Origin of the sequence: Sulfuricurvum sp. (assembly GCF_028712165.1) — a bacterium.
In the GTDB taxonomy this organism is placed as follows: domain Bacteria; phylum Campylobacterota; class Campylobacteria; order Campylobacterales; family Sulfurimonadaceae; genus Sulfuricurvum.
In genome coordinates this window covers 1-42,431 of sequence record NZ_JAQTQR010000015.1, presented here as the reverse complement: position 1 = coordinate 42,431, position 42,431 = coordinate 1, and the positions used below count along the sequence as shown (strand labels likewise).

46 protein-coding genes and 1 tRNA gene are annotated in these 42,431 nt (G+C 41.9%); 32 read left to right on the top strand and 15 right to left on the bottom strand.

From position 1 onward, the window contains the following. Window positions 1-90: 90 nt before the first annotated feature. Entirely contained in the window at window positions 91-1,668 is a 1,578-nt protein-coding gene (locus tag PHP90_RS04265) for a methyl-accepting chemotaxis protein (protein WP_299925729.1), read from the bottom strand. Between the two features lie 67 nt (window positions 1,669-1,735). Here PHP90_RS04265 and PHP90_RS04260 point away from each other — a divergent pair, with 67 nt between their 5' ends. The 7 genes from PHP90_RS04260 to tpx all read left to right on the top strand — a co-directional run bounded on the left by PHP90_RS04260 (window position 1,736) and on the right by tpx (window position 7,398). Further along, complete coding sequence (locus PHP90_RS04260) at window positions 1,736-3,061, top strand: NFACT family protein (RefSeq protein WP_299925726.1); 1,326 nt, start codon at window positions 1,736-1,738, stop codon at window positions 3,059-3,061. A 10-nt stretch (window positions 3,062-3,071) separates the two neighbouring features. Then, complete coding sequence (locus PHP90_RS04255; protein WP_299925723.1) at window positions 3,072-3,380, top strand: hypothetical protein; 309 nt, start codon at window positions 3,072-3,074, stop codon at window positions 3,378-3,380. An 83-nt stretch (window positions 3,381-3,463) separates the two neighbouring features. Next, window positions 3,464-4,222 (top strand): phosphatidate cytidylyltransferase, encoded by a 759-nt coding sequence (locus PHP90_RS04250; RefSeq protein WP_299925720.1) that lies wholly within the window; start codon window positions 3,464-3,466, stop codon window positions 4,220-4,222. Beyond that, window positions 4,219-5,295 carry a 1-deoxy-D-xylulose-5-phosphate reductoisomerase gene (gene dxr / locus PHP90_RS04245; RefSeq protein WP_299925718.1) on the top strand — a complete coding sequence of 359 codons (1,077 nt, stop codon included), beginning with the start codon at window positions 4,219-4,221 and terminating at the stop codon, window positions 5,293-5,295. Before PHP90_RS04250 ends, dxr begins: the two co-directional genes overlap by 4 nt. Beyond that, a complete protein-coding gene (locus PHP90_RS04240; RefSeq protein WP_299925715.1) occupies window positions 5,289-5,819 on the top strand; it encodes an alpha/beta hydrolase in 531 nt (176 codons plus the stop codon). Before dxr ends, PHP90_RS04240 begins: the two co-directional genes overlap by 7 nt. Then, a complete protein-coding gene (gene tsaD / locus PHP90_RS04235; protein WP_299925712.1) occupies window positions 5,816-6,793 on the top strand; it encodes a tRNA (adenosine(37)-N6)-threonylcarbamoyltransferase complex transferase subunit TsaD in 978 nt (325 codons plus the stop codon). Before PHP90_RS04240 ends, tsaD begins: the two co-directional genes overlap by 4 nt. 101 nt (window positions 6,794-6,894) lie before the next feature. Continuing rightward, window positions 6,895-7,398: a thiol peroxidase gene (tpx, locus tag PHP90_RS04230; RefSeq protein WP_299925710.1), complete on the top strand. Its 504-nt coding sequence runs from the start codon at window positions 6,895-6,897 to the stop codon at window positions 7,396-7,398. Between the two features lie 52 nt (window positions 7,399-7,450). On the opposite strand, the gene PHP90_RS04225 is transcribed toward tpx, so the two are convergent. Genes PHP90_RS04225 through recA form a run of 4 tightly spaced genes read right to left on the bottom strand, consistent with a single transcriptional unit; the run spans window position 7,451 to window position 10,665 of the window. Beyond that, window positions 7,451-8,065: an AMIN domain-containing protein gene (locus tag PHP90_RS04225; protein ID WP_299925707.1), complete on the bottom strand. Its 615-nt coding sequence runs from the start codon at window positions 8,063-8,065 to the stop codon at window positions 7,451-7,453. 13 nt (window positions 8,066-8,078) lie between these two features. Next, window positions 8,079-8,363, bottom strand: a complete 285-nt coding sequence (locus PHP90_RS04220) for a hypothetical protein (protein WP_299925704.1) — start codon at window positions 8,361-8,363, stop codon at window positions 8,079-8,081. Next, on the bottom strand, window positions 8,363-9,631 hold the full coding sequence (gene eno, locus PHP90_RS04215) for a phosphopyruvate hydratase (protein WP_299925701.1): 1,269 nt from the start codon (window positions 9,629-9,631) through the stop codon (window positions 8,363-8,365). Before eno ends, PHP90_RS04220 begins: the two co-directional genes overlap by 1 nt. Beyond that, a complete protein-coding gene (gene recA / locus PHP90_RS04210) occupies window positions 9,628-10,665 on the bottom strand; it encodes a recombinase RecA (RefSeq protein ID WP_299925737.1) in 1,038 nt (345 codons plus the stop codon). Before recA ends, eno begins: the two co-directional genes overlap by 4 nt. Window positions 10,666-10,842: 177 nt before the next feature. Here recA and PHP90_RS04205 point away from each other — a divergent pair, with 177 nt between their 5' ends. The 5 genes from PHP90_RS04205 (at window position 10,843) to ccoG (ending at window position 15,134) form a co-directional block, all read left to right on the top strand. Beyond that, the gene (locus PHP90_RS04205) at window positions 10,843-11,706 is read left to right on the top strand and encodes a menaquinone biosynthesis family protein (RefSeq protein ID WP_299925698.1); all 864 of its coding nucleotides are present in this window, start codon (window positions 10,843-10,845) and stop codon (window positions 11,704-11,706) included. A 174-nt stretch (window positions 11,707-11,880) separates the two neighbouring features. Then, window positions 11,881-12,147, top strand: coding sequence for a flagellar biosynthesis protein FliQ (gene fliQ / locus PHP90_RS04200; RefSeq protein WP_299925735.1), 267 nt, complete (start codon window positions 11,881-11,883; stop codon window positions 12,145-12,147). Continuing rightward, window positions 12,144-12,929 (top strand): UDP-N-acetylmuramate dehydrogenase, encoded by a 786-nt coding sequence (locus PHP90_RS04195; protein WP_299925695.1) that lies wholly within the window; start codon window positions 12,144-12,146, stop codon window positions 12,927-12,929. Before fliQ ends, PHP90_RS04195 begins: the two co-directional genes overlap by 4 nt. Before the next feature lie 88 nt (window positions 12,930-13,017). After that, window positions 13,018-13,683 (top strand): hypothetical protein, encoded by a 666-nt coding sequence (locus PHP90_RS04190; RefSeq protein WP_299925692.1) that lies wholly within the window; start codon window positions 13,018-13,020, stop codon window positions 13,681-13,683. Next, entirely contained in the window at window positions 13,680-15,134 is a 1,455-nt protein-coding gene (ccoG, locus tag PHP90_RS04185; protein WP_299925689.1) for a cytochrome c oxidase accessory protein CcoG, read from the top strand. The genes PHP90_RS04190 and ccoG overlap by 4 nt, the downstream gene beginning before the upstream one ends. 43 nt (window positions 15,135-15,177) lie before the next feature. Here the strand turns inward: ccoG and PHP90_RS04180 are convergent, their stop codons facing one another. The 3 genes from PHP90_RS04180 to PHP90_RS04170 form a co-directional block, all read right to left on the bottom strand. Further along, window positions 15,178-15,639, bottom strand: a complete 462-nt coding sequence (locus PHP90_RS04180; protein ID WP_299925686.1) for a heme-binding domain-containing protein — start codon at window positions 15,637-15,639, stop codon at window positions 15,178-15,180. A gap of 140 nt (window positions 15,640-15,779) precedes the next feature. Continuing rightward, window positions 15,780-16,775 (bottom strand): phosphoribosylformylglycinamidine cyclo-ligase, encoded by a 996-nt coding sequence (gene purM / locus PHP90_RS04175; protein ID WP_299925683.1) that lies wholly within the window; start codon window positions 16,773-16,775, stop codon window positions 15,780-15,782. Between the two features lie 65 nt (window positions 16,776-16,840). Beyond that, on the bottom strand, window positions 16,841-17,044 hold the full coding sequence (locus tag PHP90_RS04170; protein ID WP_299925680.1) for a phosphoribosylaminoimidazole synthetase: 204 nt from the start codon (window positions 17,042-17,044) through the stop codon (window positions 16,841-16,843). Window positions 17,045-17,202: 158 nt separating this feature from the next. Between PHP90_RS04170 and PHP90_RS04165 the strand changes: the two genes are divergently transcribed. Genes PHP90_RS04165 through dapF form a run of 3 tightly spaced genes read left to right on the top strand, consistent with a single transcriptional unit; the run spans window position 17,203 to window position 19,143 of the window. Then, window positions 17,203-17,757: a spermidine synthase gene (locus PHP90_RS04165; protein WP_299925677.1), complete on the top strand. Its 555-nt coding sequence runs from the start codon at window positions 17,203-17,205 to the stop codon at window positions 17,755-17,757. Next, complete coding sequence (gene coaE, locus PHP90_RS04160) at window positions 17,757-18,362, top strand: dephospho-CoA kinase (RefSeq protein WP_299925675.1); 606 nt, start codon at window positions 17,757-17,759, stop codon at window positions 18,360-18,362. The genes PHP90_RS04165 and coaE overlap by 1 nt, the downstream gene beginning before the upstream one ends. A gap of 31 nt (window positions 18,363-18,393) precedes the next feature. Beyond that, entirely contained in the window at window positions 18,394-19,143 is a 750-nt protein-coding gene (dapF, locus tag PHP90_RS04155; RefSeq protein WP_299925672.1) for a diaminopimelate epimerase, read from the top strand. Here dapF and prfA read toward each other — a convergent pair. Both prfA and rpsT read right to left on the bottom strand, forming a co-directional pair. Next, on the bottom strand, window positions 19,138-20,205 hold the full coding sequence (gene prfA, locus PHP90_RS04150) for a peptide chain release factor 1 (protein WP_299925669.1): 1,068 nt from the start codon (window positions 20,203-20,205) through the stop codon (window positions 19,138-19,140). The genes dapF and prfA overlap by 6 nt on opposite strands. 68 nt (window positions 20,206-20,273) lie before the next feature. Continuing rightward, complete coding sequence (rpsT, locus tag PHP90_RS04145; RefSeq protein WP_015652533.1) at window positions 20,274-20,540, bottom strand: 30S ribosomal protein S20; 267 nt, start codon at window positions 20,538-20,540, stop codon at window positions 20,274-20,276. 116 nt (window positions 20,541-20,656) lie between these two features. On the opposite strand from rpsT, the gene glmM reads away from it, so the two are divergent. From glmM to rplT, 7 genes are all read left to right on the top strand, one after another. Next, on the top strand, window positions 20,657-21,997 hold the full coding sequence (gene glmM, locus PHP90_RS04140; protein ID WP_299925665.1) for a phosphoglucosamine mutase: 1,341 nt from the start codon (window positions 20,657-20,659) through the stop codon (window positions 21,995-21,997). Continuing rightward, on the top strand, window positions 21,990-22,433 hold the full coding sequence (gene lspA, locus PHP90_RS04135) for a signal peptidase II (RefSeq protein WP_299925662.1): 444 nt from the start codon (window positions 21,990-21,992) through the stop codon (window positions 22,431-22,433). Before glmM ends, lspA begins: the two co-directional genes overlap by 8 nt. A 52-nt stretch (window positions 22,434-22,485) precedes the next feature. Then, window positions 22,486-22,561: transfer RNA gene (locus tag PHP90_RS04130), tRNA-Val, on the top strand. 106 nt (window positions 22,562-22,667) lie between these two features. Beyond that, a complete protein-coding gene (thrS, locus tag PHP90_RS04125) occupies window positions 22,668-24,476 on the top strand; it encodes a threonine--tRNA ligase (protein WP_299925659.1) in 1,809 nt (602 codons plus the stop codon). Then, window positions 24,476-25,003: a translation initiation factor IF-3 gene (gene infC / locus PHP90_RS04120; protein ID WP_299925732.1), complete on the top strand. Its 528-nt coding sequence runs from the start codon at window positions 24,476-24,478 to the stop codon at window positions 25,001-25,003. Before thrS ends, infC begins: the two co-directional genes overlap by 1 nt. Before the next feature lie 128 nt (window positions 25,004-25,131). Continuing rightward, the gene (gene rpmI / locus PHP90_RS04115; protein ID WP_299925656.1) at window positions 25,132-25,326 is read left to right on the top strand and encodes a 50S ribosomal protein L35; all 195 of its coding nucleotides are present in this window, start codon (window positions 25,132-25,134) and stop codon (window positions 25,324-25,326) included. Between the two features lie 93 nt (window positions 25,327-25,419). Next, window positions 25,420-25,773 (top strand): 50S ribosomal protein L20, encoded by a 354-nt coding sequence (gene rplT, locus PHP90_RS04110; protein ID WP_299925653.1) that lies wholly within the window; start codon window positions 25,420-25,422, stop codon window positions 25,771-25,773. Window positions 25,774-25,868: 95 nt separating this feature from the next. Here rplT and PHP90_RS04105 read toward each other — a convergent pair whose 3' ends face one another. The 4 genes from PHP90_RS04105 to rsmA form a co-directional block, all read right to left on the bottom strand. After that, window positions 25,869-26,111, bottom strand: a complete 243-nt coding sequence (locus PHP90_RS04105; protein WP_299925650.1) for a hypothetical protein — start codon at window positions 26,109-26,111, stop codon at window positions 25,869-25,871. Continuing rightward, window positions 26,108-26,974, bottom strand: a complete 867-nt coding sequence (locus tag PHP90_RS04100; protein WP_299925647.1) for an FAD-dependent thymidylate synthase — start codon at window positions 26,972-26,974, stop codon at window positions 26,108-26,110. Before PHP90_RS04100 ends, PHP90_RS04105 begins: the two co-directional genes overlap by 4 nt. A gap of 88 nt (window positions 26,975-27,062) precedes the next feature. After that, window positions 27,063-29,249, bottom strand: a complete 2,187-nt coding sequence (locus PHP90_RS04095) for an RNase J family beta-CASP ribonuclease (protein WP_299925644.1) — start codon at window positions 29,247-29,249, stop codon at window positions 27,063-27,065. An 80-nt stretch (window positions 29,250-29,329) separates the two neighbouring features. Continuing rightward, window positions 29,330-30,109, bottom strand: a complete 780-nt coding sequence (rsmA, locus tag PHP90_RS04090) for a 16S rRNA (adenine(1518)-N(6)/adenine(1519)-N(6))-dimethyltransferase RsmA (protein ID WP_299925641.1) — start codon at window positions 30,107-30,109, stop codon at window positions 29,330-29,332. 156 nt (window positions 30,110-30,265) lie between these two features. On the opposite strand from rsmA, the gene hisF reads away from it, so the two are divergent. From hisF to rlmN, 7 genes are read left to right on the top strand one after another with little or no spacing between them, the layout of a single operon-like run. After that, window positions 30,266-31,030 (top strand): imidazole glycerol phosphate synthase subunit HisF, encoded by a 765-nt coding sequence (gene hisF, locus PHP90_RS04085; RefSeq protein ID WP_299925638.1) that lies wholly within the window; start codon window positions 30,266-30,268, stop codon window positions 31,028-31,030. A 57-nt stretch (window positions 31,031-31,087) separates the two neighbouring features. Further along, window positions 31,088-31,390 (top strand): nucleotidyltransferase domain-containing protein, encoded by a 303-nt coding sequence (locus PHP90_RS04080; RefSeq protein WP_299925635.1) that lies wholly within the window; start codon window positions 31,088-31,090, stop codon window positions 31,388-31,390. Continuing rightward, on the top strand, window positions 31,380-31,757 hold the full coding sequence (locus PHP90_RS04075) for a HepT-like ribonuclease domain-containing protein (RefSeq protein ID WP_299925632.1): 378 nt from the start codon (window positions 31,380-31,382) through the stop codon (window positions 31,755-31,757). Before PHP90_RS04080 ends, PHP90_RS04075 begins: the two co-directional genes overlap by 11 nt. 23 nt (window positions 31,758-31,780) lie before the next feature. Continuing rightward, entirely contained in the window at window positions 31,781-33,778 is a 1,998-nt protein-coding gene (locus tag PHP90_RS04070; protein WP_299925629.1) for a DUF4357 domain-containing protein, read from the top strand. Next, window positions 33,775-35,019: an McrC family protein gene (locus PHP90_RS04065; protein ID WP_299925626.1), complete on the top strand. Its 1,245-nt coding sequence runs from the start codon at window positions 33,775-33,777 to the stop codon at window positions 35,017-35,019. Before PHP90_RS04070 ends, PHP90_RS04065 begins: the two co-directional genes overlap by 4 nt. Continuing rightward, window positions 34,997-35,533: a purine-nucleoside phosphorylase gene (locus PHP90_RS04060; protein ID WP_299925624.1), complete on the top strand. Its 537-nt coding sequence runs from the start codon at window positions 34,997-34,999 to the stop codon at window positions 35,531-35,533. Before PHP90_RS04065 ends, PHP90_RS04060 begins: the two co-directional genes overlap by 23 nt. After that, on the top strand, window positions 35,526-36,599 hold the full coding sequence (rlmN, locus tag PHP90_RS04055) for a 23S rRNA (adenine(2503)-C(2))-methyltransferase RlmN (protein WP_299925622.1): 1,074 nt from the start codon (window positions 35,526-35,528) through the stop codon (window positions 36,597-36,599). The genes PHP90_RS04060 and rlmN overlap by 8 nt, the downstream gene beginning before the upstream one ends. An 88-nt stretch (window positions 36,600-36,687) precedes the next feature. Here the strand turns inward: rlmN and PHP90_RS04050 are convergent, their stop codons facing one another. Then, complete coding sequence (locus tag PHP90_RS04050; RefSeq protein WP_299925620.1) at window positions 36,688-37,503, bottom strand: M23 family metallopeptidase; 816 nt, start codon at window positions 37,501-37,503, stop codon at window positions 36,688-36,690. 154 nt (window positions 37,504-37,657) lie between these two features. Here PHP90_RS04050 and PHP90_RS04045 point away from each other — a divergent pair, with 154 nt between their 5' ends. Genes PHP90_RS04045 through PHP90_RS04035 form a run of 3 tightly spaced genes read left to right on the top strand, consistent with a single transcriptional unit; the run spans window position 37,658 to window position 42,242 of the window. Next, the gene (locus PHP90_RS04045) at window positions 37,658-38,557 is read left to right on the top strand and encodes a hypothetical protein (RefSeq protein WP_299925618.1); all 900 of its coding nucleotides are present in this window, start codon (window positions 37,658-37,660) and stop codon (window positions 38,555-38,557) included. Further along, window positions 38,554-41,022, top strand: coding sequence for a GGDEF domain-containing protein (locus PHP90_RS04040; RefSeq protein WP_299925616.1), 2,469 nt, complete (start codon window positions 38,554-38,556; stop codon window positions 41,020-41,022). Before PHP90_RS04045 ends, PHP90_RS04040 begins: the two co-directional genes overlap by 4 nt. Beyond that, entirely contained in the window at window positions 41,022-42,242 is a 1,221-nt protein-coding gene (locus tag PHP90_RS04035) for an HDOD domain-containing protein (protein WP_299925614.1), read from the top strand. The genes PHP90_RS04040 and PHP90_RS04035 overlap by 1 nt, the downstream gene beginning before the upstream one ends. The last annotated feature ends 189 nt before the right edge of the window (window positions 42,243-42,431 follow it).

Here is a 42,431-nt window from a genome sequence, read left to right as displayed (position 1 = left end):
GCTGGATGGCATAAGTGATTTCAGTTTCTCTCTCTAAAGCCGGAGGTGCTTCATGCACTCCGCGCTAACTGCCCTAGAAGTAGCCAACGCTTAGGACTTAAACTGCCCAAGCTGCGTATTAAGACTGGCGGCAGCATTGTAAAGCTCACCGGCAATTCTTGAGATTTGTTTGATCTCCGCTTGGTTGTTTTCAGAGAGATTGGACATTTCAGAAACTTTGCTGATGATTTCGCTGATTTTACGTGCCATGGCTTCAGCTTCCTGAACACTTTTCTGGCTTGAATCGACATTAGATCGCAACGCATTAGAGGCCGAATTTATTTTTACATCGATCTCTTCGCTTCGCTCAGCGAGACGTTCGATATTTTCGCTGTTTGAGTTCATCATGTCGGAAGAATCTGAAATCGATTGGATGACGATCGAGATGGTAGAGTTGATCTCCGTCAAACTTTTTTGGGTTCTCTCAGCGAGTTTTCGCACTTCATCGGCTACGACAGCAAATCCGCGTCCGTGTTCACCGGCACGTGCCGCTTCGATCGCGGCATTGAGTGCCAGGAGGTTGGTTTGATCGGCAATATCGGAAATGATACTGAGAACTCCGCTGACGCTGGCGGCATCACTGGAAAGTTGTGCAAAACGTTCGGAAAGATCATTGCTCATCTCGGTAGTCTTATGAATTTCACGGGTAATCGCATTGGCTATTTCACGTACATATCCCAGCTCTTTTTCGGTCGATTGGCTGTTTTCGAGGGTACTTTTTGCCATACTGACACTTTGTTCCAGTGTTACTCCGATTTCTGCAGCGGTAGAGTTGGTGTTTTGGGCAATGGTATTGGTTTTTTCCGATTGGGCAGAAAGCTTAGTCGCAGCATCATTGAGCATTTCTGTAGAAGTAACTGCTGATGAGGTGATCCGTTTGGTATCGTTGATGGTGCTTTGTATTTTTACGATAAATTGATTTAAATAATGACTCGCGATTCCGATTTCATCTTTAATATTGAGGATTGGGAGCCGTTTAGTTAAATCTCCGTTACCGTGTGCCAAATCGGAAGAGACATGATCGAGCTCCTCGATTGGACGGAGGATACTGGTTCCGGAGAAATAGTTAATCGCAACCAATAAACCGGTTAGTATACTGCCCAACAGTAAAAACCATTTGAAAAAACTTGCTTTGAGCTCATCAAAATAGTCGGCTTTATTGATTCCCGGAATAACCCACATATCCCATACCGGAATATAGCGATACGCCGCTATTTTGCTTTGTCCGGTTGTTGCGGAAACGTACTCATAAACACCGCCGGCTTTGTCGGCACGGATGTGATCGATATAATCGTGTCCCGCTTTATTTTTCCCTTCGTCTTCGGGTTTAGGATGAATGGTCATGACACCTTCAGAATTAATAAAATAGACATAACCGCTTTTCCCGATTTTTATGCTTTTGATGTCATTTTTAAACGCTTCATCTTCGTAGGCTTTTGGCTCGATTTTGGCAATAAAGTTGACATTTTTTTCCAAAGCATCGGCAACTGAATTGAGATCGTTGGTCATAATGGTTTTAATCGAACTCGTAGCAATGAAGTATGCTACAATGACACTAATAAGGATGGCACCTACGGCTGCCACCAGATTAACGATAAATTTGGCTTTGATTGTATTGAAAAGATTCATGTATATATATCCGTTCTCTGTGTGATGGCATGATTGTAGTTTTCTTTTTCTAAAGCGAAGGTAAAATATGAGATTTTCTTATTTAGAGCAGATTGCGGAGTATATGGTACGCTATAACCATATCGTCGCAGCATATCGGTATGACGATACGGGAATCCGGCTCATTTTTGATCGGGATAACAGTTGGAATTTTGATATGCAAAGGGGTAACTCGACGATTAGTATCGGTGAACCGGCTAATCGAGGGAAAGTCTATCAGGCTCCCTTTGACGTATTATTGGCTAAACGGTTTAACCGTTCAACTATTCAGTCAATAACGTTGCACAATCGTGACAAGATCATCCGGATCACAGTCAATACAAGCGGTTCATATAAATCGGAAACCACGATTTTGCAGTTTGAATTTACCGGAAAAAATACCAATGTCATTATTTTAGACAAAGATGATGTCGTATTGGAGGCATTACGCCATATTGATAAAGAGGTTTCGACGCGGTGTGTACGGGTTGGACAGGTTTTGGCTGAAATGCCTAAACCGCCGTATGAGCCCCAATATTATCCGTTGGAAGATGTACGCGAATTTTTGGTTGAAGAGTTTCGCCGTCGCAGCAGTGACAAACTCGATCGGTTAAAGCTTGAGAAAATAGCCCTTTTAAAGAAGCGACTCTCAACATTGCAAAAGCATTTGGATGGACTTGAAAGCGAATCGGTATTAATGGAGGAAGCTGAAAAGGCTCAGCATTCAGGGCATTTAGTGTTGGCCAATTTGGATGTGATAAAACCGTATGAAAAAACAGCTCTGATAAATGATTTTGACGGGACAGCGATTCACCTGGAGCTTCCTTTGGGATGCCACAGTGCTTCCGGATGTGCCGAGAGTTTTTTCAAACGATCCAAAAAGTCAAAGCAAAAAGCGATCGGATTGCATCAAGAGAGGAGTAATCTCGAAGCCAAAATCCGTCATCATGAACTCTTTATTCAGACGGTAATGGAGGCCTCGACACCGGAAGAGATCGCTTTATTGTTTCCGAGTAAAACAGGGGGGACAAAACTAAAAACCTCCGATTCGATTGCCGAATTTTGGATTGAAGGGGTAAAAGTCTCTTTAGGAAAAAGTGAAAAAGGGAATATTGAACTGCTGCGCAACGCAAAAGCGCGTGATATTTGGATGCATCTAAAAGACCGCCCCTCCGCACACGTCATTATCTCAACTGACAAGCAGCAGCTTCCTGAACGACTGCTTGAAGCAGCGGCAAAATTATGTGTTGATTTTTCGGTATTTGAAAAAGGACGCTATTTGGTCGATTATACCCCCAGAAGAGAAGTTAAAATCCAAGAAGGTGCCAATGTTCTTTATACGGACTATAAGACACTGAGCGTGGAGAAAGGATAAGGGGAATTTCATGGCAGATATCGGTCCCATCGGCGGCGCTATCTATGTCAATCAGCAAATGGCGAGCGTAGCAAGCGATAAAAATGCAATTATGAACCGTTTTGAATTGCAGACCTTGGCCGCAGCAACGGCCGCTCAAGAGCAAAAAAAAGAGATCGAAGAGGTACGCCCTGCTGAAGAGACACAAGGTGTCGATCCTGACCGGGAACACACAAAGGAACAGGCAGAACAAGAGGAGAGACGTCCTTCGCATCAGGAAGAACTAGACGAGGAACCAAAGATGCAAAAACCTCTCCACCTTTTAGATATCAAAGTTTAAGATTTTAGAGTATGATCCGCACTTATTGCAATTAAATAAATGTTATAATCGCGAAATTTTAAAACCATTAGGTTAATCAAACTATGCAAACTGCGAAAAACTCAACTCAAGAACGCATTGTAACTGCGATCTTCTTAGTCACCGGCGTCTTTGTTGTCGGATTGATTAACAATTTTTGGCTTATCTGGACAGTGCTGGGTGTTATCTATCTCCTCGCGTTTCACGAAGCGACACGTTTGTTCGGAATCAACAATAATTCGCTTTATGCGTATGCGGCGATTCTTTGGCTTGCAGCCGCACTATATCCCTACGGTGAGGATCTGTTTATCATCGCCGGACTTATTTTTGCTGCAGCGGTTGCCTACACCCAGAATATTCCGTGGAAAAATTTCTTTCCGTTTGTTTATCCGAGCGCAGGGATGCTTTTTACTCTCAGTATGTACCAAGAATACGGGATAACCTCATTGTTATGGCTTCTTGTGGTTGTTGCATCTGCGGATGTTGGTGCGTATGTTGTCGGACGCAGTATCGGTAAAACACCGTTTAGTATTTCTAGTCCGAGTAAAACGCGCGAAGGGGTATATGGCGGTATCGCCGTTGCCACAGCTGCAGGATTCTTTATCGGTATTACAATTGTCGATATGCCCCAAGCTATTATTATTTCTATGATGGCGGCTATCAGTGCCGTTTTCGGAGATTTGTTCGAGAGCTATCTCAAGCGCAGAGCCGGGGTAAAAGACAGCGGCAGTATCTTGCCGGGGCATGGCGGCGTACTTGATCGAATTGACGGCTATCTTTTCGCCTCCATTGTCATGCTGGTCTTGTTACGGGGACTTGTTTGATTCTATTAGGCTCCACCGGATCGATCGGGGTCAATGCTCTTAATATTGCAGAACAATTTCATCTATCCGTCGATACCCTCGTCGCCGGACGCAACATTACTCTTTTAAATGAACAAATCAAACGCCATAATCCTAAACGTGTCGTCGTCATGCGTGACGAAGACCGTCCTTTAGTCCATCATACGAATGTTTATGCGGGTGAATCGGCAATTTTGAACGCGATCGAAGAATCCGGATCGAATCATGTCATAAATGCATTGGTCGGTTTCGTAGGGTTTAAGCCTACATTAAAAGCATTGGAATGCGGCAAAAAAATCGCGTTGGCGAATAAAGAGTCTCTTGTAGTTGGCGGTTCGTTTGTCGATACGTCACGTATCATTCCGATTGACAGTGAACATTTCGGATTGTGGTATTTGAACCAAGGTGAACGGAAGGTTGAACGGATGGTCATTACTGCCAGCGGAGGTGCCTTTCGGGATTGGCCGTTGGAGAAATTGTCAACTGCAACGCTGCAGGATGCGCTAAAGCACCCAAACTGGTCAATGGGGCAAAAAATAACCATTGACAGTGCATCAATGGTGAATAAACTGTTTGAACTGCTCGAAGCCCGTTGGCTTTTTGGAGAAGGAGAATATGATGCACTCATTGAGACGAAATCCCTAATCCATGCGATGATCGATTATACAGACGGTTCGACGACAGCCCATTTTGCTCATGCGGACATGCGTCTTCCTATCGCGTATGCATTGATGGGAAAAGTAGATACTCCAATTGTTGAGCGAATCGATCTAACCAAAATCGGAGCTCTCGAATTTCGTCCGATTGAAAAAGAGCGTTATCCGATATGGGCAATCAAAGAAGATTTACTCCGAAACCCTGCACGTGGTGTAATCGTCAACGCGGCGAATGAAGCGGCAATCGAGCGTTTTGTCCGCGGAGAAAGCCGTTTTATCGATATCTCTGCCATGATTTTGAGTGCGTACGAACATTTTACTCAAATTCCTAAATCGATCGAAGAAATTTTTGCGATGGATGAGGAAGTACGCCGTTATGTTCGGGGATTAACATGTTAAAAGTGTTGATGCTGCACGGTTGGGGCGGGAGTGATGATCCCCATTGGCAGGCTTGGTTAGCAGGCGAAATCGCCAAAAAATACGGTACAGTCAGCTTCCCTCTTTTAGATAATCCTCACTTTCCAAGCAAGAATCGATGGATGAAACAGGTCAAAGCCCTGTTGAACGATTTTCAGCCGGACATAGTAATTTGCCACTCTCTTGCGAATATCCTTTGGTTTCATTTGTGTAATGAAGGGGAAATCAGCTCTGTTAAACGACTTTTGCTTGTAGCACCTCCCAGCTTAAACTGTAAGATTGATACTCTTAAAACTTTTTTTCCTCTAGAGGCTCCTAAGAATTTATTCGCGGATGAAGTACTTCTCGTTAGTTCTGACAATGATCCGTATATGACTCCGGATGAAGCACTGTCGCTTCAAAAAATTCTTGGTATCGATATGAAAGTGATTCATGACGGAGGACACATTAATACGGCTTCCGGATTCGGCGAATGGCCGTGGGTTAAAGAGTGGATATTCCAATGATCCTAAGTATCGAAAGCAGTTGCGATGACAGTTCGATTGCTATTACAGAAATTGCGACAAAAAAACTTGTTTATCATAAAAAGATATCTCAAGAATTAGAACATTCAGTATACGGCGGTGTTGTCCCCGAGCTTGCCAGTCGTTTACATGCCGAAGCACTACCGAAGATATTAGAAGAGTGCTCACAATGGTTTACGCAGCTTAAAGCCATAGCGGTGACTAATGAACCTGGACTGGGTGTAACACTTATAGAGGGCGTTGTGATGGCCAAGGCACTCAGTATTGCACTTTCTATCCCTATTATCCCTATCAACCATCTAAAGGGGCATATCTATTCCTTATTTATTGAGCAGGAAGCACTTTTGCCATTAACGGTTTTGCTGGTTTCAGGTGGACATACCCAGTTGATCGAAGTGAAGTCCTATGACGAAATGCAAACGGTTGCTACGACAATGGATGACAGTTATGGTGAGAGTTTTGATAAAGTGTCGAAAATGATGAACTTAGGTTATCCGGGCGGACCGTTAATTGAGAAACTAGCCGCTGAGGGTGATGCAAGCCGAGTCACTTTTACGGTTCCTTTATGGCAGTCACCTTTGATTGCATTTAGCTATTCAGGACTAAAAAATCAGGTACGCCTCGCAATCGAAGCAAACGATGCATCATCCTATCCAGATATAGCGGCAGCTTTTCAACACACGGCAACAGAGCATTTGATCCAAAAACTCAAAAAGTATTTTAAATCGCATCCTCCACGCCGTTTTGCCATTGTCGGCGGTGCAAGCGCAAATCTTTATTTACGTGAAAGTGTTACTAAAATACTCATTCCCTATAAAGCGGATTTGCTCCTTTCAGAACTAAAGTATTGTTCAGACAATGCCGCAATGATAGGGCGAGCAGCACTTGAAGCGTATAAACTTGGAGAACAGTGCGATTACCATGTGGTAGCGATCAACCCCCGTTGTAAACTGTGAAATAGCTTAAACGCAAACATCTGTTACATAATTCAGAGTTAAATTATCCGATTTAAAATATACTTCTTCATATCAATAAAAAATAAAAACAAGGAGCCAACATGGCAACTACTAAATTCAAAGGTACAGACGTAGAACTTCTCGGAAATGAAGTAAATGTTGGAGATAAAGCACCTGAAGTAACCGTTGTTAATTCAGCAGGTTTGGGTGATGTAGTAGTTGGTGGAGCGCAAGGCGTTAAACAGCTTATCATCGTTGTCCCATCACTTGACACAGGTGTATGTGCTACTGAAACACGTAACTTCAATGCAAAAGCGGCTTCACTTGAAGGTGTTAAAGCAACTATCGTATCTTTGGACTTGCCATTCGCAGCAGGGCGTTTTTGCCAAGCAGAAGGAATTGACAAATTGACAGTATGTTCAGATTTCCGTAACAAAGATTTCGCAAACGCGTACGGTGTATTACTTGGCGGTTCAGTACTTGCCGGTGTTACATGTCGTGCAATCTTCGCAGTAAATGAAGAAGGTATCGTAACTTACAAAGAGATCGTTCCTGAAATCACAGAAGAACCAAACTACGAAGCTGCATTGGCTGCCGTAAAATAATTCCTCTTTCTCTCCACTTGGAGAGAAACCTCTTTCTTTAATTTTCTTCTTTTTATTTACATATAATACTAATGAATTCACCTGTTTTGTTCAGGGTATAACTGTAACGGCCATCTAAGGTTATTGTCGCACGTATAAATTTACCATGATTGCCTACCGTAACATTGAGATACGGCGAAGCTCCCAGCTCTTTTTTTGTTATCTTAAAAATAGAAGTATTTTTAAAATCGAGAACAATACGATTTGGATTACTTAACACAAAATGTCTTATCAATGTATCAGAAGTTTTAATGGAAAGTCGTTTCCCTTTTGAATCAAATCGGATAAATCCAAAGTCGGCAGATCCAGCATTATCTAGAGTGGAATGAGGATAAGAGGCATTTTTAGTTTGAGAAACGGTAAGAGACTTATGCCAGTCAATACTTTGGTCAACCTCAATTTTGCGAGTTTCAATACTACCGTCAAGATTTTGAATCGTGAAGGTGACTTCTTTTAGAATACGTGCTTGATCAGGAAGTGAATAATTGATACTCTCTAGCTGAGGTTTGTTATCGGGGCAATTAGAGGTTATTTTCTCTTTTTTTGATTCATACGTGGCAAAAAAAGGATTGTCACGCGCTATCAACGGGGCAAGGAGTATGAGAGACAGATAAAGTGATCGTTTCATGAGTCTCCCTGATTTATTGTGAGTCGGCATCGAGCTCTTTAAGCTCAAAATATTGCTTTTGCAAAGCAGCATTTTCAACTTTGAGATGTTCAATGTCTTCGCTGAGATAGTTCTGGCGCTCTTCGAGGTCGAGTAAAACGCTCAAAGAGTTGTCACCGAAAAAGATGACACCCAGATAAATACCGACAACCAAAACGATTCCCGCAGCAAGAAGGAATTTAGCGGTAGAGAGGCCAAAGTAACGCTCGCTTAAGCTCTCTTTTTCCTCATGTAGCAGGATTTGGTCGTCTTTTTGCATCACTTAAAGAGGGCACTTCCCAAATATTCGCCATACATTACTTCGGTTTCAATCTCAAGAAGACGATTGTACTTAGCGGTACGTTCGCCGCGTGCTGTTGAACCTGTTTTGATTTCACCGCAGTTAAGTGCAACAGCAAAGTCCGCGATAAAGGCATCTTCACTTTCACCTGATCGGTGAGACATTACGCATTTATATCCATTGCGTTGTGCAAGGCGGACGGTCAGCATCGTTTCAGAAACCGATCCGATTTGGTTCGGTTTGATCAAGATTGCATTTGCAATCCCTTTTTCAATACCTTCAGCTAAAATGTTGGCATTAGTAACAAACAAATCATCACCGACAAGTTGGATTTTTGAACCTAAACGATCGGTAAGAATTTTCCATCCTGCCCAGTCGTCTTCGCTAAGACCGTCTTCGATAGAAACAATCGGGTACTTAGCACAGAGTGCTTCATAGTATCCGACAAGCTCTTCAGAGGTTACGGTTCTGTTTTCAGAATCAAGTCGATATCCGCCTTCAGTTACCAATTCAGATGCCGCAACATCAAGGGCGATAGCGATTTGTTCACCTGCTTTGTAGCCGGCTTTTGCGATTGCTTCCATGATGACTTGGATCGGTTCTTCATTTGAACTCAAATCCGGAGCGAATCCGCCCTCGTCACCGAGCGCCGTATTGGCACCGCGGTCTTTGAGGATTTTTTTGAGGTTGTGGTAAACCTCTGCCGATGCACGAAGGCCTTCCGCAAAATCGCTAAATCCGATCGGCATGATCATATATTCTTGGAAATCGACACTGTTGTCAGCATGGCTTCCGCCATTGATGATATTGAGCATCGGAACCGGAAGAACCATGGCATTTGCACCGCCAAGATAACGGTACAATGGAATACCGAGACTTTTTGCCGCAGCTCGTGCGACTGCCATTGAAACACCCAAAACGGCATTTGCTCCAAGATTGCCATAGTTTTCCGTTCCGTCGAGTTCTTTCATGACGGCATCAACCATTGCTTGGTTATAAGGGCTTAGCCCCATAATTGCTTCTGCAATTTCGGTATTGACATGTTCAACCGCTTTGAGAACCCCTTTGCCCATGTAGCGTGAATCTCCGTCGCGAAGTTCTAGGGCTTCACGTTTCCCGGTACTCGCTCCACTTGGTACGATAGCGCTTTCACGTGTTCCATCACTCAATTGTACGGTTGCTTTTACTGTAGGATTCCCGCGAGAATCCATTACTTCGATTGCACTTACTTCATCTATAAAAATCATTCGTCTACCTCACTCATTTCAGATTCATCCATTGTAATGATGCCTGTGACACCCATTGCAGATTTAATTTTTTCTTCGACTTTTCGAGCCAATTCAGGTTCGTCTTTAAATTTTTGTTTAACGTTCTCGCGTCCTTGTCCGAGTTTTGTATCTTCAAAACTGAACCATGCACCGCTTTTATCAATAATATCGAGTTTGACACCGTAATCAACGAGTTCTCCTTCTTTGGAGATACCCTCACCGAACATGATATCAAATTCTGCTTGACGAAACGGCGGTGCCACTTTATTTTTAATCACTTTTGCTTTTACTCGGTTACCGATTTGACTCTCACCTTGTTTTAACGTTGCGATTTTACGCACATCGATGCGCACAGATGCGTAGAATTTGAGTGCATTTCCTCCCGTTGTCGTCTCCGGTGAACCGTATCCCATTGTTCCGATTTTCATACGGATTTGATTGATAAAGATAATGGTACAGTTCATTTTATGCATGATACCGGTCAATTTACGCAACGCTTTTGACATCAAACGTGCCTGAACTCCCACTTGCTGGTCGTTCATTTCTCCTTCGATCTCTACTTTAGGTGTCAATGCCGCAACAGAGTCGATAACGATGAGATCTACTGCACCGCTTCGAACGATGGTTTCGACGATATCGAGGGCTTGTTCACCGTAATCAGGTTGTGATACAAGGAGATTTTCAACATCAACTCCGAGATTTTTGGCATATCCGATGTCGAGTGCGTGTTCTGCATCGATAAAGGCACAAATCCCGCCGTTTTTTTGACATTCGGCTGTAATCTGCAAGCTAAGAGTTGTTTTCCCTGAACTCTCAGGGCCATAGATTTCGATAACGCGACCTTCGGGTACTCCACCGATACCGAGTGCTAAATCCAGCCCGATAGAACCGGTACTGATCGCATTGATTGGTTCGATCTCTTTGTCGCCCAAACGCATCAACGTCCCTTTCCCGAAGGTTTTGTCGATTTGTTTCATTGCGAGTTCAAGCGATTTGAGTTTGTTTGGATCCATCATGTGGTGCTCTCCTGAGACTAAAGTGTTTTAAAATTGCGTCATAATATGACAAATTGAAATATATTCTAAAAATATGACAAAATGAAATATTAATAATTCACATTCTGGAATAGAGATATTTTAGCGTTATTTGGTTAAAATTTAATTGATACAGATATGTGAACAGGATTTTCAGTGAAAAAAATGGTGATAGCCCACTCTCCCGATGCAGATGACATATTTATGTATTATGCAATCAAGTTTGGTTGGGTAGGAGAGAACAATATCCAGTTTGAAAATATTGCATTGGATATTGAAACACTTAATGTCGAAGCGCTTAACGGAACATACGATATCAGTGCAATAAGTTTTGGACTTTACCCCCATATCCGAAACGATTATGCGTTGTTGCGAACGGCAGTCAGTTTCGGACAAGGGTACGGTCCTAAATTGATTCGAAAAAAAGATACGGTGTTAAAAAAACGGTTCAAAGTTGCACTCAGCGGTAAATACACCACGAATGCATTGCTGTTTCGTATAGCCTATCCGGATGCCAAAATAGTCTATATGAATTTTTTAGAGATTGAACAAGCGGTTTTGGACGGCAGTGTTGATGCGGGTGTACTGATCCATGAATCCATCTTAGGATATGACGAATCACTTGAGGTTGAGCGGGAACTTTGGGATGTATGGTGTGAACTCTCCGGCGGCGAGCTTCCTCTTCCCCTCGGTGGAATGGCGATCCGCCGCTCATTGCCGCTTACTTCTGCCATTATGTATGAAAACCTTTTGACCAAAGCGGTACAGATTGCGAGAGATCATAAAACGAATCTCTCTAAAATGCTGATGGAACGTTCTTTGGTCCGTATCGATGCACCGACATTGGAAAAATATTTAGAGTTGTATGCGAACGATGAATCGATTACTTTGAATGAAACTCAATACAAAGCAATTGAGCTTTTGTTTGAGTTGGGATACAAACATGGCTTTTTTGATGCTCAAATTAATCCAAAAGACTTTATGATTCCTCTTGAATATACTGAATTGAGGAATAGTTAAAATGAGTGCGGTGTACTGCACGCGGGCTCTCCGCCTAGGAGAACTTAGCGTTAGCATGAGAACTGTCATCAACGTGAGAAACCTCACGTTGATAGGTTCGGAACCAGAGGCGAAGGGCGTGCCCAGCCATCGGCTTGTCGGGACGAGTTCCGACGACGTAAGGAAATCAAGATGCTGCAAGAAGATTTGATCGGTCTTGGTATCGAGACATTTAAAATTGCGTTGATTTTGGCGCTCCCGGCGCTGCTTGTCGGGATGTTCTTGGGATTAGCCGTGAGTATTTTTCAAGCAACGACCCAGATCAATGAGATGACGCTGAGTTTTATTCCCAAAGTAATCGGTATTGTTATCGTTATTATTCTAACGATGCCGTGGATGATGAATGAAATGCAGGATTTCACTATCCGTATGTTTAATATGATCCCAACCTTTACACAATGAACACCAAAACTATTGATTTCTCCAAGTTTAGTTCCATTCGAATCGGCCCCGCTGTCGAGGTAGCATTAATCGAAAATGATATTGTCCCCGAAGGGCATTTGATCGTAGGTGCTGCCAATAATATTCTCGTTTCCCCTACACCGCCGCCATTGATGATCCTCTCCAAAGATTATGATTTTATCCACCTTGAAGAAGACGGGCTTCATGTAGGTGCTGCGACTCCAGGTGGACGTGTAGTTTCGTTTTGCAAAAAACATAATATTGCCCACTTCGAATATCTCTCGAAACTCCCCGGAACTCTTGGCGGAATGCTCAAAATGAATGCAGGGCTGAAAGAATACGAAATTTTTAACCATCTTATCGCCATTCGTACGCAAAGCGGTTGGAAACAAAAAGATGAGATTGAATACGGCTATCGTAAAACATCAATAAATGAAGTGGTTTTCGAAGCCATATTCGAAGCGCAAAAAGGGTATTCGGTTGATCAGTACGATATGTTTGCACAGATGCGTTCGAATCAGCCGAGTGACCCGAGTGCGGGAAGCTGTTTTAAAAATCCTCCGAATGATTATGCGGGACGGCTTATTGAAGCGGTCGGATTAAAAGGAAAGCGCGTCGGGGCAATGGCTTTTAGTGACGTACATGCTAATTTTCTCGTCAATACCGGCGGAGGAACCTATGCAGATGCTTTGAGTCTTATAGAAGAAGCCAAAAAGCGTGTAAAAGCACAGTTCAATATTGATCTTCAATGCGAAGTTGTTATTATCGATACTAAAAAATGACGAAAAAATAATCTTTTGTATTGACTTTCATCGTCATAGTTGGTAAAATGACGATGAAATTAAACATTGCAAAGGATTTAAGCATACAATGACCGTCAGTTATATCCGTCCCGATAAAGATTTCGATGGTGTTTATGAGCAGCTTAAATTGATTAACGGTTATGCCGATCAAAAAGAGATTGTGATCCAGGAAGAGTTAGTGGATCAAACTTCTCAGAATAAACGGATAGCCGATCGGCATGAAGTAGTTCGATTTTTTCGTTCGCTCAATGGAGATACATTAATCATTTACGATACATGGACATTAAGCAGCTATATCGAGGATTTGGTTCAAATGTTTAGCTGTCTTCTTAAAAATGACAATACCATACATTTTGTCAAACCGGGTGTGGTAATCGACCGCAAAAGTGATACAATGGTCGTTTTAGGTCTTATTGATCAATTACGTCAGGTCCTTCAGGATGAGTCCAAAAAAGGGATCGGAAGACCAAAAGGATCTAAATCGTCATCAAAATTCGATATGTATTTAGAACAGATTATCGATTTATTGAAGAAACGAAAAAGTGTGAGCGAGATTGCACGGGTGTTAGGAGTGAGCCGAAGCTCACTGAAAGACTATATTGAATCACGTGAACTTAAAGAGGTTGTAAGCGGTGTAATTGGCATCGGAGATGATGTTGATGCGGAAGCAATGGTTATCGGTACGATTCGATGCCCGAATATTGAAATTAATTCGAAGGAAACAGTGTTATGAGTGAAGTAGTAAGTCCGAAAGGAAAAGAGTATCTGTCAGGGTGGACACCGTGGCGAATTAGACGTTATTGGTTTTACGGACTGATTACGATTTTTGCCTTGGTAGTTCCTTGGATAAGAGTGGGAGGTAATCATCTCTTTTTGCTGAGCTTTGATAAACTCAAACTCCATTTGATGTTTATTCAGTTTGATATGCAAGAACTTTATCTGATGCCGTTTTTGCTGATGATCCTCTTTATCGGTATTTTTGGTATTACTGTTTTGGGCGGACGGGTATTTTGCGGATGGATGTGTCCACAGACTATTTTCCGTGTCGTTTACCGTGATCTTATTGAAACAAAACTCTTAGGTCTTCGAAAACGGATCAAAAACAAACAGCAAGAGCCGGATTACTCTAAATTTGAGAATAAAATTAAACGCTTAGTCGGTATTTTGTTATGGACAGGGTTGGCGTTTATTGCGGCAGCGGATTTAATGTGGTACTTTGTTCCTCCGGAAGATTTCTTGGCATATATCCAAAATCCGATGGATCATACGGTACTCATAGGGTCGATTCTTGGAATCGTGGCCTTTTTGGTCTATGACGTTATTTTCTTACAAGAGAATTTCTGTGTCTATGTATGTCCTTATTCTCGTATTCAATCGGTATTGTATGATGAAGATACGGTAATGGCTATTTATAATCCAAATCGCGGTGGTGACATTTATGACGAGAATAAAGAAAAAATATTCACGAAACAAAAAGATCTTCTTGCCGTAAATACTAATGCAGAGTGTACTACCTGTGAGAGTTGTGTGACGGTTTGTCCGACCCATATCGATATTCGTAAAGGGCTTCAACTTGAGTGTATCAACTGTTTGGAATGTGTTGATGCGTGTACTGAAGTAATGGGTAAACTCGGAAAACCGAGTCTTGTTGAATGGTCAAGTGAAAAAGAGACGCTCTTTATGAAAGGGAAAACCCATTATTTCCGCCCGAAAATTATAGGATATATGGCAATCTTAATTATTGTCAGTGTTATTTTGGGGATGATGGGAAGTAAGAAAGAGTATATGCTCCTTAATATCAACAAAGAAAACCGTTTGTATTCAATCAATAAAACAGACGATGGGAAAGTTCGTGTTGATAATGCATACACATTCTTGGTTCAAAATACTCTAAATGAAGATCATGATTATTATTTTGATGTTATTGCACCTGAGGGAATGGAAGGTAAAATCAAAATCGGTGAACCTGAAAAACCGTTCAAAGTGAAACCGGGTATTGTTAAGAAAAAAGTAGTTGTGCTTTATACCGATGAGATGTTAGTAAAAGATGATCGTAAAGATACGGTTATACCGATTACCATACGTGCGTATGCAACGGATGCAAAAGATAAAGTTGTTGTCACACGACAATCGACCTTTACCTTCCCTCGTGAAGATTTGGTGGAAGAGGCAGAGAAAAATTAAGGAGGGGATTAATCCTCTCCTGTTTTAGAGGGAGAAGATATGATTACTTCTCTTCTCCCTCTTCACTACCTTCTTTTTCCTCTTTCCCGAATGTTTTTTCCAAACCGCTGATTAGCTCTTGTTTCTCTGTACTGCTGAGTCTGGCTTCAGGGTGCGTAGGTAGGAAAAACCATGGCGGCATATCACCTTCGCGTACCTCTTTTGCGGCATCTTTGCCTTCATTTTTCTTTTGAATTCCCCACATTGAGACATTGAAATGTTCACGGCCTTCATCCACATCACGAGCTAGGAGCCATGATACAGGGGCTACATTGCTGTACCAAGGGTATTTTGTTTCATTGGAGTGGCAGGCGGCACAAGCGCGGTTAAAAAGCTCTTGCGTTCTCGGAGAATCCCATTGTGGTTCACTCATAACGGGAGGATTGGTATGATCTTTGCCATACGGAATAAACTGTATCCCTACAGCGACTGCTATTGCAGCGATGGCAATGGTTTTAGCCTTCATATAAAAGTCCTTTTAACATATAGTAATAGAATAATAATATATAAACACAAAAGAAATGTTAATAGAAAAAGAACAGCTTGGTTTTAATGAAGAAATGGGGACTCATCTTAAAGCGCAAGATGAGTGGAGAGAGCGTTTATTTAAACAAGTACGGCTTCACGCTTGCCTTCTTCGAGGTGACCGATAATATAGCCGTCCGTAGATGCAAGAACATCCTCAACATCCGCTTCTTTAACTACGAGGATCATTCCGACCCCCATATTAAATGCACGGAACATTTCTGAGCGTTCGACGTGTTGTCCGATGAGCTCAAAAATCGGTAATACACGGATAGAAGATTCGGTGATTACAGCACGCAAACCTTCCGGTAAAACGCGAGGGAAGTTTTCGACGATTCCGCCGCCGGTGATGTGTGCTAATGCTTGGATTTTATCTTTGAGTGCTTTAAAGGTTTTAACATAGATACGTGTCGGAGTTAAAAGCGTTTCAATCAGAGGTTTTCCTTCGAAATCATCTTCAAACTTCATCCCTATTTTTTCAAATAACACTTTACGTGCCAAAGAGAACCCGTTAGAGTGGAGCCCTGAACTCGGAAGCGCGATCAGAATATCACCTGCAGCTACTTTATTACTGCGGTCAAGTTCGCTTTTTTCACCGATACCGACGGCGAATCCTGCCAAATCGTAATCATCGGAGTGATACATTCCCGGCATTTCTGCCGTTTCACCGCCGATGAGGGCACATTCAGCCTGACGGCATCCTTCTGCGATTCCGCTTACTACTGCTGTTGCAGCGGCAACATCAAGCTTGCCGGTTGCATAGTAATCAAGAAAGAAAGAGGGAGTTCCAAAGTTACAGATAAGGTCGTTCACGCACATTGCGACCAAATCGATACCGACTGTGTTGTGAATACCTGAGTCGATAGCAAGTTTAAGCTTAGTACCTACACCGTCTGTTGCGGCAAGCATAACCGGTTCGCGGTAGCCCGTAGGAAGCTCAAATGCCCCTGCGAAAGATCCTATTCCGCCGAGAACACCGGGGATTGCCGTTGATTTGACAAGAGGTTTGATATTTTCGACAAAACTGTTACCCGCATCAATATCGACACCGGCATCTTTATAGCTGATTTGGCTCATGGGATTCCTCACCTTAAATAGTGAGGAGATTATAACGAAAGAGTGGTTAGGGGAAATTTAGGGAATTAATCTTTTTGGGGACATTTTCCGAAAACTTTTTTAAATACCCATAATGATGGACAAAAATCAAAGAGTGCCCACACGACAACCATCACAATTACAAGAGTTTGTATAATCATTGCGTACAACATTTGATTATTCGCAAAAAGAAGCATGGCCGCGGTTAAGACGATTGCCATCAAAAAGCGTTGAATTTTTTCAGCACACATTATAACTCCGTGATATATAGGATTAATTTTGGTAAAATTATATCAAAACGGAATACCAGAAGCTTTAATGTTAAAAGATAGCTGGAATATTCAAACCCTTTTAATCTCAGCGTGTTACAATCGCTCAAAAATTCCGTAAAGAAGAGATAACGCAACTCATGAAAACATTTATTTATCCCGAAATGATGGTACACGTCCCTATGTGTACGCATAAAAATCCTTCTTCCGTTTTGTTAGCAACGGAGAATAGTGATTTGTTCAAAGATGAGCTTGGCCGTTATCGCGATATTCATTTAGCAGTTGTTGATAGCAGTAATGCACTCGAGTCGTTACGAAACGTAGCAGATAAAAGTCTCGATGTCGTTATGTTAGATGTCATTAGCAATGACAGTGCCGTATATGCCCACGTAAACCGTATTTTAAAAGATGATGCGCTGATGGTTTTAAAACATCCCGATTTGGATGATGTGAGTGCGAACACAAAACTAATGCAGATTTTAGGGAATTATTTTAAAATCATTATGCCGTATCACCTCGAAGACGGTTCTACGCTCTTGCTTTGTTCAAAAGAGTACCATCCGACGGCGGATTTGATTTTACAACGCAGTGATCTGCTCGAAGGGCATCAATACTATAATTGTGATATTCATGTTGCAGCGTTTGCAATGCCGCAATATGTTCGCAAAAACTATTTGGGAATCATCCGTAACTAATGGCTTTTAAGTACGCTATCGCATTAACCGGAGGGATCGCTACTGGGAAAAGTACTGTTGCTTCATTATTGAAGTTAAATGGAATCCGTGGAATTAATGCAGATTCGATTAGTCATCAAATTTTGGATGAGAACAGTGCATGGGTTATTGAACGATTTGGTACAAATTTTGTAAAAAATGGTAAAGTTGATCGCCCTGCACTAGGGAAAATAGTATTTTCAAACTCTGCAGTAAAAAAAGAGCTTGAATCCTTTTTACATCCGAAAATTCGTGCCAAGATCGAAGAAGAAAGTGAAAAACAAGATCGTCTTGGTTATCCGTATTTGGTGGAAATCCCTCTTTTTTTCGAAACATCATCCTATCCGATACAAAACTCCATTGTTGTTTATGCTCCAAAAACACTTCAACTGGAGCGCTTTATGAAACGTGATAGTCTTTCTGAAGAAGAATCCTTGAATCGTATTGAAAGTCAAATGGACATAGAGGAGAAAAAAGCCCGTGCCACATGGGTGATCGATAATTCCTCTAATTTAAAACACCTTCAGAAAGAGTGTGAACATTTTGTTGAAACGATTAAAGCACTCTATCCCGCTCCTAAGGTATAATTGCATTAATTATTAATCCCAAAGGATTACCATGCTACAAATTGCCAAATACTGTGCGAGCGGTAATGATTTTGTTATCTTTCATGCTTTTCATGGAGCAGATCGCTCCGGACTTGCCCGAACTCTCTGTGACCGTCAAAACGGTATCGGAGCAGATGGGTTAATTATCATTCTTCCGCATGAACAGCATGATTTTGAATGGGAATTTTATAACGCCGACGGTTCCACTGCCTCGATGTGCGGAAACGGAAGCCGTGCATGCGCCCATTATGCATACCGTTTCGGATTGGCAGGCGAGAATATGGAGTTCTTGACGGGTGCAGGTGTGATAAAAGCCGCCGTTGAGGGAGATATGGTTCAAAGCGATTTGACTCCGCCGCTCGTTATCAATGATGCTATCACAGAGTATGAGATGACGTGGTGGCTTCTCGATACGGGTGTTCCTCATCTCGTAACATTTGATGCCAGAATGGATCATTTTGATATAGCGATGGCGAGAGAGCTTCGACATAAATACAATGCAAATGTCAATATTGCCCATGTAGAGAGCAATGGCTCGATTCGTGTTCGTACCTATGAACGTGGTGTAGAAGATGAGACATTAGCGTGTGGAACAGGTATGGCGGCGTGTTTCTATCGTGCTTCTATTGAGGGTATGGTCTCGGATAATGCGCGTGTGTATCCTAAAAGTGGAGAGACGCTATATCTTGGACTTGATGAGGGGACGATAACATTTAAAGGGGAAGTCAAAGGGACATTTGAGACCCTTTGGCGATTATAATCCCGCTCTTTCCATAATCTGTGCCTGAGCATCGGCGATCAACGGCTCAATAATATCATCCATCAATCCCCCCTGCATAATCTCATCGAGACGGTAGAGGGTAAGGGTGATTCGGTGATCCGAGATACGGTTTTGCGGGTAGTTGTAGGTTCGGATACGACCTGAGCGATCCCCCGTTCCCACTTGTTCTTTACGCTCATTCATCTCTTTTTCTTTTGCTTCTTGAATCTGCATCTCATACAGGCGGGCTTTGAGAATTTTCATCGCTTTGTCTTTATTCTTATGCTGTGATTTCTCATCTTGGTTATTGACAACGATACCGCTTGGGATATGGGTAATACGAACTGCGGAGTCGGTGGTATTGACACTTTGCCCTCCGCATCCGCTTGAGCGCATAACGTCAATTTTGAGATCACTTTCATTGATATTGATCTCAACATCATCGACTTCCGGCATAACGGCAACGGTAATGGCCGAGGTATGAACACGCCCTTGCGACTCAGTAGCAGGAACACGCTGTACTCGGTGGGTTCCCGCTTCGTATTTGAGTCGTGAGTAAACCTGCTCACCTTTGATTAGGGCAATAATCTCTTTATATCCGCCCGCATCAGAGGGGCTGGAGCTCATCAACTCAATTTTCCATCCTTTAACATCCGCATAGCGGACATAGGCGTTAAACAAATCTCCGACAAAAATAGCCGCTTCATCTCCTCCGGTTCCTGCACGCAATTCAATATAAATATTGCGTTTATCGTTCGGATCGGCAGGAATAAGGAGTTTTTTGATCTCTTCTTCGAGCGGTGCAACCATCGGTTCAAGACTGCGAAGTTCTTCTTTCGCAAGTTCACCGAGTTCAGCATCAAACGCAAGCGATTTGTTTTCTTCGATATCATCAAGGAGTTTTTTGTACTCGGTTGCCTTGGTTACAATGGCTTGAATAGCAGATTGTTCTTTGGAAAGATCTGTCATCCTTTTGATGTCATTACCAATATCGGGTGAACTTAGAAGTTCGGTCAATTCGTTGTAACGGTTGATAAAAGGGGTGAGTTTGTCGGATAACATAAGCGTGGTCCTAAAAGAGGCGTTTTGAGAAAATTTAGAAGAGAAAAGCTACCCCAGAGGGGTCAGGCTTAGGCTGCGATTGCGTTAACAGCGAGGTGAAGACGACTTACTTTACGAGCAGCAGTCTCTTTTTTCAAGACACCTTTGCTAACATATTTGTGTAAGTTTGCGTTAGCAATGACAAGAGCAGCTTTCGCTTCTTCTTTGTTTCCTGCATCTACTGCAGTACGAACTGCTTTAACAATGTTTTTAATACGTGTGCGATAGAATCGGTTGCGTTCAGTACGCTTTTCCGTCTGACGGATACGTTTCAATGCTGACTTATGGTTTGCCATGGCATTTATCCTTGTCGAATTTTTTTTAGGGTAGAATACTACCTTAAAGATAATTAAAATTAAGTTAAATTTTATAGAGTGTAATAGAATTACGATTATTTTAGGGAGAAAACGGAATGAAATTGTTTGGAACGGATGGAGTACGGGGGGAAGCCGGCTCATTTTTAAGTGCCGGATTGGCAATGCGTGTAGCAATGGCAGCAGGAGTTTATTTCCGAGATCACTCAGGAACCAAAAAAATTCTGGTCGGGAAAGATACTCGTAGAAGCGGCTATATGATTGAGAATGCTATCGTCAGCGGATTAACGGCTGTAGGGTATGATGTGATACAAATCGGACCTATGCCGACACCGGCAATTGCATTTTTGACCAAAAATATGCGCTGTGATGCCGGGATCATGATTTCTGCGAGCCATAATCCTTTCGAAGATAACGGGATCAAATTTTTTGATTCTCACGGTAACAAACTTTCCGAAGAGGTTGAAGCACAGATCGAAGCAATTGCTAACGATACGGCAGCTGTACATGAAGCACAAGTGACCGGAAAGCAACTGGGTGCAGCAAAGCGGATTGATGATGTTATCGGACGCTATATCGTACATCTAAAAAATTCATTTTCAAGTGATTTGACTCTTCACGGATTGCGCATTGTTTTAGATGCTGCCAATGGTGCAGGATACCGCGTAGGACCTACCGTATTGGAAGAGTTGGGTGCTGAAGTAATCGTTCTTCATGATAAACCTAATGGATTTAATATTAACGAAGGGTGCGGTGCGATGCATACCAAAGACCTCCGTAGTGCGGTCAAGCAATATCGGGCTGATATCGGTTTGGCTCTGGATGGCGATGCCGACCGGCTAATCGTAATCGATGAGAAAGGGGATGAGGTCGACGGTGATCAGATTTTGGGTGCATTAAGTTTGTTTTTGCAACGAAACGGAGCACTTAAGGGCGATGGAATCGTTGCAACCGTAATGAGTAATCAGGCGCTAGAAGATATGTTAAATGCCAACGGACTTAAACTCTACCGCTCTAGTGTCGGAGATAAATATGTACTTGAAATGATGCGTGAATACGGTATTAACTTCGGCGGTGAGCAAAGCGGACATATTATTTTGCATGATTTTGCTAAAACCGGCGATGGATTGGTGAGTGCATTACAGGTATTATCGTTGATGATTACTTCAGGTGAAAAAGCGAGTAAAATCCTTCGACCGTTTAAATTGTATCCCCAAAAATTGGTGAATATCAAAGTCAAAACTAAAAAACCGCTTGAACAAATTAAAGGGCTGGATGAAAAACTTGCAGAAATCGAAGCCTCACATATGCGCCACCTTATCCGCTATTCCGGTACGGAGAATAAACTTCGTATTTTACTCGAAGGAAAAGATGCGAAAGTAATGGAAAAAGCGATGGATGAGATGGTAAGCTTTTTTGAAAAGGCATTGAATGGTTAGGTCGATTGTTGTTTTATTGTTGGTGATGAGCAGTGTTTTGCTCATCGATCAAGCGATTAAATCAATTTTTCTAGGCGGGTTTCGACTCAATACCCAATGTATTGACCTGATATTAGTGTTTAACAAAGGGGTCGCTTTTTCAATGTTCGCTTTTTTAGACGAAGCGTTGAAATGGATTCAGCTTGCATTGTTATCGGGAGTAATCGGCTATACACTTTGGCTAAAAAAAACGTGTTATCTCATTCCTGTAGGTATTATGGTGGGTGCTGGACTCTCCAATGTGGCGGATCGTTTTATCCATGGTGGAGTGGTGGATTACGTTTATTGGCATTGCGGATTTAATTTCGCCGTCTTTAATTTTGCCGATGTAATGATCGATATCGCCGTTATTGCGTTGATGATTTTGAACTTTCGCCCACAGATGTGTAAAAGTTAAGTGACTTTTAACTTCTGCACGGCTATAATTTCGCTCTTGCATTAATTGTGATGGTCTTATAGCTCAGTTGGTAGAGCACTACCTCGACAAGGTAGTGGTCACAGGTTCGAGTCCTGTTGGGACCACCATTTTTCTCATTATTTTCCTCAAAAATAGTACCACTTTTATTTTTTAATCGTAAACCAATCAACAATCCCGTATAATCCGCGATATTTTCTCATACGAGGCACCCCAATGGATATTATTGCGATCAAACATGACGATCAGATAATCGATTTACAAACTGCTGGGGCACTTGGAATTACGGGTCAAGAGATTGTTTATGACAACTCCCCCGAGTCTCTCGAAGTAATTCGACATTCCTGTGCTCACTTGATGGCTGAAGCGATCAAGGCACTTTATACTGATGCTAAATTTTTTGTCGGACCGACGGTAAAAGAGGGCTTTTATTACGATTTTAAAGTTAATGAAACGCTCAATGAAGAAGATCTCAAAACGATTGAGAAAAAAATGCTCGAGATTGCCAAAGGCAAAGAGAAGATCGAACGTTATGAAATTACCAAAGACGAAGCACGAGCAAAATTTGCGAATGATCATTTGAAACAAGCGGTTATGGACCGTATTCCGAGCGATACGGTCACGATCTATAAGCAAGGTGAGTTTGAAGACCTCTGCCGTGGACCGCATTTACCGAGTGTTGGTTTGATTCGTCATTTTAAATTGACCAAAATCTCCGGTGCCTATCTCGGCGGTGACAGTAAAAACGAAATGCTAACCCGCATCTACGGTATTGCATTTGCCGATAAAGAATCGCTCAAAGCATATCTTGATCAAATGGCGGAAGCGGAAAAACGTGATCATCGTAAAATCGGTGCCGAGATGAAACTCTTCACTTTCCGTGAAGAGGTTGGAGCAGGTTTCCCAATCTGGCTTCCGGCCGGTGCACGTATGCGTTCACGTTTGGAGCAACTCCTTTTTAAAGCACATCGTAAACGAGGATATGAGCCGGTTCGCGGTCCCGAAATGCTCCGAAGTGATTTGTGGAAAGTTTCAGGTCATTATCAAAACTACGGTGAAAACATGTATTTCACCAATATCGATGAACTCGAATTCGGGGTTAAGCCGATGAACTGTGTCGGTCACATCAAAGTGTATGAACATGACTTGCATTCATACCGTGACCTTCCGCTCAAATATTTTGAGTATGGCGTGGTTCACCGTCATGAGATGACGGGGGCGCTTCATGGTTTATTCCGTGTCCGTGAATTTACCCAAGACGATGCTCACATTTTCTGTACGACCGATCAGATTGAGCAGCAGATCATTGAAGTTGTTGATTTCGTCGATAAAATCATGAAGACGTTTGAGTTCAATTATAAAATGATGATTTCGACCAAGCCTGAAAAAGCGGTCGGTGATGACGCAGTATGGGAAATTTCGACTAATGCTCTGAAAACAGCAATGGATAAAAATAATCTTTCGTACGAGATCGACGAGGGGGGCGGAGCATTCTACGGCCCTAAAATCGATATCAAAATTACCGATGCTATCGGGCGTGAATGGCAATGCGGTACGATCCAGCTTGATTTCAATTTACCGGCACGTTTCGAACTTGAATACAACGGTGAAGAGAACGCTAAAATCCAGCCGGTTATGATTCACCGAGCAATTTTAGGTTCGTTTGAGCGTTTTGTTGGTATATTGACGGAGCATTACGCTGGGGAATTCCCGATGTTTATCGCTCCGACGCAGGTTGCGATCGTTCCGATCGCCCCTGCACACGAAGCGTACGCACGTGAATTGGCCGATAAATTGATCGATTTGGGTGCTGATTTTGAGATTTTCGATAAAAATGAAAGTCTCAACAAACGTATCCGTACAGCGGAAAAAGGACGTGTGCCTATGATCATCGTTTTAGGTGATGAAGAGGTTACTAACAAAAGTATTGCGGTGCGTGATCGACGCAAACGTGAACAATATAATCTGAGCGAAGAAGATTTCTTGGCAATGGTTAAACAAAAAATTAATGAGGTACATTTTTGATTAAAAAACAAGACCGAGTCCTGATGAACGAAGAGATCAGGGTCCCTGAAGTACGCTGCGTTGTTGACGGCGGTGAAGCATTAGGTATCATCTCAATCAATGAGGCGATGAACAAAGCAAACGAACTGGGACTGGATTTAGTTCTCATCTCTCCGGATGCGAAACCCCCTGTCGCAAAAATCATGGACTACGGTAAGTTTCATTACCAAGAAGAGAAAAAGAAAAAAGAGGCACGTAAAAAGCAAACGAAGGTAGAGGTCAAAGAGATCAAACTTTCGGTTAAAATTGCGGATAATGATGTCAGCTATAAAGTAAAACATGCACGTGAGTTCCTAGAAGAGGGCAAGCACGTTCACTTTCGTGTATTCTTACGCGGTCGTGAAATGGCGCATCCTGAATCCGCTGTAGCGGTATTACAACGAGTTTGGCCTATGGTTGAAGATATCGGAACGATGTATAAAGCTCCGGCAATGGAAGGGCGTTATTGTAATATGATGATCCATCCGAAAAAAGACGATAAAAAATAAGGTATTACCTATTTTCTCCTTTCTCATGCAAATGCATGAGAACCTCCTTTAGATATCAATCAAGAAAAAGCTTTTTTATGGTATAATCCGCGTCTCGTTTAGAGAATTTTTGCGAAAGGATCAAGCCGATGCCAAAAATGAAATCAGTTAAAGGGGCGGTTAAACGCTTCAAAGTAAAGAAAAACGGCACTGTTAAACGTGGTTCTGCATTCCGTAGTCATATTTTGACTAAACAAGATGCAGGAACTCGTCGTGGGCAAAATGCACCAAAAGTGGTTGCAGCTGTTGATGTTAAAAGCATCAAAAAAATGATCGTAGGCTAAAACCTATTAACCCTCCAGCATAACGCTGGGCAAGTCCGCAAAGCGGCACCCCGTCATTAAAATTGAAATGAACCGGGTCAAGAAAGGAAAAAAATGCCAAGAGTAAAAACTGGTGTCGTAAGACGCAGACGTCATAAAAAAGTATTGAAACTCGCACGTGGTTTCTACAGTGCACGCCACAAACATTTCCGTAAAGCGAAAGAGCAACTCGAGCGCTCACTCGTATATGCGTTTCGTGATCGTAAACAGAAAAAACGTGAATTCCGTAAATTGTGGATTGTCCGTATCAATGCGGCATGTCGCCTAAACGGGATGAGCTATTCAGTATTCATGAACGGCCTTAAACGTGCCAACATCGAACTTGATCGCAAAATCCTTGCTGACATGGCTATGAACGATGCAGCGGCATTTACTGCCCTCACCACTCAAGCCAAAGCAGCACTCTAAATTCTAAACACTTCAGGGATTTATCCCTGAAACCTTCCATCTTTCAGGTAATAATCCCTCTGCTTTTAAAAAAGACAAACCGTTCAAAGAACGATTTATTGCTCGATTTTATACCCTTTTTTCTCTAAACACGTTTTACATTCAACAGTTATTGGAGCTTTAGATGCTTCACCAGCGGCTTTGAGATCATAATAACGGCACTCTTCAAAATCGGCTTTCATACGATCTTGGCTTGTTCCTGTCGGACAAATAAGTCCATTCACGGCAATTTGTTTTTCAGCGCATCCGCCGAGCAATACGATAGCGGCAGTCATGCCGAATAAAAGAGCTTTTTTCATAATGTATCTTCCTGTTTAAGTGGTTTTTGGATTAATTCTTTCATTGCTTCCGCTGTTTTTCTAATTTCCCATTGCGCATGTTCATCAAGACGTAATTTGAAATAGTTTGCAAGCTGAGTTGGCATAAATGCTCCCCAGATTTGAGAATAGGCAGCTTGAGGGATGATCCTTCGTGCTTCTTGTGGTTTGACACCGGCATCAATCGCATTCATATAGTGCTCTACACATAGATCTATGATTTTTTGCGTATCATAATCACCTGTCGTAATCGGAATCATTTTCTCGCTGATATAAAAATCGAATGGAACCCGTTTACCGGATACATATCGTCGTGAAAGCTCTTGCCAGTTGATACGGTGGCGAACCATCTGAGAGCGAGTCGGCAAATCGACTTTGTAGAGAAAGACATGAAAGTTTTTACGGATTATTTCTGCCTCGTCCAGAGTATTGTAAATTTGTCGTATATCAAAGCTGTAGCCGTCTTTGTCATTTTCAAAATCATATACGATGGCACGATAGTTCGTCAGAAGGTATTTGCCATCTTCCACCAGTTCTCCAAATTTCTTTACATTGCTGTACTCTTTTTGGAGAAGTTCCATATGCGTTGGATTTTTGAAATCTAGTAATACAGGTACGAACTCGAATGAACTTGAAGGGAGCCCCATAGACTCAGCCATCAGGCGATTGTATAGGGTTTCGCTGCCTAACGCTTTTGGGGACTGATAACAAATTGATGCTACCTGTGTGATAGCTAAAATACGATTTTCTTCTGATGTATTTGCTTGTGAAAAATCCCATTCTTCTACAAATGCGATATTGTCACCGAAGATATTTTCTTTAGTATTGATTTTTGTAATTGACATTTATTATTCCTATTTAATAGGGTGACATTTTAAAAGAGTATAGCGAAGATGAGTTTAAAAACGGAGAGAAAGGTGCGCAAAGCACACCTTACATAATAAATACGTGAGGAACGATAAGCGGGTATTTTTTCATTTTACGGTAGATATGCTTACGCACTACTTGACGTAGATCATTTTCCAACGCTTTAGGGTTCTCGATGAGCCCCGGTTTGAGGTTGATCAAGAAGTGTTCTAATACATCTTCCATTTCTTGGGCAAACGCTTTGTCATGACGGTCAGCTACGATACCGAAGCTAGTAACCAATGGTTTAGAGAGGAGTCGTGATTCAGAGGCACTGACTTGCGCAACCAGCATAACCATCCCCTCAGATGCCATTTTTTGGCGATCGATAACGATATCGTCTTCGATCTGGTGGTTGTTTTGGTTATCGATATAGGTTTTACCCGTTTTGACAGTTTTGGTTTTACGCATCATTTTGGTATTGACTTCAATACAGTCACCATCACTCATCAGAAGAATATTGCGCTCAGGCACTCCGCAGCTGATGGCTGTTTCACGGTGTCTCATAATGTGGTTATATTCGCCGTGGATCGGGAGAAAGAATTTCGGGTTAGTAAGGCGAAGCATCAATTTTTGCTCTTCCAGACTCGCATGTCCCGATACGTGAATGTCGCGGTCATTGGCGACACGGGCACCGGCACGTTGGAGATAATTGAGCATCCCTGAAATAGAACCTTCATTTCCCGGAATCGCACGGGCGGAGAGGACGATCATATCGGTCGGTTTGATCTTGATATGACGGTGTTCGCCGATTGCCATACGGAATAGGGCTGAGCTTGGCTCTCCTTGGCTTCCTGTGGTGACAATCAAGACATCTTTATCGCTCATACGGTTTGCTTCTTCGGCATCGATGAAGATGTTTTTAGGAAGTTTGATGTAATCGTATTGCATACACACTTCAAGATTGCGCTCCATTGAACGTCCGATTACACATACTTTACGGTTGTATTTGAGCCCGTATTGGATCGCTTGGTAAACACGGTGAATGTTTGAGCTGAATGTCGACATGATGATACGACCTTCTGCTTTTGAGAAAATACGGTCAAATCCCGGAGCAACAGTGAGTTCACTTGGTGTCCACTCTTTGTTGTATGAGTTGGTTGAGTCACTTAACAGACACAATACCCCTTTTTCACCGTAGTGGGCGAGACGGTGAATATCGGCAGTGTAGCCATCAACCGGGGTGAAGTCGATTTTGAAGTCACCTGTGTGGATAATGGTTCCCGCTTTGGTTGTAATCGCCAATGATGATGAGTCGATAATCGAGTGGGTCATATGCATCCATTCGATATCAAAATCATTTCCGATACGATAGACTTGGCGTTTAACGATCGGATTGAAATAACGGCGGAAATCACGCATATGGTGCTCGTCGAATTTGTTACCGATCATAGCCAAAGGAAGTGGTGTTCCGTATATCGGGAATTGCATCTCTTTGAAGAGGTACGGGACACCGCCGATGTGGTCTTCATGGGCGTGCGTAATGATAACGGCAACGATTTTTTTGCGAATTTCTCTCAAGTAGCTGAAATCCGGAACAAGGATATCAACGCCGTGCATCTCTTCATCCGGGAAGCTCATCCCGATATCGATGACGATCGCTTCATTTTCGGTTTCAATAACGGTGATATTTCCACCAATCTCGCCTAGACCGCCTAATGGGGTAATGCGGATTTTCTCGTTATTCTCAAGATTGAGTTTGAAATGAGGATTAAGGCGATTTTTGTGTGCCTCTTGGTTTTTGATTACGAAATCGCGTAAGTTGCTGTCAATCGGTGCGCTAGGTGCTCCGCGACGTCCGCCGCGACCGCGGTCACGTCCGCCGCGGTTTGGCTCAGCATCGGCAGCATTGCCTTCACTCCCCTCTGGACGGTCGGTACGCGGAGGGCGATTATCAGTACGCGGTGGACGGTTATCTTGGCGCAGAGGGCGATTATCAGTACGTGGCGGTCGATTGTCTTGACGCGGTTCGGTACTTTGGCCTTCGCCTCTGTTATCTCTTGCATCGGTACGCGGAGGACGGTTGTCCTGACGCGGAGGTCTGTTATCGGTACGCGGAGGTCGATTGTCTTGACGCGGCTCGGTACTTACATTGCCTTCAGCACCTTCCGGGCGGTTGTTATTTCGGCTGCGAAACGGTCTTCGGTTGTTTCGGCGTTGGCCGGATTCTCCCTGAGGCTGTGCTTGCGGTTCAGTTGTTTGTTCATCGGACATAAATTTTCCTTATGGACGCTTTTAAAAAAGCGCAATATATTTTTTAGTATGTTTAGATGCTCTAACGTGCCCTGAAAAGATTATTTTATAAGGGCGTAGAGCCGGTGAAAGTCAGAGGTGTCAAGCTGATGAGGTCGGATGGAACGTTCCAATTCAAGCTCTAAAAAGGACTGAATGAGAAGATCGCCATCATAGCGTGAGGAGAGATTTTTGTGGAGGGTTTTACGAGGCTGTGTAAAGGCCGTTCGTAAAAATTCTTCAAACCCTTCATCATTACGATTCGCGCGTTTAGAAATGAGCAGTACGCACGAATCGACTTTGGGAGCGGGATCGAATGCGGTTGGGGGGACGTGTAGCACGATCTCCGCCTCAGCCACACTCTGCGTAATCACGCTGAGCGCTCCAAAAGCTCTCTCTCCGGGTGCGGCAGAGAATTTCTCCGCCACTTCACGCTGTATCATGACAAGCAAGTTTCGGCACGCCGGATCGGCGAGGGCTTTGAGGATGATATTTGTCGCGATATAGTAAGGCAAATTGGCCACTAAATCGTACGGTTCATCCAAAAGCTCACTCTTCCAATGCTCCAATACATCTCCACATTGGAGAGTAAGAGCGTTGGTAGCGATAGCATCGGCAAATTGGTGCTTCAAATGCTTGCACAAGTCGGTATCGACCTCAAAAGCGGTAACACTTTTGACATCAACTAAATACTTAGTTAAATCACCTAATCCAGGCCCGATTTCAGCGATACGATTGGGCGTATCGGGCATCGATTGGATGATTTGTGCTAAAACAGCTTCATCTTTTAAAAAGTTCTGTCCAAATTTCTTTTTGGCAATTGCGGCACGGTCTTTTTGCATTAGCCTGATTGTACCTGATAAAGTGTTAATCCCCAATTAAACCACAAAACAAAACGTTTATCAGCTTTTTGAATGAAGTTAGACAACTTATTTCCTTTATCGTTACTTTTGGTAATGGGGGATATACTTTCGCAATGATTATATGCAAGGTTTTAAATGGACAATAACTATTTTGCAAAACGGATAATCCCCTGTTTGGATGTTAAAGACGGACGAGTTGTAAAGGGTGTTAACTTCGTTGGACTTAAAGATGCGGGAGACCCCGTTGAAGTGGCAAAACGCTACAATGAAGAGGGTGCCGATGAGATTACTTTTTTGGATATAACCGCATCCCATGAAGAACGGGATACGATCGTTCATATTGTTGAACAGGTAGCAAAAGAAGTGTTTATCCCCCTCACTGTCGGCGGAGGAATCCGAGTACTCGATGATATTTACAAACTCCTTGCGGTGGGCTGCGATAAAGTAAGCGTTAACTCAGCAGCGATCAAACGCCCTGAATTTATCAACGAAGGGGCAAAACGGTTTGGATCTCAATGCATTGTCGTTGCTATTGATGTTAAAAAGACGGGCGATCAGTATAACGTCTATCTCAACGGCGGACGTGTCGATACCGGGATCAATGCCCTTGAATGGGCAAAAGAGGTCGTGGATCGCGGAGCGGGAGAAATTCTTCTCACATCGATGGACGCTGATGGAACCAAAGCAGGATTTGATCTCTCGATCACCGAGCAAATCAGCCGCGCGGTGAATGTACCCGTAATCGCCAGCGGCGGGGCAGGGACGATGGAACACATCAAAGAGGCATTCGAACACGGTGCCGATGCGGCATTGGCTGCGAGTATCTTCCACTACAAAGAGATTGATATCATGGATCTAAAACGCTACCTGTCGGCTAATGGGATTCCGGTACGGCTCTAAGATTTTCAATGTGCTATAATTGACCCTATAAAAGCTATGAGAAAAAAGGAGGATATTATGACAACGAATATTAAAAAATCAGATATTTTAGACTACCTTTTTCAACATTTTCAAGAGTTCAAAACGAAATACGATGTCGAACAAATCGGACTGTTTGGAAGTTACGCACGTGACGAAGCCAAAGAGAACAGCGATATCGATATTTTTGTCAAAATGAAGCCCTCATTATTTGATATGGTCGCGATCAAAGAACAAATCGAAAATGATTTGCACAAAAAAGTGGACATCGTCCGTGAACACAAACATATGAAGCCTCTCTTTTTGGAGATGATCAAAAGAGATGTGATCTATGCACAATGATCGGCTTTTGATACTGCGTTCTACTCTCGAAGATATTATCACTTCGTTAAAATTAATCCAACAACGATTTCAAACTATCCAAATCAGCGATGATTTTCTCAAAGACGAACGGGGTCTTGAAAAACTCGACAGTATTTCGATGCGCCTGATCGCTATCGGGGAGGGTTTTAAAAACGTTGATAAACTCACCGATTTTCAGCTTTTGGAGCAATATCCCCAAATTCCGTGGAAACAGGTCAAAGGGGTTAGAGATATTTTGTCGCATCACTATTTTGATCTAGATGCCGAAACGATTTTTGAGATTTGTGCGAATGAGATTGATGGTTTATTAAGTGTGACGATGATGATATTGGATGAAGTGAAGTAAAAGATCCGTAAAAGGCAAAGTTCATGGATGAGATAGCTGTAATAACCCATAATCCTAAGGGTGAATGGGGTGATGTTAGACCGACAATAGAACATCAGGGATATTATGATTGGAGTAGAAAAAGTATCGGAAGTCCTAAAATAGGTCAAAAAGTTCTAATATATATCTCAAAGGGTGTTTTTCGCATTGAGTATATTATGCAAATTAGTGAAATTAACGATGAAACGATTAGACTGGACTTGATTTCAAAAATTGATGAAGAAAAAGCAAATTTACTACAATTTGAAAACCTTGTAGCTCATGGACTAAAAAGATCTACTGTTAATTATGTTTTGAATAATAATCAACAATTGTATCAATACGTTTTCAATATTTTAGAAGGGCAATCTATGACAAATAAAGAAAAATTTGATTTGATATGTTCATGTTTAGATCGTGCTATAGAAGAAAATGGTGATAAATTACCTCTCGAAACACAAAGAGGGACGAATATTAATTTAGTCAAACGTGAGAATGGAAATTATAAAGTTGTATTTAACACCGAAAAAGAAACATACGAGGCTATCACAAAAGAAAATTTATACAAGTTTTTATTTGAAGGCTGGAGAGGGAATGAAACTTTAGGAAGAGAAGATGGAAGAATAACTTTATTTGAAGCGATTCACCAATATATTCAGAGCCATTGTAATTTATCTATTCCTTTAGAGAAACGATCTTTGTCAAAGAACACACTTCTGAATCAAATCCTATATGGCCCTCCAGGTACTGGAAAAACCTATAACACAATCACTAAAGCGTTAGCGATTATCGACGGTACGGTTCCAGTAGATAGAAAAGAGGCAAAAGTCAAATTCGAGGAATACCGAAAATTAGGGCAGATTGAATTTATCACATTCCATCAAAGCTACGGATATGAGGAGTTTGTCGAAGGGATTAGAGCCATACCTATTGGAGAAGAAGGGAATGAAGATGGCGAAGAGATGCTCTATGCTGTCAAAGATGGAATTTTTAAGAAACTTACAGAAAAAGCAAAAAACAATCTAACGATTACAAAAGCACCTCAAGAACCCAAAAAATATAAACTTAATGCCCCGATGTTGAACATACAAGCTGAAATGATCAAGGAAAGTGATAACGTATTTCGAGTACTTAAAGGTTCGAAGATTCGAAAAAGTGAGTCAAATACATTTTCAGCAAAAAAGCTTAAGAATGAAATTCTTTCTAAAGTTAAAACAATAGAAACTGATGAATACTATATTCTTGAAGAAGACTATATATTTCAAAGTATGAGCGCATCTTCATCTGTTATATTGGGACGTTCTTCTAATGGTCATATTGACTGGAAAGAAATCATCAACGAAAATAATTTGTTCGATAAGATAGATCATGATCAAGAAAAGCGAAACTATATTCTTATCATCGATGAAATCAATCGTGGTAATATCTCTAAAATCTTCGGAGAACTTATCACTCTAATCGAGCCAAGCAAGCGAATAGGAGCCGATGAAGCGATCAAACTTAAACTTCCTTACAGCAATGAAGAATTTGGCGTTCCTCAAAATCTATACATCATCGGGACGATGAACACTGCTGACCGTAGTATCGCTTTGATGGATACGGCATTACGTCGACGATTTCATTTCGAAGAGATGATGCCGGATTTAGAAATATTAAATGACAAAGTTATTGAGGGGGTTTATTTGAAAAAACTCCTCTCAAAAATCAATCAGCGTGTCGAATATCTCTATGATCGGGATCACACGATAGGTCACGCTTATTTCATCGACATTAACACCAAAGAAGATTTGGACGATGTGATGCGTAACAAAATTTTCCCTCTCTTACAAGAATATTTTTACGACGATTGGGAAAAAATCCGCATGGTGTTAGGTGATGGGTTTATCGATAAAATCGAAGTGAAATCGGATATTTTCGATTACAAACCTGATGAATATCTCGAAGAAGAAAAATTCATCTACAAAATCAAAGATAGTTTTGATTACACCAAACTCCAAGCATGATTATCAAAGAGTACGACTTTTTACAGTGCAAAGATGTACAAAGACCTCACTACATAACGCCTCAAAATTTTGAAGCGATTGAAAGATTCGTTTTAGAGAACGAATCAACCGCCGAATATCTCAAACTCACGACTAAAAAAGGGTTTGGAAAAGTTTTACAGGCTCAAAACTTCGTCGGTGTAATCCAAACCAAAGATGGCACAACCATCGAAATCCTCCCGAAAATCGCACAAAATGATGATCCGAAACAAGCAAAAGAGATTCTATTTAAAATGCTTCGAACACTCAAAAACTCCCCTTTTCGGAGTTTTAACTCAGCTCATTTACAGAGTGCAAAAATGCCATTATTTGAAATTTTCATTGCGATGTTTTTGGATGAAATTTCTAAACTTGTTCAGAGGGGGATTAAAAATGATTACATTTCACGTGAAGAGAATCTCCCCTTTCTCAAAGGTAAGCTCAAAATGGGAGAGCATATTAAACAAAATTTTGTCCATAAAGAGCGATTTTTTGTTGAATATGAAGAGTTTAGCAGTGATCGCGTCGAAAATCGATTGATAAAAACGACGTTACACTATCTCTATAAGCAATCTTCCTCTAATCGTAATCAGCAACGAATTCGAGAATTTTTATTCGTTTTTGACGCCATTACCCCTTCGGTTGATTTTAAAACCGATTTCTCAAAAGTCAAACTCAATCGGCAGATGAAAGATTATGAACAGGTTCTGATTTGGTGCAAAATATTTTTAGAAAATAACAGCTTTAGCGCTTACAAAGGAAATGATCTCTCCTTTGCCCTTTTATTTGATATGAATTTGTTATTTGAAAGCTATGTAGCAGCATATTTGCGTAAACAGTTTGACCGTATCACCACTCAAGATAAAACACACCATTTGGCATACGAAAACGGTGTTGGTAAATTCAGACTCAAACCTGATATTGTGATTCATCACGACGAGAAAATGATTATTGCCGATACCAAATGGAAAGTTTTAGACGAAGAAAAAACAAACAATGGAGTAAGTCAAAGTGATATGTATCAGCTTTACGCATACGGTACAAAATACGAGCAATGCAAAGATATGTATTTGATCTATCCTAAAAAGAATGAAATGAGTGAAAACCATTTTCATTATTTCAACCAATCAACTTGCGAATCAAATCAAGGTCTAAATCTAAAAGTAGTATTCTTCGATTTACTAAACAATAAGGTGTGTGATGATTCTCTGTGCCGGCAATAACGAAACGTTTGATTTTGCGACTCCGATAGGGGTCGGATTGATTGATAGTGCGATCAATCTGACCCGCCATTGTTTGGTTCAGAAACCCGAATTTATCCTCTTTGTCGGGAGTGCCGGAAGCTACGGCGAATACAAAATCCATGAGATTATCGAGTCAAAAACAGCGGCTAACATCGAGTTAGGATTTTTGGATAAAAGTGCCTATACACCGATCGATAATGTCGTATCGGCACAAACGGAAAATATCAAAGATGTTATTGTCAACTCCTCGAATTACATTACTACGAGTGAAAATGCTATGGTGAAAATGAGAGCACTCGGTATGGGACTTGAAAACATGGAATTTTTCAGTGTAATGCGTGTGGCACAAGTATTCGGTATACCGGCTGGGGGTGTTTTTTGTGTTACAAATTATTGCGATGCAAATGCCCATCGTGACTTTATCGCCAATCACGGATTTGCAAAAGTGCTTTTAAGCGATCATCTAAAAGCCAAAGGGATGGTGCATGGATAAAAAATGCATTCTTGATTACAGCAAAGCGGAACTCTCGCAGATGGTGAAACCCTCGTTTCGTGCCAAGCAGATTTGGGGATGGATTTATCATCAGTATGCGACGAGCTTTGAGACCATGCAAAATCTTCCTAAAGCGATGCGTGAAGAACTGAGTAAAACGTATGAGATCATGCCGCTGAAAATTGCCCGTAAAGAGTGCTCGACCGATGGGACAATCAAATACCTCTTTGAACTCAGTGATGGCAAAACCGTTGAAACGGTATGGCTCAAGATGAAAGATGAGAGTATCGACGATGAGGGAAATATCGAACATGAAGCCCGCTTTACCGTGTGTGTATCGACACAGGTGGGGTGCAAAGTCGGATGCTCGTTTTGTTTGACGGCGAAAGGCGGATTTACCCGAGACCTCACTGCAGGCGAAATTGTGGCACAAGTATTGGCGGTTAAAATGGATAACAACCTTGCCGCACATCGCCGTCTCAATATCGTTTATATGGGGATGGGCGAGCCGCTCGACAACCTTGATAATCTGGCGAAAGCCATTACGATTCTCAAAGACGAAGAGGGACTGTCGATTTCTGGAAAACGACAAACCGTTTCTACAAGCGGTTTGAGTACCAAGATTGACAAGCTGGGGCAGATGGATTTGGGTGTTCATATCGCTATTTCTCTTCATGCGGTTGATGATGAGCTTCGCAGCGAGCTGATTCCGATGAATAAAGCGTATAATATTGCTTCTATCATCGAAGCAGTGAAGCGATTTCCGATCGATACGCGCAAGCGGGTGATGTTTGAGTATCTGGTTATCAAAAATAAAAACGACGATCTGGGGTCAGCAAAAAAACTGGTCAAACTGTTGCATGGAATCAAAGCAAAAGTGAATCTGATCTTTTTTAACCCGTATGAGGGATCTGATTATCAGCGTCCGACCCGTGCGGATATGGTGGCATTTCAAGAGTATCTGATCAAACATGGAGTGCTTTGTACCATCCGTGATTCCAAAGGTCTGGATATCAGCGCCGCGTGCGGACAGCTCAAAGAAAAAGAATTGAAGGAATTAGTATGACCGGAATGGACTGGGTTCAAATCGTGTTTTTAGTGCTCGTTGTCGGTGTCGGTTTAGGCGGCTTTGTATGGGCCGCAATGAAAAAAGACTAATTTCCTAAAAACAAAGTATTGATTTGCGCCAATAAATCCAGCGGATCGGCTTGGATACCGTGCACCATTATCCCAAAATGCAGATGAGGTCCTGTAATACGGCCAGACGCACCGCTTAGAGCGATAGGCTGTCCTTGTTTGACATAATCCCCCACATTGACATCAAATCGGCTGAGGTGAAAGTAACAGGTATATAACCCCTCACCATGATCGATAATAATTGTCCCGCCGGAGTAATAGCGTTCTTCAGTCAGAACAACAATTCCATCATTAGAGGCGAGGATAGGAATAGGGGTTTTGGCTCTAAAATCGACTCCGCCGTGATAGCTTTTAAGGCTTCCGTTGTAGGTACGTGCGGAGCCGTATTCACTGGTAATAATCGAATCGATCGGTTTTATAAAAGGTTTGTTCCAATAGCGTATTGGAGTAAAATGCTCGTAAATTGCCATTGCTTCTGCGCGTTCACGGGCAATTCTCTCTAATGCCTCCGGCGGCGGAGATACTTGTGCGGGATCAACACTGAGTGTTTCGGTAGGGTAAGGGACACTTTGAACGTTTAGCGTGAGGGGAGTTATTTTTCCAGGAGAAATCCAAGTAAGGTTAACCTCACCGCTCGGGGTGTAATAATCTATAGGGAGAATGACTATCCCTTTGGACGGATCGAGAGGATGGGATAAGACGCTGATGTTTAGATCATTCATGGAGACGACTCCTGCGGGAGAAGGGAGGGTAATTATGATACTCTTACCGTTATACCCCTCCATCCCCCATAGAGTTATAAACCCAATAAACAAACTGATCAAAAGACGCATAAGACTCCGATAATACTAGATAAATGCAATTGTAGCATTAAGGGGATGAAACGTAATTTTTTCTTTGTTGTACGAGAAGAGAAAATGCTTTAGAAGTTTTATAAAGAAATAGTGTATTATTATTTACTTATGTTGATGTCGAAAAGAGTAAATGGTGAAAACAACTCGAGTATTAGGTTTTGTATTGCTTCTGTTGATGAGTGCCGTCGCAGGATTATATTATTATATGAGCCACTCAGCCGAGTCTTCAAAAATTCAGATATCAACCAACCCCTGGATCGGATTTACCCCGTTTATTTATGCTCAGGAAAAAGGGTGGTTGGAAAAAACACCTTTTCGTTTTATGTGGCTGGTTGATTTGACCGATAATGCCCGTTTGTATGAACGGGGATTTACACAAGGTTTTACTGCAACACAATATGAATTACTTCATTTCAAACATGCAAATACGATTAAACCGGTTTTTCTTATCGATCGTTCTTTTGGTGCGGATGCGATTGTTTCCAATTGCTCTATAGATGAGATACGCTTCTCTAAAGAGAGAGTCGAGGTTTATATGGAACAGGGATCGCTGCAGGATGATTTTTTTAAAGCATTTATTGCTGAGTACAGTTTGGATAGCAGTAAGTTTCATAAAATGGATGTTTCTCAGAAAAACATTACTACGATAGAAGTTGGCAAGAGACCTATGCTTATCATCTCATATGAACCGTATCTCTCAGAATTGCTAAAAAAAGGGTTTCAACCCATTGCATCTACTCGGACTATGGATAGTTTTTTTGTTATTGATGCTCTTTTTGCAGACGAGCGGGTAGTGCTGGGACGAGAAAAAGAATTTGCCCACCTTCATGAGCTTTTTGGATTGGCAGTAGAGCATCTCAATAGTAATCCGAGGGAGTATTATGAGACGATTAAAGGATATTTGGAAGGACAGAGTTACGAAGAGTTCATGGTTAGCACGCATCAGATAGAGTGGATATATAGAAAAGCACCTAAAGAAATTATTGCTCATTTGAATGCGCAGCACGTGAAAACTGATAGGTTATTGCCATGAAAATACAACGGTTTGCTTTTTTAAGTCTGATCGGTTTTTTTCTCATTATCGGAGCTTTATCCGGCAGCTTTTATTATGTTGAACGGATCGGAACACTAAAGTATCTCTCTGAAAACATCAATCAAAATATTTTTCGTCTGGAAGAAGATATCCAAAAATCGCTCCAGCAAAATCGCTTGGAAAATATCCAAACCCTACTGGATCAAGCATGTGCGATCGATGGCGCATTCGGCATACTCTCATTGTCAATGGATGGTGAGAGTATCGCAGTCTCTTCTTCACGTTCACTAACCGGAAAATTGATCGATGAGGGGTATATTCCATTGTCTGCTATTTCGAAAGAGTTGGTTGAAGATGGGCAGCTTCATTATTCAAGCGAATTGGACTATTTTTCGGGAACACAAAAAAAGACGGCCGTTTTACTGATCGATTTAGACAGAGGGTTCATTTTTGAACGACTCAATCATATGGCAATGCTGTATGGAACAATCCTCTTCCTCATTTTGGGAACAGTCGCGCTCAGTGTGTTAAGCGGTGTTCGTTGGCTCGTTATTGCACCGCTTGAGCGGATAACACGGCGTGCACAAAATCAAGACGGAGCTCAGGAAAAATATTTGATTGAAGAACTCTCCATCCTTGATCAGACATTGTACGATTCATTTCATTCAATGCAAATTCAGCAAAATCATCTTCAAGATGCCCTGAACGAATCGCGGTATCTCGATGGAATACTTCGAACGGTAGCCGATATTAACCAATTATTGATTACTGCTAAAAATATCGATGAGTTATTAGATGACTCATGCCGACGTTTGGCAGAGCATCCGGGATATGAACTATGTCAGATTGCATTAAAAGAGAAGGATACTCTGGTTCTTAAAGCGTATTCGGACGATTTGACGGGATATTTGTATCCAAAAATGACCATTACGTTCGAAGGTATGAAAATTGATGAAGGAGATCCGAGTATTCGGGCGATCAGAGAGAATGCAACGGTCGTTATAGAGCATTTGGAACATGAAAATTCATGGGGGGCATGGCGATTTATTGCAGAAAAAGGGAGATACGGTTCCGTCATTTCACTCCCTTTGGTCAGCGCTATGGATTCTTCGCCGTTAGGGGTAATGACACTCTATGCGAAACGCTCAGAGGGGTTTGAACCTAAAGAGATCAGCATGCTTGAGGAATTGGCCGGAGATATCGGATTTGCAATACATTCATTTGGTCAGCGTGAACAGCTCAGGTATCATCTCACAACCGATCAAATTACGGATTTGCCTAACCGATTTACCCTGGTTGAAGCGTTGCGAGGAGAGGATGTCTGCGCACTTGCAATTATTAATATTGACCGCTTTGGTGATATTAACGAAGTGTACGGTGTCGCTATCGGAGATGCTATTTTAAGTGGATACGGGCACTGGCTTCGCCTTAAAATGGCCTCACAGAAAAATATCGCTATTTATAAAATGGGAAGTGATGAGTATGCCTTGGTCGCCTCCCATTGCAGTGAGCTAAGTTTATTTATAACCTTTTTGGAAGAGCTGATTATCTCGACACAAAAAGAATCGTTTGTTATAGAAGGGATTGAGATTGTCCTCACAATTACCGTAGGAGTTGCTCGGTTGAGCGATAGAGTTTTAGAACATGCTACTGCGGCATTGAAACTGGCAAAACGGCAGCGGCACAGTTTGGAAATTTTTTCTTCCGAATCGAAACATGAGCAAGAGAATAATATTGCTTGGTATAAGCGGATAAAAGAGGCAATTGAGGAAGCGCGTATTGTTCCCTACTTTCAGCCGATTGTCGATAATCAAAGCGGTGAGATTATCAAATATGAAGCACTTATGCGTCTGATTGACACAGACGGTAGTGTCATCTCCCCTTACTTGTTTTTAGAGATTGCCAAAAAAACAAAGCTCTATCCCGAGTTGACAAAAATTATGATTGAGCAAGTTGTGGAAGTTTTTAAAACGTCTAAACTGCGTGTGAGTCTGAACCTCTCGACCCAAGATCTTGTTAATCCTGACTTAGCCGATTATCTAGAACGAGTCATTTGTGATAACGGAGTCGGTCAATTGATGATTTTTGAAATATTGGAAAGTGAAGGAATCGAAAGCTACGCTTCTGTGAGTGCGTTTGTGGATCGTTTTAAAGCGATCGGATGTCATTTTGCTATCGATGATTTCGGTTCTGGGTATTCAAATTTTGACCATTTACTCAAACTGAACATTGACACGCTAAAAATTGATGGGTCATTGATCAAAAATCTGCCGCACGATCGGAATGCCCAAATTTTCGTGAAACATATTTGTGATTTTGCGCATGAAATGGGGATTGATGTAGTTGCTGAATTTGTTGCCAATGAAGAGATATTTGAACGAGTCAAAGAGATGGGTATCGATGCATCACAAGGATACTATTTTTACGAACCGTCTGCTGTATTAGTTGAAGGGAAGCAAGGATAATGGGCAATAGCTATATCGGCCGTCAACCTATTGTGAATGAGAGAGGGGCACTTTTTGCGTATGATCTGTTTTATTCAGGACAAAATAATACACCGCAGGCAACCGCAACATTGATTAATGATATCCAGAGTTCATTCGGAGTTGACCGGATATTGGGAAAACGGATAGGATTTATCCGTGCCGATTACCGATTCGTCTTCCATGAACTGCTCGATCTGCTCCCTAAAGAGAGGATTGTTTATGCTTTGATGGAAGACATCGTAATTGATGATCCTCTTCGTGAACATCTGGAAAAGCTCTGTACGCAAGGATATCGGTTTGCTTTGAACGATTTTGCATATACTCCGGAAAATCTTGAGAAATTTACCCCTATTTTCCCTTATTTAGAGTTTCTTAAAATTGATATTCCCCGAAGCGGGCGAATCAAGCGTGATGATGTCGAAAAACTTCAAAAGCAGGGATTGATCGTAATCGGATCGAAAATTGAATCTCATGCTATCCACGCAGAGTGCGTGGCAAAAGGGTTTAGTTATTTTCAGGGATATTTTATATCCAAGCCCAGAGTGCTTGAAAATCCTTCGTTTTCTATTGATCAAGAGTCTGTTATTAATTTGTGGAATATGCTTCAGCAAGATGTTTCCATCGATGAATTGGTAAAAGCGTTTGAACTCAACCACATGGTCAGTCTCAAGTTGATCCGTTTCATCAATTCAGCGGTTTTCTCTCTGCGTAATCCCGTCTCATCTATCCGCCATGTCTTGACCCTTATGGGACGGGAACCGCTCTCGCATTGGATAATGCTCTTGATGTTTTCAGAGGCACAGGAATCGGATGAAAATACAATACCGCTACTGCTTATGGTTGTAAACCGTACAGAACTGATGACCAAGCTCTTGTCGTTGATGACATCGTCTCCTACTAAACAACAGACGGCCACCGCTTATTTTGTAGGAATGCTTTCATTAATACATCTACTCTTTCATGTTCCCCATAGGGATATCCTCAAACGGCTTAATGTAGCTCCAGAAATTGAGCGGGCTTTGTTTGAAGGAGATGGTTTTTACGGGGAATTACTTACGACGGTCAGGGCAGTTGAGATGGCAGATAATGAGGGAATTGAGTCTTTCTTGTCAAAATATAAAATTGATTATACAAGGTTGGAACCGATCATTTCGGAAACAATGGAAAAGGTAAATCAGTTTGATGAAGCAATGGGATAAATAGATACAGTTATAGAAGGAATTTGTTTAAGAAGTGTCTAAAATAGGCAATTAAAAAGTGATGGTGCGGATGAAAGGACTTGAACCTTCACACCTTGCGGCACCAGATCCTAAGTCTGTTTTTTAGCATTTTTCATACTTTCTTAAATCTTTTCAAATCCTTTCAAAATCCCTATATTTAGGGATTTA

Bases quoted from the DNA above. Each gene is read 5' to 3' on its own strand.
- rpsT (WP_015652533.1), bottom strand. From the start codon at position 20,540: ATGGCAAACCATAAGTCAGCATTGAAACGTATCCGTCAGACGGAAAAG.
- glmM (WP_299925665.1), top strand. From the start codon at position 20,657: ATGAAATTGTTTGGAACGGATGGAGTACGGGGGGAAGCCGGCTCATTT.
- recA (WP_299925737.1), bottom strand. From the start codon at position 10,665: ATGGATCCAAACAAACTCAAATCGCTTGAACTCGCAATGAAACAAATC.
- ccoG (WP_299925689.1), top strand. From the start codon at position 13,680: ATGAGTGAAGTAGTAAGTCCGAAAGGAAAAGAGTATCTGTCAGGGTGG.
- PHP90_RS04050 (WP_299925620.1), bottom strand. From the start codon at position 37,503: ATGCGTCTTTTGATCAGTTTGTTTATTGGGTTTATAACTCTATGGGGG.
- PHP90_RS04040 (WP_299925616.1), top strand. From the start codon at position 38,554: ATGAAAATACAACGGTTTGCTTTTTTAAGTCTGATCGGTTTTTTTCTC.
- purM (WP_299925683.1), bottom strand. From the start codon at position 16,775: ATGAGCCAAATCAGCTATAAAGATGCCGGTGTCGATATTGATGCGGGT.
- rsmA (WP_299925641.1), bottom strand. From the start codon at position 30,109: ATGCAAAAAGACCGTGCCGCAATTGCCAAAAAGAAATTTGGACAGAAC.
- eno (WP_299925701.1), bottom strand. From the start codon at position 9,631: ATGATTTTTATAGATGAAGTAAGTGCAATCGAAGTAATGGATTCTCGC.
- PHP90_RS04225 (WP_299925707.1), bottom strand. From the start codon at position 8,065: ATGAAACGATCACTTTATCTGTCTCTCATACTCCTTGCCCCGTTGATA.
- PHP90_RS04220 (WP_299925704.1), bottom strand. From the start codon at position 8,363: ATGCAAAAAGACGACCAAATCCTGCTACATGAGGAAAAAGAGAGCTTA.
- PHP90_RS04075 (WP_299925632.1), top strand. From the start codon at position 31,380: ATGCACAATGATCGGCTTTTGATACTGCGTTCTACTCTCGAAGATATT.
- PHP90_RS04080 (WP_299925635.1), top strand. From the start codon at position 31,088: ATGACAACGAATATTAAAAAATCAGATATTTTAGACTACCTTTTTCAA.
- prfA (WP_299925669.1), bottom strand. From the start codon at position 20,205: ATGTTATCCGACAAACTCACCCCTTTTATCAACCGTTACAACGAATTG.
- rplT (WP_299925653.1), top strand. From the start codon at position 25,420: ATGCCAAGAGTAAAAACTGGTGTCGTAAGACGCAGACGTCATAAAAAA.
- PHP90_RS04250 (WP_299925720.1), top strand. From the start codon at position 3,464: ATGCAAACTGCGAAAAACTCAACTCAAGAACGCATTGTAACTGCGATC.
- coaE (WP_299925675.1), top strand. From the start codon at position 17,757: ATGGCTTTTAAGTACGCTATCGCATTAACCGGAGGGATCGCTACTGGG.
- PHP90_RS04170 (WP_299925680.1), bottom strand. From the start codon at position 17,044: ATGTGTGCTGAAAAAATTCAACGCTTTTTGATGGCAATCGTCTTAACC.
- PHP90_RS04035 (WP_299925614.1), top strand. From the start codon at position 41,022: ATGGGCAATAGCTATATCGGCCGTCAACCTATTGTGAATGAGAGAGGG.
- PHP90_RS04165 (WP_299925677.1), top strand. From the start codon at position 17,203: ATGAAAACATTTATTTATCCCGAAATGATGGTACACGTCCCTATGTGT.
- PHP90_RS04105 (WP_299925650.1), bottom strand. From the start codon at position 26,111: ATGAAAAAAGCTCTTTTATTCGGCATGACTGCCGCTATCGTATTGCTC.
- PHP90_RS04095 (WP_299925644.1), bottom strand. From the start codon at position 29,249: ATGTCCGATGAACAAACAACTGAACCGCAAGCACAGCCTCAGGGAGAA.
- PHP90_RS04195 (WP_299925695.1), top strand. From the start codon at position 12,144: ATGAACACCAAAACTATTGATTTCTCCAAGTTTAGTTCCATTCGAATC.
- rpmI (WP_299925656.1), top strand. From the start codon at position 25,132: ATGCCAAAAATGAAATCAGTTAAAGGGGCGGTTAAACGCTTCAAAGTA.
- PHP90_RS04180 (WP_299925686.1), bottom strand. From the start codon at position 15,639: ATGAAGGCTAAAACCATTGCCATCGCTGCAATAGCAGTCGCTGTAGGG.
- lspA (WP_299925662.1), top strand. From the start codon at position 21,990: ATGGTTAGGTCGATTGTTGTTTTATTGTTGGTGATGAGCAGTGTTTTG.
- hisF (WP_299925638.1), top strand. From the start codon at position 30,266: ATGGACAATAACTATTTTGCAAAACGGATAATCCCCTGTTTGGATGTT.
- PHP90_RS04060 (WP_299925624.1), top strand. From the start codon at position 34,997: ATGATTCTCTGTGCCGGCAATAACGAAACGTTTGATTTTGCGACTCCG.
- PHP90_RS04265 (WP_299925729.1), bottom strand. From the start codon at position 1,668: ATGAATCTTTTCAATACAATCAAAGCCAAATTTATCGTTAATCTGGTG.
- PHP90_RS04065 (WP_299925626.1), top strand. From the start codon at position 33,775: ATGATTATCAAAGAGTACGACTTTTTACAGTGCAAAGATGTACAAAGA.
- rlmN (WP_299925622.1), top strand. From the start codon at position 35,526: ATGGATAAAAAATGCATTCTTGATTACAGCAAAGCGGAACTCTCGCAG.
- PHP90_RS04070 (WP_299925629.1), top strand. From the start codon at position 31,781: ATGGATGAGATAGCTGTAATAACCCATAATCCTAAGGGTGAATGGGGT.
- PHP90_RS04260 (WP_299925726.1), top strand. From the start codon at position 1,736: ATGAGATTTTCTTATTTAGAGCAGATTGCGGAGTATATGGTACGCTAT.
- thrS (WP_299925659.1), top strand. From the start codon at position 22,668: ATGGATATTATTGCGATCAAACATGACGATCAGATAATCGATTTACAA.
- PHP90_RS04240 (WP_299925715.1), top strand. From the start codon at position 5,289: ATGTTAAAAGTGTTGATGCTGCACGGTTGGGGCGGGAGTGATGATCCC.
- PHP90_RS04190 (WP_299925692.1), top strand. From the start codon at position 13,018: ATGACCGTCAGTTATATCCGTCCCGATAAAGATTTCGATGGTGTTTAT.
- PHP90_RS04100 (WP_299925647.1), bottom strand. From the start codon at position 26,974: ATGTCAATTACAAAAATCAATACTAAAGAAAATATCTTCGGTGACAAT.
- tpx (WP_299925710.1), top strand. From the start codon at position 6,895: ATGGCAACTACTAAATTCAAAGGTACAGACGTAGAACTTCTCGGAAAT.
- PHP90_RS04255 (WP_299925723.1), top strand. From the start codon at position 3,072: ATGGCAGATATCGGTCCCATCGGCGGCGCTATCTATGTCAATCAGCAA.
- tsaD (WP_299925712.1), top strand. From the start codon at position 5,816: ATGATCCTAAGTATCGAAAGCAGTTGCGATGACAGTTCGATTGCTATT.
- dapF (WP_299925672.1), top strand. From the start codon at position 18,394: ATGCTACAAATTGCCAAATACTGTGCGAGCGGTAATGATTTTGTTATC.